Annotated in this window: 33 protein-coding genes and 1 pseudogene; 29 read left to right on the top strand and 5 right to left on the bottom strand. The window is 62.0% G+C overall.

Going from position 1 to position 44358, the window contains the following annotated elements:
• The first annotated feature begins 385 nt into the window (after positions 1-385).
• The 10 genes and pseudogenes from dsbD to ACF8O8_RS13485 all read left to right on the top strand — a co-directional run.
• Complete coding sequence (gene dsbD, locus ACF8O8_RS13440) at positions 386-2101, top strand: protein-disulfide reductase DsbD (RefSeq protein ID WP_392509827.1); 1716 nt, start codon at positions 386-388, stop codon at positions 2099-2101.
• The gene (locus ACF8O8_RS13445; RefSeq protein WP_010954989.1) at positions 2101-2937 is read left to right on the top strand and encodes a TlpA disulfide reductase family protein; all 837 of its coding nucleotides are present in this window, start codon (positions 2101-2103) and stop codon (positions 2935-2937) included. Before dsbD ends, ACF8O8_RS13445 begins: the two co-directional genes overlap by 1 nt.
• A gap of 1 nt (position 2938) precedes the next feature.
• A complete protein-coding gene (dsbG, locus tag ACF8O8_RS13450; protein WP_010954990.1) occupies positions 2939-3697 on the top strand; it encodes a thiol:disulfide interchange protein DsbG in 759 nt (252 codons plus the stop codon).
• A 748-nt stretch (positions 3698-4445) separates the two neighbouring features.
• Positions 4446-4655, top strand: coding sequence for a hypothetical protein (locus ACF8O8_RS13455; protein WP_126404336.1), 210 nt, complete (start codon positions 4446-4448; stop codon positions 4653-4655).
• 58 nt (positions 4656-4713) lie between these two features.
• Entirely contained in the window at positions 4714-5577 is an 864-nt protein-coding gene (locus ACF8O8_RS13460; RefSeq protein WP_061405691.1) for an McbB family protein, read from the top strand.
• Complete coding sequence (locus tag ACF8O8_RS13465) at positions 5577-6368, top strand: SagB/ThcOx family dehydrogenase (protein WP_061405692.1); 792 nt, start codon at positions 5577-5579, stop codon at positions 6366-6368. The genes ACF8O8_RS13460 and ACF8O8_RS13465 overlap by 1 nt, the downstream gene beginning before the upstream one ends.
• Positions 6369-6372: 4 nt before the next feature.
• Positions 6373-7575, top strand: a complete 1203-nt coding sequence (locus tag ACF8O8_RS13470) for a YcaO-like family protein (protein ID WP_010954993.1) — start codon at positions 6373-6375, stop codon at positions 7573-7575.
• Entirely contained in the window at positions 7572-8315 is a 744-nt protein-coding gene (locus tag ACF8O8_RS13475) for a hypothetical protein (RefSeq protein ID WP_049588204.1), read from the top strand. Before ACF8O8_RS13470 ends, ACF8O8_RS13475 begins: the two co-directional genes overlap by 4 nt.
• Positions 8315-9016, top strand: a complete 702-nt coding sequence (locus ACF8O8_RS13480) for an ATP-binding cassette domain-containing protein (protein WP_049588202.1) — start codon at positions 8315-8317, stop codon at positions 9014-9016. The genes ACF8O8_RS13475 and ACF8O8_RS13480 overlap by 1 nt, the downstream gene beginning before the upstream one ends.
• A 249-nt stretch (positions 9017-9265) precedes the next feature.
• A pseudogene (locus ACF8O8_RS13485) lies at positions 9266-9499 on the top strand (RHS repeat-associated core domain-containing protein); the annotation flags it as partial.
• A gap of 676 nt (positions 9500-10175) precedes the next feature.
• On the opposite strand, the gene ACF8O8_RS13490 reads toward ACF8O8_RS13485, so the two are convergent.
• Positions 10176-23129 (bottom strand): non-ribosomal peptide synthetase, encoded by a 12954-nt coding sequence (locus ACF8O8_RS13490; RefSeq protein ID WP_392509828.1) that lies wholly within the window; start codon positions 23127-23129, stop codon positions 10176-10178.
• 306 nt (positions 23130-23435) lie between these two features.
• On the opposite strand from ACF8O8_RS13490, the gene ACF8O8_RS13495 reads away from it, so the two are divergent.
• A complete protein-coding gene (locus ACF8O8_RS13495; RefSeq protein WP_010954997.1) occupies positions 23436-23966 on the top strand; it encodes an RNA polymerase factor sigma-70 in 531 nt (176 codons plus the stop codon).
• 151 nt (positions 23967-24117) lie between these two features.
• Here ACF8O8_RS13495 and ACF8O8_RS13500 read toward each other — a convergent pair whose 3' ends face one another.
• Positions 24118-25131 carry a GNAT family N-acetyltransferase gene (locus ACF8O8_RS13500; RefSeq protein WP_014590234.1) on the bottom strand — a complete coding sequence of 338 codons (1014 nt, stop codon included), beginning with the start codon at positions 25129-25131 and terminating at the stop codon, positions 24118-24120.
• Positions 25132-25194: 63 nt separating this feature from the next.
• Complete coding sequence (locus ACF8O8_RS13505) at positions 25195-25995, bottom strand: substrate-binding periplasmic protein (protein ID WP_392509829.1); 801 nt, start codon at positions 25993-25995, stop codon at positions 25195-25197.
• Between the two features lie 171 nt (positions 25996-26166).
• Here ACF8O8_RS13505 and ACF8O8_RS13510 point away from each other — a divergent pair, with 171 nt between their 5' ends.
• A complete protein-coding gene (locus ACF8O8_RS13510) occupies positions 26167-26718 on the top strand; it encodes an exonuclease domain-containing protein (RefSeq protein WP_010955000.1) in 552 nt (183 codons plus the stop codon).
• A 74-nt stretch (positions 26719-26792) separates the two neighbouring features.
• A complete protein-coding gene (locus ACF8O8_RS13515) occupies positions 26793-27077 on the top strand; it encodes a pyrimidine/purine nucleoside phosphorylase (RefSeq protein WP_003254278.1) in 285 nt (94 codons plus the stop codon).
• A gap of 114 nt (positions 27078-27191) precedes the next feature.
• Here the strand turns inward: ACF8O8_RS13515 and ACF8O8_RS13520 are convergent, their stop codons facing one another.
• Complete coding sequence (locus ACF8O8_RS13520) at positions 27192-27884, bottom strand: alpha/beta family hydrolase (RefSeq protein ID WP_010955001.1); 693 nt, start codon at positions 27882-27884, stop codon at positions 27192-27194.
• A gap of 50 nt (positions 27885-27934) precedes the next feature.
• Between ACF8O8_RS13520 and ccoN (ACF8O8_RS13525) the strand changes: the two genes are divergently transcribed.
• From ccoN (ACF8O8_RS13525) to ACF8O8_RS13600, 16 genes are all read left to right on the top strand, one after another.
• On the top strand, positions 27935-29359 hold the full coding sequence (ccoN, locus tag ACF8O8_RS13525) for a cytochrome-c oxidase, cbb3-type subunit I (protein ID WP_003254280.1): 1425 nt from the start codon (positions 27935-27937) through the stop codon (positions 29357-29359).
• 13 nt (positions 29360-29372) lie between these two features.
• Positions 29373-29981 (top strand): cytochrome-c oxidase, cbb3-type subunit II, encoded by a 609-nt coding sequence (ccoO, locus tag ACF8O8_RS13530; RefSeq protein WP_010955002.1) that lies wholly within the window; start codon positions 29373-29375, stop codon positions 29979-29981.
• Between the two features lie 5 nt (positions 29982-29986).
• Positions 29987-30181, top strand: coding sequence for a cbb3-type cytochrome c oxidase subunit 3 (locus tag ACF8O8_RS13535; RefSeq protein ID WP_010955003.1), 195 nt, complete (start codon positions 29987-29989; stop codon positions 30179-30181).
• On the top strand, positions 30178-31119 hold the full coding sequence (gene ccoP, locus ACF8O8_RS13540) for a cytochrome-c oxidase, cbb3-type subunit III (protein WP_010955004.1): 942 nt from the start codon (positions 30178-30180) through the stop codon (positions 31117-31119). The genes ACF8O8_RS13535 and ccoP (ACF8O8_RS13540) overlap by 4 nt, the downstream gene beginning before the upstream one ends.
• Before the next feature lie 458 nt (positions 31120-31577).
• On the top strand, positions 31578-33020 hold the full coding sequence (ccoN, locus tag ACF8O8_RS13545) for a cytochrome-c oxidase, cbb3-type subunit I (protein ID WP_003254284.1): 1443 nt from the start codon (positions 31578-31580) through the stop codon (positions 33018-33020).
• The gene (gene ccoO / locus ACF8O8_RS13550) at positions 33020-33628 is read left to right on the top strand and encodes a cytochrome-c oxidase, cbb3-type subunit II (RefSeq protein WP_010955006.1); all 609 of its coding nucleotides are present in this window, start codon (positions 33020-33022) and stop codon (positions 33626-33628) included. The genes ccoN (ACF8O8_RS13545) and ccoO (ACF8O8_RS13550) overlap by 1 nt, the downstream gene beginning before the upstream one ends.
• 5 nt (positions 33629-33633) lie before the next feature.
• A complete protein-coding gene (locus ACF8O8_RS13555; RefSeq protein ID WP_003254287.1) occupies positions 33634-33825 on the top strand; it encodes a CcoQ/FixQ family Cbb3-type cytochrome c oxidase assembly chaperone in 192 nt (63 codons plus the stop codon).
• Positions 33822-34799 (top strand): cytochrome-c oxidase, cbb3-type subunit III, encoded by a 978-nt coding sequence (gene ccoP, locus ACF8O8_RS13560; protein WP_014590224.1) that lies wholly within the window; start codon positions 33822-33824, stop codon positions 34797-34799. Before ACF8O8_RS13555 ends, ccoP (ACF8O8_RS13560) begins: the two co-directional genes overlap by 4 nt.
• Before the next feature lie 296 nt (positions 34800-35095).
• Complete coding sequence (ccoG, locus tag ACF8O8_RS13565; protein WP_392509830.1) at positions 35096-36511, top strand: cytochrome c oxidase accessory protein CcoG; 1416 nt, start codon at positions 35096-35098, stop codon at positions 36509-36511.
• A gap of 15 nt (positions 36512-36526) precedes the next feature.
• Positions 36527-37057: a FixH family protein gene (locus ACF8O8_RS13570; RefSeq protein ID WP_392509831.1), complete on the top strand. Its 531-nt coding sequence runs from the start codon at positions 36527-36529 to the stop codon at positions 37055-37057.
• Between the two features lie 136 nt (positions 37058-37193).
• Positions 37194-39668 carry a heavy metal translocating P-type ATPase gene (locus tag ACF8O8_RS13575; RefSeq protein WP_392509832.1) on the top strand — a complete coding sequence of 825 codons (2475 nt, stop codon included), beginning with the start codon at positions 37194-37196 and terminating at the stop codon, positions 39666-39668.
• Positions 39647-39862, top strand: a complete 216-nt coding sequence (gene ccoS, locus ACF8O8_RS13580; RefSeq protein ID WP_010955011.1) for a cbb3-type cytochrome oxidase assembly protein CcoS — start codon at positions 39647-39649, stop codon at positions 39860-39862. The genes ACF8O8_RS13575 and ccoS overlap by 22 nt, the downstream gene beginning before the upstream one ends.
• Entirely contained in the window at positions 39819-40538 is a 720-nt protein-coding gene (locus tag ACF8O8_RS13585) for a sulfite exporter TauE/SafE family protein (protein WP_392509833.1), read from the top strand. The genes ccoS and ACF8O8_RS13585 overlap by 44 nt, the downstream gene beginning before the upstream one ends.
• 105 nt (positions 40539-40643) lie before the next feature.
• Positions 40644-42026 carry an oxygen-independent coproporphyrinogen III oxidase gene (gene hemN, locus ACF8O8_RS13590; RefSeq protein WP_392509834.1) on the top strand — a complete coding sequence of 461 codons (1383 nt, stop codon included), beginning with the start codon at positions 40644-40646 and terminating at the stop codon, positions 42024-42026.
• Positions 42027-42212: 186 nt separating this feature from the next.
• On the top strand, positions 42213-42947 hold the full coding sequence (fnrA, locus tag ACF8O8_RS13595) for a Crp/Fnr family transcriptional regulator FnrA (RefSeq protein WP_003254301.1): 735 nt from the start codon (positions 42213-42215) through the stop codon (positions 42945-42947).
• Positions 42948-43002: 55 nt separating this feature from the next.
• Positions 43003-43551: an adenine phosphoribosyltransferase gene (locus ACF8O8_RS13600; protein WP_009683910.1), complete on the top strand. Its 549-nt coding sequence runs from the start codon at positions 43003-43005 to the stop codon at positions 43549-43551.
• A 118-nt stretch (positions 43552-43669) separates the two neighbouring features.
• Here the strand turns inward: ACF8O8_RS13600 and recR are convergent, their stop codons facing one another.
• Entirely contained in the window at positions 43670-44272 is a 603-nt protein-coding gene (recR, locus tag ACF8O8_RS13605) for a recombination mediator RecR (RefSeq protein WP_003254304.1), read from the bottom strand.
• Positions 44273-44358 lie beyond the last annotated feature (86 nt).

Below are 44358 nucleotides of genomic sequence, written 5' to 3' on the forward strand. Positions count from 1 at the left end.
GATTTGCGCGCGACCGCCTTGGGGCATGTCTCGATATCGCGTCGTACAAACAAGGCGGTCGCGCGCGACTGGTGCAGGAGGGACTGGCCGAAACAAACGTAGGAGCGGGTTTACCCGCGAAGCGCCGCGCGGGCGGCGCTCGATCTCACAGGCGCTGAAAATCCTCCGGCAAACACCTCAAAATTCCAACGCCGTCCACTCAAAATTCCAACGCCGCCCCCTCAAAATTCCAACGCCGCCTCCCCTCGAAAATCCAACAACAAAGACCCTGCAAACCCAGAACAAACTCTTACTACTCCTGACCCACCCCCAACACCCGCGTTAACCTTCATTTAATCAACCCCAGCCAGCATGGCCCCATTCCCAGATCTGCCAAGGCGAAGACATGCGCGTTCTCCTGCTCTTCCTCACACTCCTACTGGCCGGCCCGTTGCAAGCCAACCCGTTCGATGTGAAACCAGACTTCCTGCCGGTTGACCAAGCCTTCGTGCTCACCCACGACCGCCAGGCCGACGGCCAGATGCGCCTGTACTTCCAGATCAAGCCGGGCTACTACCTGTACCAGAAGCGCCTGAAGTTCGATGGCCTGCCCACCGAGCAACACCCGCAACTGCCACCGGCACTCAACCATCACGACGAGTTCTTCGGCGACAGCGCGGTGTATCGCGACCAGCTTGAACTGCTATTGCCTGCCAACGCCCAGGGTCAGTTGCGCCTGGGCTGGCAGGGCTGCGCCGATGCCGGCCTGTGCTACCCGCCGCAGACCACCTCGATCGACCTGGGTGGCAGCGTAACGCCCGCCGCCGAGCAAGCCAGCGACCAGGCCCTGGCCAGCGGCCTTCAGCAAGGCCACCTGGCCTGGAGCCTGCTGGCGTTCTTCGGCCTTGGGCTGCTGCTGGCCTTCACCCCCTGCTCGCTGCCGATGCTGCCGATCCTTGCAGGGCTGGTGCTGGGCAATGGCGCCAGTGCCCGGCGCGGCTGGCTGCTGGCCGGGGTCTATGTGCTGAGCATGGCCCTGGTGTACGCCGGGCTCGGGGTGGTTGCTGCCCTGCTGGGTGCCAGCCTGCAGGCCTGGCTTCAGCAACCCTGGCTGCTGGGCAGCCTGGCGGGGCTGTTCGTGCTGCTGGCACTGCCGATGTTCGGCGTCTTCGAACTGCAACTGCCTGCCGCCCTGCGCGACCGCCTGGACCGCGCCGGGCAAGGTACCCGTGGCGGCAACCTGTATGGCGCGGCATTGCTCGGGGCGTTGTCCGGCCTGTTGCTCGGCCCGTGCATGACTGCGCCGTTGGCCGGTGCGCTGCTGTACATCGCGCAGAGCGGTGACGTGCTGCAAGGCGCGCTGGTGCTGTTCAGCCTCGGCCTGGGCATGGGCGTGCCGCTGCTGTTGCTGGTAACCCTGGGCAACCGTTATCTGCCGCGCCCGGGTGCGTGGATGAACCGGGTCAAGGGTGTGTTCGGTTTCGTGTTCCTGGCCATGGCGCTGTACACCGTGCGCAGCCTGCTGCCTGCTACCTTGCTGCTGGCACTGAGCGGCGCCTGGCTGATCGCCTTGGCCTGGGCTGCCTGGCCAGCCCTGCAGCGGCTGCCGGCGTTGCGCGCCGTACCGCTGTTGGGCGCGCTGTGGGGCGGCCTGTTGCTGGTCGGTGCGGCAGCAGGCGGCGACGACCTCTGGCAGCCACTACGCCCGTTCGCCGGGGGTGGCAGCACAGCGGCCGCTGGCCAGCATGCCGAGGACAGCTTCGTCACCGTCAGCCGCCCCGAGGACCTGCAACGTGAGCTGGACGCGGCCAAAGCCCGCGGCCAGTGGGTGATGCTCGACTACTATGCCGACTGGTGCGTGTCGTGCAAAGTCATGGAAAAACAGGTGTTCGCCCGCAGCGACGTACAGGCCGGCCTGGCCGGCGTACACCTGCTACGCCTGGACGTGACGGCCGACAGCCCGGCCAGCAAGGCCCTGCTGCAGCGCTACCAGGTACCCGGCCCGCCCAGCATCATCTGGATCGGCCCGGAAGGTGAAGAACGCCGCGCGCGGCGCATCACCGGTGAGGTGGACGCAGCAGCGTTCCAGCAACACTGGGGCCAGACCAGGAGCCAAGGCTGATGCTGACCGTAACACTCGGGCCACTGACCATGGCCCTCAACCACCTGCTGATGCTCACCGCCCTGGTGATCGCCAGCGTGGTCGGCTGGTGGGTCGCCCGACGTGGCGGCGAGAGCCCGGAATCGGCGCTGTTCAACCTGTTCCTGATCGGCCTGCTGTGTGCCCGCGCCGGCTTCGTGCTGGCCTACTGGCCGATGTATCAGGACGACCCGCTGCAAATCATCGACATCCGTGACGGCGGCTTCCTGTTCTGGTCGGGCCTTGCCGGCATCGTGCTCGGAGCCCTCTGGCAGGGCTGGCGCCACCCCGGCCTGCGCCGCCCGCTAGGCTGGGCGCTGTTCAGCGGGGCACTGTTCTGGGGCCTGGCCAGCCTCGGCGGCCACCTGTACAGCAAAGGCACCGAGCTGCCCGAACTGAGCCTGAACAACGCCGGCGGCCAGGCCGTGGCATTGCACAGCTACCGCGGCAAGCCGCTGGTCATCAACATCTGGGCCACCTGGTGCCCACCGTGTCGGCGTGAGATGCCAGTGCTGCAACAGGCACAAAGCGATTACCCGCACGTGACCTTCCTGTTCGTGAACCAGGGCGAGACCCCGGAAAACGTCAGCACCTTCCTCGCCACCACCGGCCTGAGCCTGACCCACGTGCTGTTCGACGGCACCGGCCTGCTGGCCCAGCGCGTCGGCTCCATGGCCTTGCCCACCACCCTGTTCTACGACGCCAACGGGCGGCTGGTTGGCAGCCACCTGGGCGAACTGTCCCGGGCCAGCCTGCGCCACGCCCTGGAACCTTTCGACCGGGCCATTGCGCCCGCCCCTGCCGCACAAGGAAACTGACATGCGATTGACTGCACTGCTGCCCCTGTCCCTGACCCTGCTGGCCACCCCTGCCCTGCAAGCCGAAGAACTGCCCAAGGCGGTTCAGCAGCTGCAAGCCAAGGGCGCCGTGATCAAGGGCAGCTTCGATGCGCCCAACGGCCTGCGCGGTTATGCCGCCGAGTACCAGAACAACGCCCTGGCCCTGTACCTGACCCCCGACGGCAAGCACGTGCTGGTCGGCAGCCTGTTCGACGAACAGGGCAAGGACCTGAGCGCCGAGCCGCTGCAAAAGCTGGTATACGCGCCGATGAGCAAGGAAATCTGGGCGAAAATGGAAAAAACCGCGTGGATCGCCGACGGCAAGGCCGATGCGCCGCGCAAGGTGTACCTGTTCAGCGACCCGAACTGCCCGTACTGCAACATGTTCTGGGAACAGGCGCGGCCCTGGGTGGAGTCGGGCAAGGTGCAGTTGCGCCATATCATGGTCGGCATCATCCGCGAGGACAGCCCGGGCAAGTCGGCGGCGCTGCTGGCGGCGAAAGACCCGGTCAAGGCCCTGCAGCAGCATGAAAAGGCCGGCAAGGCCAGCACGCTGAAGGCACTCGAGCAGGTGCCAGAGGCTGTGCAACAGAAGCTGGCGGCGAACATGGCGTTGATGGAAGAGATGGGGTTGCAGGCGACTCCGGCCATTTTCTATCAGGATGAGCAAGGCAACCTGCAAAGCCAGCAAGGGGCACCACGGCCGGAGATGCTTGGGAAGATTCTGGGCAAGCGCTAGTGCATGTGGTGGGGCACAGATCGAGCGCCGTGAAGCAGGCGACGTGGGGCATGGCACCGGCTACGCCGGTGTTCGCGGGTGAACCCGCTCCTACGGGGCTCGCGCTAACGGCTGGGTTTTGCGCCAGGCCCGTGATCGCAAGGCCTGCGCGGTCGGCCGTAGGAGCGGGTTTACCCGCGAAAGGGCCGGACCTGCTGGCCAATTTCCACCAGCCGTTCACCGTTGCCGCCGCCACTGTATTCGCGGGTAAACCCGCTCCTACGCTGATCGGGGGTGGAGACACATTGGTGATTGGACGCAGGCCGTTCTTTCGCAAGCAGTAAATCTCCCGAAATCAATCTCACGACCCGGCAAATCTATCCCCACGCAGGTCTAACCCTGCAACTCAAAATATCTAGAAACAATTCTTCGGAGCATGCTGATGTCAAACATCAGCATGCTCGCGCCCCTTATTAAAACTTCACACCGCGCATAACAAAGAACACTCACACGCTCACCACAGAGCTTTCGCACGCCAGAATCAGAAGCTTCTTACATAAATATAAGAAGCACTGAAAACTAAAAACCATTATCAGATCAAAGTAAGACCCTTCTGAAGAACTTTCCCACGAAAACGGCTTTAAACCAAAAACTCCAATACCATTCCAAGCCACTTACCCTCCACCGAAAGATTGACGTTGAAGAATCTAACGCCTAAACCTCCTGATGCCCGCACATGTCGGGCCACAACAAAAACAAGGAGACACCTATGGAAAATCAATATGGTATTAGCGTCATGGAATTGGCTTCCGATACACATTGCGATATGGAAGCGGAGTTCTTCGGAGGGTCTGGCAGCGCCGGTGGCTGTGGTGGTAGTGGTGGTTGCGGAGGCGGAGGTGGCTGCAAGGGAGGCAGCGGCGGCTCTGGCGGCAGTGGTGGAAATAACGGCATTAACAACGACCCGGTAACCCTGTAACAAAAAGCGGGCGCACACGAGTTCTTGCGCGGGCGCCCGCACCTTTTCGAGGTGCCAAATGAAAACACTCAGAGTTTACAACTACGAAATACTGAATTTCGACAGTGATCCTATGGTTTTTTCATCCAGCGGCTTCACCAGGATCACCGAACCTAAAATAATAAGGGCATTACAACTTATTGAGGAGAGTCAATCCAAATATATTCAGCACCACGCGCTTGAAAAAATTCTACGAAAAGTTCATCTTCAGCCTTCCAGCGCTATGAACTTCTTAAAAAGTCTATCCATTATAGGAGAACCCACTGACCCACCGTTCTTCCAGCACACCCTCATCTACCACGACTTAGAAATTTCAGACGAAACAAAGAATCTTCTAGAAAGCAAACACAGCGGATCTTTAGAAATAAGGCAATATTCAGAATATACACCCCATACGACCCGTAAGCCAACGCTATTCGTATTCGCCTGCACTAAACTTAGCCCGCACTCACTAAAAGCCAATTATTTAAATCTATTGGTATCGAACCCTCACTGCGGAGCCACCGTTGGCTTTATCAGTGGCAATCACTTCCACTTAACGGAAATGCATATCCCCGCGATTGGAAACCCGTGTGCATTTTGCACACTTGACCGCATTACTCACTACGAAAAGCTGAGAGCAAGCCAGCACCACTGGTGCAAAATCTGGTCTTTTTGCTGCAGCAGCAAACTGGATTTACCCAAGATACACGTTGATGAGCTCCAAAAATCCTTGATTATAGGCACCATTGTTTCATTTATAAGCAAACTCACTAAAGCCCCAAAATCGAAAACCACTCAAGATCAAGTTCTATTATCCAGAACAATCAACCTGGAGACTGGAGTCACCACCGAGGACCCCAGCGTCCACTGGCCATTGTGTCAATGCAGAGGAGTTAAATAATGAACATAAGCCATGATGAGTACTTAAAATTTCTATCGCCTGAGGTCATGGATGAGACATTGGCTTTCCATGCCAAAGGCAACTATACGATACACAAAGCAACTCAACACTTGAGCGCCCTGCACCAAATACCACCAAAAGACCTCGAAAAACTTACCGGAAACGAACTAAAACTCAATACCATTGTAGCCCCAAGCAAAAACAAAGAACCGACTCTTACACCTCTGGCGAGCCCACACCCGCTACGAAGAAATAGTTCATGCGAACGATTTGAAGCACGCCCTCTTCACTTTGATATAGTCCAAGCATTGCTTGCACCGCTCTTAACTAAAAGCCCTACCACCTACAAAAGAGGCTACCCAAGCGGCGGAGCACTTTATCCAATAGAAGTATTTTGCATCAATCTCAACAACAAGATTGAGCAATGGCCAACTGAAAGTGACGCACTGCACTTACTTCCATCATCGAGATCACTGGAGGCTCACACCCCATCAATTGACATCCACCAGCTGACCGAGGCAATCATTCCAGAAAGTATTGATATAGGCTCACCGTCCCTGGCCCTTATATATTCAATATACTTACCCAAAGCACTGTTCAAATATCGATATCGAGGCTACCGCTTGAGCCTGATGGAGGCCGGCTCGATGTACATGATTACCGATTTACGATGCAAAGAACTCCAACTAAACAGCAGACCCTGGTCAGGCTATACCGACCACCAAGTAACAAAAAACTTGAACCTTAACCCGTCTCTATTCTTACCCGTGTGCATCCAGTTAATAGGTTGAGCTCATGAATTTTTATAACGAGATACATCACCCGACATTTACGGACTTTTTGCTACTTAGACCCAGCGCAGTAAATCATTTACCACACAGCGTTGAGTGCGGCAGCCGCTGGCGCACCTATGGTTCGAGTAGCGGCTGGTCGTCAGACATAACTGACAGCGCCCTAGGCGAACATTTTGAACGCAAGCATTTCTACTTGGACATCCCTGTGCATGACACGTGCAGACTAGGTGACGGGCTGACCACTGAAGAGTGCCAAGCATTCACCAAGGCATTTTCTCAAACTTTAATTTCAAGCGAGAAATCATCATTGCAATCACACTGCTTTGACCGAACCACTGTATACAGAGTCACAGATTTCACATCTTGCAAGGTACCCACCGCCTGCCTTTCCATTTCAGAGTGTAAAAACTCAACCGACAACGGTTTTTATCCTATTAGAGACACATGCGGTTGCAGCGCACACATTACGATCAACAATGCAGTACTAGGCGCAATCAGAGAAAATTTGGAACGACAGTTCCTACTTCGATTCTGGCTTACAAAAACCTGTACTGCAGAAATTGAATTCGATGATGCCTGCCTTACACTGACAGCGAGCGCAAGCCTAGCACTTTTCCAAGAACTGAAAAAATCTGGCGAACTTTGCATCCTTAATCTCACCGATCAACGTTTCCCAGGAAGTTGCATCCTTTTATGCTACGGCAGTCAAGACATTAACGCCAAAGTCAAATATTGTGCAGGAATGGCTTATGCCGCCACTTCAAGAATTGCATTAGAAAAGTCGATAGTTGAATTATGGCAAACATTGAGATTCATGCAATCAGTCGACAGCGAACACGAACTAAAAAACCCCCTCCAAGACCCCTACCTCAAGCACTTCCTGAGTTGCAACAGCTATGAAACTTTCAAAGAAATATCCAGCGAAGTCAAATTCACCCAACACAACCATGAGCTTACATTATCGAAAAAGCTAACAATTCAAAATTTATTAAAGACTCTAAGAGCGCTACAACTTAATGGGTACTTATACCTCTCCTCCACCCCTTACAAACAGTCAAATCTTTACCTCTGCAAATATTTCTCTCCCAATCTTTTTCTCCACATGAACAACGCAAGACACTTCAACCTCGAAAACACTTATTCCGCACCTTTCTACAACGAAATCATCAGCAGCCAGAATTCCAAAATGGTCCCATTCCCATGAATTTAACTTCAAACCACTTTATACGCAGCGCAAAAAAAATCACGACAATCACAAAAATCTTGACCACTGAGCACTTGAGGGAGCCCACATCGCTTCTTTGGTCAGCGCTGGCCCCTTGCATACTCTTCATCATCACCCAGCCAACGCATGCAGCCTCGACCTATACCGCTTCAGCCGCCTGGTTCTACTCATACATCTCTGCCACCCTCGCGTTCTTTGGATTCAGCTTCTACCTCATCGGCAGGAGGGAAAGTGGCTTCACGCGGTCCTTCATCTACCAACACAGCGCAATCAAGCTATTCCTGACTGCCCACACACTCAGTTATTTTTTATTGAGCTCGCTTTACGCCACACTATTCTACCTCTTGACCAAACCCTTACGAGGTCACTACTCACTTCCTGAATATCTCTATCTGATGGCATGCTTTTACACCAGCTACCTCATGTTCACCTGTATCGGCCTGGGAATCGCCGCGCTGCCGATAAAATTCAGCACAGCCAGCACACTTTTCTCACTCATGTCATTTCTCATGCTGGTCTCCGGATACACCGGCGCCACGCTGGGGCACGATGCTTCGCATGCGCTAACGCTGATCAACCCGCTCTTTCTAAGCGCGCAGATCTTCCATGGCGAAATGCCCCTTCTCAACAGTTTCCTGATTGCACTTTCGGCCTCTGCAGCCTCGACATACCTGACCGGAAGGTATTTCAGAATCCAACCCATATGGAGCCGATACTGATGGACATTTTAACTATAAACAACCTTCACTTCGGATACAGCGGAAACCCGCTGCTGAACGACATTGAACTCACTATAAAAGCGGGGGAACTGGTCGGCATTCTGGGCAACAACGGGGCCGGAAAGACAACCCTTTTCGACCTCATCTGCAAAATAAAAAAACCGGCAAAAGGTGCCATTTCCAATTTATCCAGGCGTCAGGCCTATTTGACCCAAATCCTTACACCGCCCCCATTACTGCGTATGAACGAAGCGGGCAAGCTTATCACCAGCCTAACCCCCAACGCTTCCCCAGATCACACAGAGATTCTCTCGAAACTAGCCAAATGGTCCCCGTCACTGTCCAGGCGATATGCAGAAATCGCCAAGAAAAAAGCCGCCAATTGCAGCTACGGTGAAATTCGCAGCTACTTCACGCTGACCTTGTTGCTTTTAAACAGTGACTTGATCATTCTTGATGAGCCAACGGCTGGCGTAGACCCTGAATTTCGACATTATATATGGCTCGGTATAAAAAGCGCGTGCGCGGAAGGTGCGAGCGTGCTGATAGCTTCTCATTACACAGAGGAAATCACGAAAAACTGCCAGCGATTTTATATGCTCGCAAACAAGCGACTGGAAGCGTTTGACAGTGGTGGACAGTTCATGGAACGCCACCACGCCAAATCGCTGGATGAAGCCTTTATTAATGCATCGACCTAGGGGAAATCCTAAAAATTAAATCCTGGATTCAGCAAAGCACCCAGATTAAAACCGCGACGGAAGTGAAGTCAGCCAGAAACACAGGGCCGCTTCAGCCCCCTTCCACACAACCTGTTATTTTTATCAGTAGCGCATTTTAACGAACACTGTCAAAGTCGACCGCAAAGCCACGCCGAGAAAAACATCATGGTGCCTACTTACATGAATCCTATTGATGAGGCGAGCGAAATGTCGGCCGCTAACACATCCATTTACTCACCTTATGGGTATCACCCGAACTCATCGGGCCTGCTGGGTTTTAACGGTGAGCGACCGGACCCGATGACTGGTAATTTTTTGCTGGGTAACGGTTTACGGGCATTTAGCCCTGGGCTCATGCGTTTCAACTCGCCTGACAGTTTCAGCCCGTTCAAGCGCGGTGGTCTGAATGCATATGGTTATTGCCAGGGAGACCCAATAAACTGGCAGGATCCAAGTGGGCATTTCCGTTTTTGGCGAAGGTTATCTTCGGCATTCTCAGGTCGCGCCCCCATACCAGATTGGCATGGGGCGCTCTTAAAAGGGGAAGGTAAGTATCACCGTCTCGAGGTGCGGATGACAATGTTAGAACCGGTCCACGCGCCTGCACATACCTCAAACAATCTTCCGCCAGATTATGTATTTGCAGGATATCATGGTGGCATCAGGAGCTCTACGTGGTCTTTAGAGTCTGGCGTTCAGCCCCAGCGACATCAAATTGTTGATCATGGGCAGGGGTTTTATTTTACACGCAACTATGGCGTGGCCGAGCGCTATGCGAATGCAGCCGCCAAGCTTCACAAAGGTGAAGCTCGTGTATTTGGTGTGTACATCAAGGATTTCGATGTGCTTGTGGCTGCGGGCAAGATCAAAAAAATATGGGATGGGAAAAATGAGGCAACCAGGGAAAGTTATTTAATTGAAGAACATGCATTTACTAATATTCGAGTACGACGGCCAATTGTTGACCAGTGGGTTCTAAGGGAACCGTTTGGCGATTATTAGCCCTAGCTTTGAGGGCCTCTTCACGAAAATAGCCAGCAACGAGCGACTGCCTGATTGATCTGCAAATCCGGATGAACGACTCAGCCGCAGTGTGCGCAACCCGACCAATGAAAGGGGCGCCAAGCGCCCCTGCCCATCACAGCCCCTCCAGTTCCGCCATCAGGTCACTGAGCCGGTCGACCTTGTCATCATCCAGCGCACTGCCCTGCAGCCCCTGTACATACTCGGCCAACGCCTCCACCGTGCTGCACTCGAACATCGCCCGCAGCGGCACGTTCAGCTGTAGCTGCTTCTGCACCCGCGAAGCGATCTGCGTGGCCAGCAATGAATGCCCGCCCAGCTCGAAGAAGTTGTCGTGCACTCCCACCCGCTCGGCTTTGAGCACATCGGCCCAAATATCCGCCAACACGTCCTCCAATTCGTTGCGTGGCGCCAGATAGGCCTGACTGTACTGACCGCCGATGTCGATGGCTGGCAGGGCCTTGCGGTCGAGCTTGCCGTTGGCGTTGTGCGGCAAGCTGTCGAACCAGCCCCAGTGCAAGGGCACCATGTACTCCGGCAACTCGGCACGCAGTCGTTGCTTGACCTGCTCCAGCAACGCGGCATCGGCACTGACGCCCTGGTGCGCCACCAGGTAGCCAACCAGATGCTTGCCGTTCACGCCCTCCTGCACCGCCACGGCAGCATCGCGAATTTCCGCCTGCTCATGCAGCCGGGCCTCGATCTCGCCCAGCTCGATGCGATAGCCGCGAATTTTCACCTGATGGTCGATGCGCCCGACGTACTCCAGCACACCGTCCGGGCGTTGCCGCGCCAGGTCGCCAGTGCGGTACAGGCGTTCGCCCGGCGCCCCGTAAGGGTGAGGGATGAACGCCAGCGCCGTGCGCACCGGGTCACTGACGTAGCCACGGCCTACACCCGTACCCGCCACGCACAGCTCGCCCACCGCACCCAGCGGCACCAGTGCCTGGTCCTCGCCGAACAGGTACAGCCGGTTGTTGTCGGTTGGCGTGCCAATTGGCAGGTAGCTGCCTTGGGTCGAGGCGGCATCGACGCGGAAGAACGCCACGTCATCCGAGCACTCCGCCGGCCCATAGGCATTGACCAGGCCGATCTGCGGGTAGCGCTGCAGCCACTGCGCCGCCAGCTCCGGTGGCATGGCCTCGCCGGTCGGCAGCATCCAGCGCAGGCCGTCGAGGGCCTGGTGGTCGCTGGCCAGCATGCCTTGGATCAGGGACGGCACGCTCTCCAGCACGGTGATGCCGGTGGCCTGCACGTGCGCCAGCAAGCCCTGCGGGTCATGGGCGATGGCGTTAGGCACGATCTCTACCTTGGCGCCGAACAGCGGCGCAGCCAGGAACTGCCAGACCGAGATGTCGAAGCTTTGCGAGGCGGTCTGGGCAATCACGTCCTGCTCGCTCAGCGCCAGGTAAGGCACCTTGCTCAGCTGGTTGTTGAGCATGCCGCGCTGCTCGACCATCACCCCTTTTGGCAGGCCGGTCGAGCCTGAGGTGTAGATCACGTAGGCGAGGTTGTCCGGGCCACTGTGGACACCCGGGTTGTGGCATGCGATCGGGTTGGCCTGGACGTCTTCCCAGACCAGCAGTTGCGGCCGCAGCGCAGCCTCCAGCTCACCGAGCAACTGCCGCCCCTGCTCGGCGCAGGCCGCGCTGCACACCAACACTGGCGTGCGGCTGAGCTGGATGATGCTTTGCAGGCGCGCCGCCGGCAGGCCCGGGTCCAGCGGCAGGTAGCCGGCGCCGGCCTTGAAGCTGCCGACAATCATGCCCAGCAGCGGCAACCCACGCTCGGCAAGCAGTGCCACTGGCTGGTCCACGCAGACCCCGGCAGCCACCAGCGCATGGCCCAGGCGGTTGGCCGCCAGGTTCAGCCCGGCGTAATCATAGGACGCCTCCAGGCAGCGGGCCACGGTACGCTGTGGATGCGCCACGACCTGCGCTTCGAACTGCGCGATGTAGCTCTGTTCCAGCGGATAAACCCGCTCGGTCCGGTTGCAGTCCTCCAGCAGGAAGCCTTGCTCCTGGGCGCTCAGCAGCGGTAGCTCGCTCACCTCTCCTTCAAAACCTTGTACCAGCGCCAGCAGCAGGCGCTTGAATTCGGCCAGCAGGCGCTCGACGGTCGGGTAGTCGAAGTAGCGCTGGTCGAACGACAGGTGCAGGCCCAGGTCATCACCCGGGTAGCACACCGCCGTCAGCGGGAAGTTGGTGTGGGTACGGCCCGAGTCGGAGCTGGCGTTCAGGAGCTGGGCGTGATCGAGCACGGCGGTTTCAACCGGCGCATTCTCGAACACGAACAGGCTGTCGAACAGCGGCTGGCCCTTGGGCAGCTCGCTGCACGCCTGGATCGCCACCAGCGGAAGGTATTCGTACTCGCGCAGTTCCATGTTGCTTTGCAGCAGGCCCTGCAGCCACTGGCGTACGCTACAGCGCTCGCCAGCGATGGGCAACTGCACGCGCAGGGCCACGCTGTTGATGAACAGGCCGACGGTGCGCTGCATCTGCGGCATGCTCACCGGGCGACCGGCCACGGTCACGCCAAAGGCCACATCGCGGTCGCCGCTGTAACGCGCCAACACCAAGGCCCAGGCCGCCTGGGCGAAGGTGTTGACGGTGAGCTGATGAGCCTGGGCCAGTTCACGCAGACGCACACCATCACTCACCTCCAGGCGGGTGTAGCAGTCGCCGACGACCATGCCGCTACCGGCGTGGTCATGGCGCAGCGGGCGGTCGCTCGGGATGGCTGTGGCACGTTCGAAGCCGGCCAGGTTGGCTTGCCACCAGGCGCGTGCGTCGTCCAGGCCCTGGCGTTGCAGCCAACCGATGTAATCGCGGTAACGCGGCGGCACCGGCAGTTGGGCCTGACGGCCTTCGCCAAGGGCCTGGTAGACCTCGAAGAAATCGTTCATCAACAGCGAGCGGCACCAGGCATCGATAAGGATGTGGTGGTTGCTCATCATGAACCAGTAGCGTTCTTCGGCAACGCGCACCAGGCGCAGGTGGAACGGTGCCTCGCTGAGCAAGGCAAAGCCGGCCTCGCGCTCCTGCTTGTGCAGGGCCTGCAGGCGCTGCTCCTGGGCATCGTCGGCAAGGCCGCGCCAGTCCTGGTAGTCCACCGCCAGATTGCCCGGCTTGTGGATGATCTGCAGCATCGCCTCGCCACTGTTCCAGCTGAACGAGGCGCGCAACGCTTCGTGGCGCGCCACCACGGCCTGCCAGGCCTGGGCGAAACGCTCGGGGTCGAGCGCGCTGTTGATGCGGTAGCGGTCCTGCATGTAGTAAAGGCCGGTGCCCGGCTCCAGCAGGGTGTGCAGCAGCATGCCTTCCTGCATCGGCGTCAGCGGGTAAACGTCCTCGATCTGCGCGGCCGGGACCGGCAATGCGTCGATCTGTTCCTGAGTCAGGTGCGCCAGCGGGAAGTCCGATGGGGTGAAGCTGCCATTGCCATCGGCCAGGCAATGCGCGACCAGCGCCAACAGCTCCTGACGATAGGCCTCAGCCAGACCCGCGATGGTCTGCTGGTCGTAGCGCTCGGCGCTGAAGGTCCAGCGCAATTGCAGAGCACCGCCATACACCTGGCCATCGACGCTCAACCAGTTGGGCAACGGCGCATCGAGGTCATGCGCCAACCCGGCCGGGGCCTCCAGGGGCTGGAACAAGGCTGTACTGTCGAACTGCTGGTCGAACTGGCCCAGGTAGTTGAAGGTGATGCGCGCCTGCGGCAAGGCCGCCATCTGCTCGCGCCCGGCGGCATCCGCCAGGTAGCGCAGTACGCCGTAGCCCAGGCCCTTGTGCGGTACATGGCGCAGTTGTTCCTTGATGCGCTTGATCGAACCGGCCCGCGCCGCGTCGTCTTCACCTGGCAGCGGACGCAGGCTCAGTGGGTAGGCATTGGTGAACCAGCCGACGCTGCGGGTCAGGTCCATGTCTTCGAACAGCCCGTCACGGCCATGGCCTTCGAGCTGCACCAGCACTTCTTCATCGCCGCTCCAGCGGCACAAGGCCCGCGCCAGTGCAGTCAACAGCAGGTCGTTGACCTGGGTGTGGTAAGCCGCCGGGGCCAGTTGCAACAGCTGTCGGGTTTGCTCCACGTCCAGGCCGATGGCCAGGGTTTGAGCATGGCGATGCAAGTTGCCGCCCTGCGGATGGTCGCACGGCAATTCGCGACGCACACCGCCCAGCTGGCCTTGCCACCAGGCCAGTTCGTCACGCAGCGAATCGCTGCCGGCGTAGCTGGCCAGGCGCGCGGCCCAGTCGCCGACGGCGTGGGTCTTGGCCGGCAGAGGCTGGCCACGGTACAGCGCCTGCAGGTCTTCCAGCAGCACCCGCCAGGACACGCCATCAACAACCAGGTGATGAATCGCCAGCAACAACCGCTGGGTGCCCTGCCCGTCACGCACCAGCAAGGCGCGCAGCAGCGGCCCCTGTTGCAGGTCCAGGCTGCGCTGCACGTCGGTGTAGAGTGCCTGACAATCATTGAAATCGGCGACAGTGGCGCTCCACAGCAGTTGCTCGGCGCCAGGCTGCGCGTACTGCGCCTGCCAGCGGCCCTGGGCGTCGCTGAAGCGCAGACGCAGGCTGTCATGGTGCTGCACCAGCGCAGCCAATGCCTGTTCAAGGGTGGCCTCAACCAAGGGTTGGCGCACCTCCAGCAGCACAGCCTGGTTCCAGTGTTGCGGCTGTGGCACGTCACTGTCGAAGAACCAGTGCTGGATCGGCGTCAGCCCGGCCTGGCCCTGGCGCAGCCCCTGCTCCACCGTGCTCACGGCTTCGCTGAGCTGAACCACAGTTGCCAGGGTCTGGATGGTCTGATGCTGGAACAGGTCGCGCGGGGTGAATTGCAAGCCGGCCTGCCGGGCGCGACTGACCACCTGAATCGACAGGATCGAGTCGCCTCCCAGCTCGAAGAAGTTGTCCTGCACGCCGACCCGGGCAACGTTGAGCACATCGCGCCAGATCTGCGCCAACTGTGCTTCCACCTCATTGCCAGGGGCCTGGTATTGCTGGCGCGCCTGCTCAAGGTCCGGCAGCGGCAGCGCACGGCGGTCGAGCTTGCCGTTGCCCATCAGCGGCAGGCTATCGAGCAGCACCAGGTGCGCAGGCACCATGTAGTCGGGCAGGTGCTGGCGGGCATCGGCTTTCACCGCTTCGCGCAGCAGTTGTTGCACGTCGTTACCGGTGGTGGCCTGCCTGCACACCAGATAGCCCACCAGCTGCTTGCCGCCCGGCAAGTCCAGCGCCAGCACGACGGCCTCGTCGACATCCTCGTGCGCTAGCAGGCGGCTCTCGATTTCGCCCAGTTCGATGCGGAAGCCGCGGATCTTCACCTGCTGGTCGGCACGGCCGACATACTCCACCAGACCATCGGTACCCAGGCGTACCAGGTCGCCGGTACGGTACAGGCGCCCGCCTTCGGCACTGAACGGGTCGGCGACAAAGCGCTCGGCAGTGAGGCCTGGCCGGTCGTGGTAACCCTGGGCCAGGCCGGCGCCGCCGACATACAGTTCGCCAATGCCGCCTTGCGGCAACAAGGCCAGATCCTCGTCGAGGATGTAGGCCGTACGGCTACCGATGACGCGGCCGATCGGTACGCTGCCAAGGTCTGCTGGCAACGCGTCTGGCGTCAGGCACGCCAGCGGCATGACCACGGTTTCGGTCGGGCCGTAGGCATTGAAGCACTGCTGCGGCGCAAAGGCCTGGCGGATACGCTGCAGGTGCTCGCCGGTCAGCGCCTCGCCACCGGTAATCACCAGGCGTACTGGCAATTGTTCGCCCCGCCCGCCCAGATACTGCGCCAGCTGGCTGCCGTAGCTGGGGGTGAAGCCCAGAATGCTCACCTGCTGCTCGCGCACCAACTGGCAGATGTCCTCGGCGCCCCACTGCCCCTGGGCGCGCAATACCACGCGCGCGCCACACAACAGCGGCACCCACAGGCGCTCGCTGGCAGCGTCGAAATTGATCGAATAGAAATGCAGCTCGCAATCATCGCTGCGCATGCCGAATGCGGCGATCACCGCCTGGCAGTGCATGGCGAACTCGCCATGGCTGACCACCACGCCCTTGGGTTTGCCGGTGGAGCCTGAGGTGTAGATCAGGTAAGCCTGGTGCTGCGGCAGGCTGGGGTTGTCCAGCGGCGCATCGCTGTAGGCCGCCAGGCTGGCGGCATCGTCTTCCAGGCTCCAGCTGGCCACGCCTTCAGGCAGCTCGCCCAGGGTGTGCAGCAGCGCACGCTGGCTGAGCAGCAAGCCGATGCGGCTGTCTTCGATCATGTAGCGCAGGCGGTCGAGCGGGTACTCGGGGTCGAGCGGTACATAGGCGCCGCCGGCCTTGAGGATGGCCAGCAGGCCGACGACCATTTCCAGCGAGCGCTCCAGCGCCAGGCCCACGCGCACCTGCGGGCCGACACCCCGTTCGCGCAGGGCACGCGCCAGGCGGTTGGCCTGCTGGTCGAGCTCGGCGTAGGTCAAGTGCTGGCCGGCGAAGGTCAGCGCGCCAGCCTGTGGCGTGCGCGCGGCCTGGGCGGCGAACAGACCATGGAGGGTCTGGCCAAGGTCGAAATCGTGTTCGCCCTGCAACTGGCCTGTAAGCACTTGTTGCTCGGCACTGCTCAGCATTGGCAGTTCGCACAGGCGGTGTTGCGGGTTGTCGAGCAAACCGACCAGCAGTTGTTGCCAGTGCTCGGCCATGCGCGCGATACGCGGCGCGTCGAACAGGTCGCGGCTGTAGGTCAGGCAGCAGCCCAGCCGGCCGTCCAGGTCGGTCACCTCCAGGTACAGGTCGAACTTGGTGGCGCTGGCATCGTTGACCAGGTAGTCCACCTGCATGCCGGCCAGCGTGCGGCTTTGCTGGAAGGCCCAGCGCTGCACGTTGCACATCACCTGGAACAGCGGGTTGTAGGCACTGCTGCGTGGGGGCTGCAGGGCCTCTACCAGTTGGTCGAACGGCAGGTCCTGGTGCGACTGGCCTTCGATGGCAGCCTGGCGAACCTGCTCCAGCAGCGCGCTGGCGGTCATCTGGCCGTCCAGCTCGCAGCGCAGCACCTGGGTGTTGAGGAAAGCGCCGATCAGGCCTTCGCTTTCCGGGCGGATGCGGTTGGCCACCGGCGCGCCGATACGCAGGTCGCGCTGGCCACTGTAACGGTGCAGCAAGGCGGCCAGGGTGGCGGTCATGGTCATGAACAGGGTCAGGCCGCGCTGGCTATTGAAAGCATGCACACGGGCCACCAGTGCCGGATCGAGTTCGAAGCGGTACAGCTCGCCACGGTGGCTCTGGACTGCCGGACGCGGGCGGTCGGCAGGCAACGCCAGCACCGGGTGCTCGTCGCCCAGGCGGTGCTTCCAGTAGGCCAGTTGTCGAGCGCCCTCGCCGCTTTCCAGCCATTGCCGTTGCCACACGCTGTAGTCCAGGTACTGCACCGGCAGCGGCGCCAGTGGCGACTCGCGGTCATCGACAAAGGCTTCGTACAGCTCGCCCAGTTCGCGGGCGAAGATGTCCATGGCCCAGCCTTCGGTGACGATGTGATGCAGCGTCAGCACGAAGAAGTGCTCGCGCTCGTTGGCCTTGACCAGGCAGGCGCGCAGCAGCGGCCCCCGCTCCAGGTCGAAGGGCTGGTGCGCCTGGTCGTCGGCCAGTTGTTGCAAACGTTGCTGGCAGGCATCGTCTGACAAAGCGCTGAAGTCTTGCCAGTCCAGATGCAGGCCGCTGTCTTCGGCCACGCACTGGTACGGCACGCCGTCGATGCTGGGGAACGTGGTGCGCAAGGTTTCGTGGCGCACGATCAGCGCCTGCAGCGCACGCTCGAAGGCGTCCACGTGCAGGGTGCCGCGCAGGCGTGCCATGCCGCCGACGTTGTACGCCGGGCTGTCCGGCTCCATCTGCCAGAGGAACCACATTCGCTGCTGCGAGTACGACAGCGGCACTGCCTGACGGCGGTCGACACGGGTGATTGCACCTTGCAGGTTGCGCTCGCCGGCCGCGCGCAGGCGGGCGATCTCGGCACAGAAGGCGCCCAGCTCGCTGGCTTCGAACAGGGCCTTGAGCGGCAGCTCGACATCGCAGGCCTGGCGGGTGCGCGAAACGATCTGGGTAGCCAGCAACGAGTGACCACCGAGGGCGAAGAAGTCGTCCTGCAGGCCAATGCGCGGCAGATTCAACACGTCGCGCCAGATGGCCGCGACCTGTTGTTGCAGCTCGGTTCGTGGCTCGACATGCTCACGCTGCTGCCACACTGGGGCAGGCAGTGCCTTGCGGTCGACCTTGCCGCTGGGGCCCAATGGCATCTGTGCCAAAGGGATGAGTTGCGCCGGCACCATGTAGGCTGGCAATTGCTCAGCCAGTACGGCCAGCACCTCGGCAGGCTGGGCGCTGCCACTGTAATAGCCGACCAGTTGCGCGCCAATGGCGTCCTTGTGTATCAGCACCAGCGCCTGTTCCACACCCGCCTGTGCCAGCAGGCAGGCCTGCACTTCCTCGGGCTCGACGCGGAAACCGCGCACCTTGACCTGCTGGTCGAGGCGGCCAAGGTATTCCAGGGCCTCCAGCTGAACCTGCCAGCGGGCGCGATCGCCACTGCGGTACAGACGCTGACCATTGCCGTCGGCCTGGGGTACGAAGCGCTCGGCAGTGAGGCCGGGGCGGCCCAAGTAACCACGGGCCAGGCCCGCGCCACCGAGGTACAGTTCGCCCGGCACACCGGGGGCGCTCAGTTCCAGCTCATCGTCCAGCACGCGGCACAGCACATTGCCCAGCGGGCGGCCGATGGGCGAGCGCTCGCCGTCCACCACCTGACAGTGCCAGTGGGTGACGTTGATGGCGGTTTCAGTCGGGCCATACCGGTTGTGCAGTTGCACCTGCGGCAGCACCTGCAGCACGCGGTCACGCAGCGTGGCGGACAACGCTTCGCCACCCGAGAACACCCAGCGCAAGCTACTGCAGGCACTTGCCTGCGGCTCCTGGACGAACACCTGCAACAGCGGCGGTACAAAGTGCAGCGTAGTCACCCCATAAGCCTGCACCAGGGCAGCGATACGCTGCGGGTCGCGATGTTCACCAGGGCCGGCGAGCACCAGCTTGCAGCCGGTGACCAGCGGCCAGAAGCATTCCCACACCGAGACGTCGAAACTGATCGGCGCTTTCTGCATCAGCACGTCGCTGTCATTCAGCGCATAGGTCGTCTGCATCCACTGCAGGCGCTCGGCCAACGCCGCATGGGTATTGCCTACGCCCTTGGGCTGCCCGGTGGAGCCGGAGGTATAGATAACGTAGGCCAGGTTATCGCCGTGCAGGTGCAGGCCGGGGGCATGGCTGGGCCAGCTGTCCAGGTGCAACTGGTCGAGGGCAATGGCGCTGACACCGTCGACCTGCGGCAGCTTGCCCAGCAGGCTGCTGTGGCTCAGTAGCAAACGGGCGTCGCAGTCGGCCAGCATGTAGGCCAGGCGTTCGGCAGGGTAATCGACATCCAGCGGCACGTAGGCACCGCCGGCCTTGAGAATGGCTAGCAGGCCGACCAGCAATTGCGGTGAGCGCTCGATGGCAATGGCCACACAGGTATCGGGGCCGACGCCTTTGTCACGCAGGTAGTGGGCCAGGCGGTTGGCTTGCTGGTGCAGCCCGGCGTAATCCAGGCTGCCCCCGTCCCAAACCAGGGCGGTGCGCTGCGGCGTCAGGCGTACCTGCTCATTGAGTTGTTCGACCAACAGGTGCTGCGCTGCGGCGGCCGGTGCCTGGCCCCAACCCAGCAGCTGCGCACGGCCGGGCTCATCCAGCAATTGCACGTCGCCCAGCGCCTGCTGCGGCGCGGCACACACCTGTTCCAGCAGCGCCAGCAGGTGATGGGCCAGACGTTCGACGGTGCTGGCTTCGAACAGCTCCGCGGCATAGTCGAAGGCCAGGCTCAGGCGGCCCAGATGGTCCTCCTCACTGTGCAACTGCAAGTCGAACTTGGCTTCGCGGCTGTGCCACGCCAGCTCTTCGGCCAACAGCCCTGGCAGGCGCCGCAGGGCTGACAGGTCGCGTTGCTGGTGGTTGAACATGACCTGGAACAGGCCCTGTTCGCGCGCATCGGGCAGGGCTTCGACAAGCTGTTCGAAGGGCAAGTCCTGATTAGCCTGGGCTTGCAAGGTGGCCTGACGTACCTGGGTCAGCAACTGGGTAAACGAGTGACGGCCATCGAATCGCGCGCGCAGCACCTGCGTATTGATGAAGAAACCGACCATGCCTTGGGTTTCCAGGCGCGGGCGGTTGGCGTTGGGCACGCCGACGCGGATATCGGCCTGGCCACTGTAGCGCTGCAGCAGCGCCTGCCAACCGGCCAGCAGGACCATGAACAGGCTGGCCTGCTGCTGGTGGGCAAGGCCCTTGAGCGCTTCGCCAAGCCTGACTGGCACCTTGAGGCTGAAGCGCGCGGCGCTGTGTTCGCGCTGGCTGGCGCGCGGGTGGTCAGTGCACAGGTCGAGCGCCGGCAGCTCACCACCAAGGTGTGCCTTCCAGTACTGCAACTGGCGCTCGGCTTCACCGTCAGCCAGCCATTGCCGCTGCCAGCTGCCGTAGTCGGCGTAACCCAGCGGCAGCGGCGCCAGGTTGGCCTCCAGGCCTTGGCAGCGAGCGGCATACAGCTTGGCGAATTCTTCGAGCAGGATGTTCAGCGACCAGCCGTCGGCAACGATGTGGTGCAGGGTCACCCACAGCTGATGCTCTTCGTCCCCCAGGCGCACCAGGGTTACCCGCAACAGCGGCCCCTGGGTGAGGTCGAACGGCTGGCGGGCCTCGGTTTCACGCTGCGCGGCAACCTGCTCGGGCGAGTGCCCTTCAAGGTCCAGGCGGTGCAGGCTGAACGGCTGTTGAGGCAGGATACGCTGCAGCGCCTGGCCATTCTCTTCGCTGAACACGGTACGCAGCGATTCATGGCGCGCCACCAGTGCCTGGAAGGCCACTTGCAGAGCGTTGACATCCAGCTCGCCGCGCAGATGCAAGCCGGCGGGAATGTTGTAGGCCGCTGATTGCGGTTCCAGCAGCCACAGCAACCACAAGCGGTTTTGCGCCAGCGACTGGGGCAACGCCTGGGCGCGCTCCAGCGTGGTGATGGCTGCGGTGCCAGCGGCGCCATCGGCGATGATCTGTGCCACGGCCTTGCTGTAGTCGGCCAGTACCGGCGCCTCGAACAGGGTACGCAGGCTCAGGTCGATACCCAACTCATCGGCCAGGCGCGCTGTGGCCTGGGTGGCGGCGATGGAGTTACCGCCCAGCAGCAGGAAGTGGTCGTCCGCAGCCACCGCCTCTACCTTGAGGATGTCGCGCCACACAGCGGCGATGCGTGCTTGCAGCTCGTCGCCAGCGGATGCACGGGTACCGGCTTCGCTCACCTCAGGGAAACGGGCATAGCAGTCCAGGCTGCCATCGTCCACGCGCAGGCGGCAGGCAGAGCGCTGCAACTTGCCGCTGGAGGTCTTCGGCAGCGCGCCGGGGTTCAGCAGCAGGACCACGGCCGGGGCCTGTCGGCAAGCGTCGGCGACGACCTGGCGCAGGGTCTTGATCAGGTCCTGGGGCTTGAGTGCCTTTTGCACGTTGCGGCTGATCTCCACCGCGACACCGATGCCCTCTTCGCCCTGGTGCTCGACGGCGAACACCGCCACACGGCCTTTGCGCAGCAACTGAACTTCGCGCTCGAGGGTTTTCTCCAAGTCTTGTGGGTACAGGTTTTGCCCACGCACGATCAGCATGTCCTTCAGACGCCCAGTGACGAATACCTCGCCGTCACGCATGAAGCCCAGGTCGCCGGTACGCAGCCAGGTCTGGTCGTCCATTTCGACGAAGGTTCGAGCGCTGGCTTCTGGGTTGCGCCAGTAGCCCCGGGCGATGCTCGGGCCGCCTGCCCAGATTTCCCCCACCTGGTTGTCGCCCAGCACTTGCAACTGTTGCGGCTCGACGATGCGTACCGCGTGCCCCGGCTGCGGGAAGCCGCAACTCATCAGCACGCTGCCAGTGCCGGGTTCGGCGCGGTTGGCGGCGAAGGCTTTGGCATCCAGCTCAAGCGCGGCGATACCCTGGCCACGACGGCTGCCGCTAACGAACAGGGTGGCTTCGGCCAGGCCATAACTGGCGAAGAAGCTCTGCGGGTCGAAGCCACAGGCCTGGAACTTGTCGGCAAAGGTGGCCAGGCTGTCCTGGCGGATAGGCTCGGAGCCGGAATAGGCCACGCGCCAGCGGCTCAGGTCGAGCCCGGCCAGCGAAGCCTCACTGACCCGCTCGCTGCACAGGCGATAAGCGAAGTCGGGCCCGCCGCTGATGGTGCCACCGTATTCGCTGATGGCCTGCAACCAGCGCAACGGCCGGGCCAGGAAGTACCCCGGCGACATCAGCACGCAAGGCACGCCACTGAAGATCGGCTGCAGCAGGCCGCCGATCAGGCCCATGTCATGGTACAGCGGTAGCCAGCTGACGATCACATCGTCGGGGTTGAGGTCGATGCCAAAGCCTTGGCGGATCAGTTGCTCGTTGGCCACCAGGTTGCCATGGCTGACCTGCACGCCCTTGGGCAGCGCGGTGGAACCGGAGGTGTACTGCAGGAAGGCGATGTCATCGCCCTTGAGCACGGGTTCACGCCAGTTCGCAGCCAGGGCCGGGTCCAAGCCATCCACTGCCAGCAGTTGGGGGGCGTTGTCCGCCGCCAGGGCTTCCAGGCCCTGCAGGCTGTCGCGCAGCGCCGCCACGGTCAGCAGCAGTCGCGGCTCGGCGTCATCGATGATCGACAGCAAACGCTCCTGGTGCTGCTGGCGCGCGGACTCCGGCGGGTAGGCCGGCACCGCGATCACGCCCGCATACAGGCAGCCGAAGAACGCCGCCACGTAATCTGGCCCGCTGGGGAACAACAGCACGGCACGGTCACCGAAGCTGGCGCGCGCCTGCAAGGCGGCGGCGATGGTGCGTGCACGCTGGTCGAGGTCCCGGTAGCTGAGCACGGCCTGCTCACCGGGTGTGTCGGCGAGAAAGCGCAGGGCAATCCTTTCCGGGGTCTGCGCGGCGCGTTGCGCCAGGGCCTGGACCAGCGAGAGCGGGAGTTCGAAGGCGTCCGTCATTGGGTGTTCCTGCCAGTGTCTGGTTAGGTCTGACAGCTGCTCCGCTAACGTGGGCGGGCAACGTATGCGACCGGGGATGTACACAGGGGAACGGATGGGCGGGGGGAGAAATTAGCGGGGGAGGTCACGCTTTAAGGGTTGATAAGGCATACCCCCAAAGCCAGCCACGCCTTAGAACTGAAACCTACAGATATTAATTACACTTCGCATTTGACAATTATTATCATCTTGCATAGTTTGTCGCACGTCGTAGGAAGCTTCCCAACCTTGGGCGCCTCCTCTCCCCTCTGTGACAAGGTGATTTCCATGGCGGAACAACTATCCACAAGTAAGTGCGATTCACCATTACTGCAGGCCTTCGTCGACAACCGCAGCATTCTGGTCAAGATCGCCGCCCGTATCACAGGCTGCCGTTCGCGCGCTGAGGACGTGGTACAGGATGCCTTTTTCCGGCTCAGCACCGCCCCGCAGATCACCTCATCGTTCAAGGCCCAGCTGAGCTACCTGTTCCAGATCGTGCGCAACCTGGCGATCGACCACTATCGCAAGCAGGCGATGGAGCTGAAGTACTCCGGTAGTGAAGAGGAAGGCATGAACGTGGTGGTGCAGAACGCCTCGCCCGAAGCCACCCACATCAACCGCGCCGCGCTGAATGACATCGCGGAGGCCTTGAACGAACTGCCGCCGCGCACCCGCTATGCTTTCGAGATGTACCGCCTTAATGGCGTGCCGCAGAAGGACATTGCCAAGGAACTGGGCGTATCGCCGACCTTGGTCAACTTCATGATCCGCGATGCGCTGGTGCATTGCCGCAAGACAGCCAGTCGGCAGGCCTGAAGATGGCTGCAAGCAAACGCCAGAGCGAACCTGGATCGCTCTCGCTTTTGCTTGCAGCGCTAGTGTGGTGTTTTGCAAATACGGCCAATAACTCGCAGCGCAAAAAACGCCGCAAGTTATGGTCGTTATTTGTGAAACACCACACTAGCCCCTACGTCAGCTTGCAACGATCGAAAAACCGCTCCCGCCCCAGAATCATCAACGCCGCCCGCTTGTGTGGAAAGTCGAACTCCTTGTCGCAATGGAAACATTGGTCGTGCATGTAGCCAATCATCTTGCCATTGTCGGCGCGCGGCTCGGCCACCACCCGCTGGGTGCGCGGGTCATCCAGGAAAAGGTAGTGCACCAACGCCGATAGCCAGCTGGCCACCTTGTGCGGCCCTCGGTGGCTCTCCTCTCCCACCAGCATATGGATACCACGGTCGTAGTCATCGGCCGGGTAGAAGGGGGCAATGCGGTCCTCCTTGGCCCAGTACGCCTCGAAGTAGGCAAACGGCTCGTCATCGAAACAACCGATCAACGTCAATGTATGCGGGTCGGCTTCGAGCTTGGCCAAGTATTCGCGGTGCTGCGCCAGCGTGCCACCCTCCTGCCAGAACGCCTCCACGCGAGGGTTGTTCTGCCAGCGGTTGAAACGCTCCAGGTCATGCTCGATCTCCAGGGTACGCAGCGATACCCAACTGCCCAAGCGCGCATCGAAGCGCCGGTACACTTCGCCCCGCGGCTTGGGCGCCCGGCGCGGGTGGCGCTTGCCGTTGCTGATCTGCATCTGCTGCGGATATACCCCGGCAACCGACTCGCCCAGCCACGGCTGCGGCAGTTGCCAGAACAGTGCGCGCTCGCACAGGTACTGGCCAGGCTGTTCACCGGCCAGCAGCAGGCCACTGGCCAACGCCTGCGGCAACACTTCGGGCAGGTGCCAGGTCAGGCGCTGGCAGGCCGTATCGCGCGACAGCAACCAATAGCAGGCGGCCCACAAGGCTTGGTAGGGGCGCTCGGGGCAAAAGCGCTCAAGGTGAACGTGCAGAGAAGCGCCAGCCTCCAGTCGCAACTGGATCAGGGGGCGGCCTTCAAGGGCCAGGCTTAGCCAGCTGTCGCCCTCCTCGGCACTGAGGCTGCGCCAGCGTGGCGGTGACTGTGGCTGCGAAGCGGCATCGAACGGCATGGGCTTGACTCACGAAAATGAAGAAAAGGCACACTGCAGGGAACGTTGCCGCAACACGGGAATTTAGTCTTGCGGTGCAGCCACTTTGATTCGGTAGGGCTCGAAGATGCGCGCCAGTTCACCGCTGTCACGCAGGCCACGCAGCAGGGCAGCGAACGACTGCTCGCCGATAGGCGCCCCCGGGCGCAGCAAGGCGTAGTGGTGATAGACCTGGTCAATGCGTTGTGAAGGCACCAGCTGCGCCCTGCTCGCCGGGTTGCGTGCCAGGAAATCGCTGAGGTAGGAACGCGTGACCAGGGCAATATCGGCGCGGCCGGCCTGCACCATCAGCAGGTTGCTGTCGTGGGAGTAGGTCAGGGTCGCGTTGTATGTCTTGCGCAGGTAGTCCGGGTCAGCGTTGAAGCTGGCAAACGCGTAGTGGTAGCCGTTGAACAAGGCCAGGCGTTTGCCGCGCAGGTCATCGAAATAATGCGGATCATTGCCGTTTGCCTTGCGGGCGACGAACACTTCGGCATCTTCCAGGCCCATGTCCACGGTCTGATGGGCAATCTGCTCCCAGCCCCATTGTGGGTTCTCGAAAATCGCCATGTCGGTGCGGCCCTGCTGGAAGTCACCGAAGCGCCGCTGGATAGACGTAGGCACCAGAACGAAGTGATAGTGCTGCTGCGCCCGGTTGAGTGCATCGACCAACTGCGGCAGCAAACCGGTATCGGCACCTTGCTCGGGGCGCACTGTGTAAGGCGGGAAATGGGCTGCGCCAATCTTCACTTCAACCGCCTCGCCAGCCCATACCGGTGCCGCCAACCAGAACACGGCCAGCAGCATCAGGGTGGACAAGGCCTTGAGGCCGGGCGCTGGAGTCAAGACGGACACTCATCACGGTTTATGCCTGTATGCGCTTAAGCTAGGCGTTTTCCAGGGGCGACACAACTACTGACGCCTGCTCTTTGTGCCAAAGCAGGCGGCAAAATGCCATAGGATGCCGTATGCCCGGACATTGGCTACGCTCTAGCAGGATCTGCAGGGGAGCCTGGTATGGGCCATTGGTTGGTGATCGACCTGGAAGCCACCACCGACGATGGTGGGTGGCCGGTTACAGAGATGGAAGTCATTGAAATCGGCGCAAGCCTGGTTACCCGCGAAGGCCGCGAGGTCGACCATTTCCAGCGTTTTGTAAAGCCACGGCGGCGGCCGCAGCTGACCCCGTTCTGCCGTGAGCTGACCCACATCAGCCAGGCCGACGTGGACAGCGCCGCGCCGTTTCGCGAGGTGTGGGCAAGCTTCGAGCGCTGGCTGGGGCACCACCGCGGGCAGCTTCAGGCCTGGGTCAGCTGGGGCGACTACGACCGCCAGCAACTGCACCAGGAGTGGCAGCAGTACAGCCTCGACAGCCTGCTGCGCACATTGCCGCACATCAATCTCAAGCAACGCTTTGCCAAGGCCCGCCACCTGCAGCGCCCCACCGGCCTGAACGGCGCCCTGCAACTGGCCGGCATGCACTTTTGCGGGCAGCAGCACAGGGCCCTGGAAGATGCGCGCAACACGGCGCGGCTATTACCGCTGACCCTGCCCGCCAACGGCCCCTGAAAGCAGATGACGACGCCTGTGGGCTTGGGCATACTGGCCAGCCCTTTTTCAGCACCTCTTTTCAGGAGTCGCCCATGTTCCAGGTCAACGAGTACTTCAACGGCACCGTCAAGTCGATCGCATTCTCGGGCGAAGAAGGCCCGGCCACTGTCGGCGTCATGGCTCCGGGCGAATACGAATTCGGCACTGCCAAGCGCGAGATCATGCATGTGGTATCGGGCGCGCTGACCGTGAAACTGCCAGGTAGCGACAACTGGGAAACCTTCAACGCCGGTGACAAGTTCAACGTGCCGGCTGACAGCAAGTTCCAGCTGCAGGTGAAGGTGGATACCGCTTACCTGTGCGAATACCGCGACTAAGCGCCGGCCTGTTCCGGCCTCTTCGCGGGTAAACCCGCTCCTACAGGGTGCTGAGCCGACCTTCGATGTTGTGCGGTCCTTGTAGGTGCGGGTTTGCCCGCGAAGAATCCAGCACTAGTCCTTCAGGAAATCAGCAACGCGTTCAGCCGCCGCCTGCAAATGCTGCTCATGGCTGAACCCCGAAGCCTTCAACGGCTTCAGGTCATGGTCCCCCGCCACTAGCCAGCTCACCTCGATCGCCGGCGACAACGCATACCCCGCCACCGCCTCGCGGTTACCCAGCGCATCCCGCTCGCCCTGCACGATCAACGTCGGTGTCTTCAACTCGGCCAGGTGCTCTACCCGTGGCTTCTCGGGTTTGCCCACCGCGTAGAACGGATAGCCCAGGCACACCAGCGCATCCGCGCCCAGTTCGTCGGCCAGCAGGCTCGCCATGCGCCCGCCCATGGACTTGCCACCCACGGCCAGCTTGCCCGCGACCAAAGGTCGCACTTGCCGGTACACCTCACGCCAGCATTCAAGCAACACCTTCTGCGGGTTCGGCGGCCGCTTGCCACCGGTAACCCTGCGCTCGGCCATGTACGGGAACTCGAAGCGCACTACCGCTACCCCAAGAGCCGCAAGCCTTTGCGCCATTTCGTCCATGAACCCGCTGTCCATCGGCGCGCCCGCGCCATGGGCCAGAATCAGGCACCCCTTGTAGTCATCCTGACCTGCAACCCGCGGAGGATCGCAGCGCAAGCCTGGGACATTTGCGACCTTCGCCCATTGATCCCCGTCAATACCGGCACTTTGCCCATTAATCATGCTTGCCTCGCTGTAAAGCCTGCCAAATAACCGTGGATGGGAACCCATACATGAACACAACCAGCAGTACCGCCTATAACTACAAGGTGGTCCGCCAATTCGCCATCATGACGGTGGTGTGGGGAATCGTCGGGATGGGGCTCGGCGTCTTCATCGCCGCCCAGCTCGCCTGGCCGTCCCTAAACTTCGACCTCCCCTGGACCAGCTTCGGCCGCCTGCGCCCCCTGCATACCAATGCGGTGATCTTCGCGTTCGGCGGCTGCGCACTGTTCGCCACCTCCTATTATTCGGTGCAACGCACCTGCCAGACCACCCTGTTTGCACCGGGCCTGGCCGCGTTCACGTTCTGGGGCTGGCAACTGGTTATCCTGCTGGCGGCCATCAGCCTGCCGCTGGGCTACACCAGCTCCAAGGAATACGCCGAACTGGAATGGCCGATCGACATTCTGATCACCATCGTCTGGGTGGGCTACGCCATCGTGTTCTTTGGCACGCTGATGAAGCGCAACACCAAACACATCTACGTCGGCAACTGGTTCTTCGGCGCCTTCATCCTGACCGTGGCACTGCTGCACATCGTCAACAACCTGGAGCTGCCGGTCAGCCTGACCAAATCCTATTCGGTCTACGCTGGCGCCACCGATGCCATGGTGCAATGGTGGTACGGCCATAACGCGGTGGGCTTCTTCCTGACCGCAGGCTTCCTGGGGATGATGTACTACTACGTGCCCAAGCAGGCCGAACGGCCGGTGTATTCGTATCGCTTGTCGATCGTGCACTTCTGGGCGCTGATCACCCTGTACATCTGGGCCGGCCCGCACCACTTGCACTACACCGCCCTGCCCGATTGGGCGCAGTCGCTGGGCATGGTGATGTCGCTGATCCTGCTGGCGCCAAGCTGGGGCGGCATGATCAACGGCATGATGACCCTGTCGGGCGCCTGGCACAAACTGCGCAGCGACCCGATCCTGCGCTTCCTGGTGGTGTCACTGGCGTTCTACGGCATGTCCACCTTCGAAGGCCCGATGATGGCCATCAAGACGGTCAACGCCCTGTCCCACTACACCGACTGGACCATCGGCCACGTCCACGCCGGCGCCCTCGGCTGGGTAGCGATGATCTCGATCGGCGCGCTGTACCACACCATCCCCAAAGTGTTCGGCAAAGAACGCATGTACAGCCTCGGCCTGATCAATGCGCACTTCTGGCTGGCCACCATCGGTACCGTGCTGTACATCGCCTCGATGTGGGTCAACGGCATCGCCCAGGGCCTGATGTGGCGCGCGGTCAACAGCGACGGCACGCTCACCTACTCGTTCGTGGAAACCTTGGTGGCCAGCCACCCAGGCTTCGTCGTGCGTTTCGTCGGCGGCGCGATCTTCCTCAGCGGCATGTTCCTGATGGCCTGGAACACCTGGCGCACCGTGCGTTCGCCAGCGCTTGACGTCGCCCCTGCGAACGCCCAGTTGGCTTGAGGAGAAACGCCTGATGAAACATGAAGTCATCGAGAAAAACGTCGGCCTGATGGCCCTGCTGATGGTATTTGCCGTCAGCATCGGCGGCCTGACCCAGATCGTCCCGCTGTTCTTCCAGGACGTCACCAACAAACCGGTCGAAGGCATGAAGCCCTACACCGCGCTGCAACTGGAAGGCCGCGATGTCTACATCCGCGAAGGTTGCGTGGGCTGTCACTCGCAGATGATCCGCCCGTTCCGCGCCGAAACCGAGCGTTACGGCCACTACTCGGTGGCCGGTGAAAGCGTGTGGGACCACCCGTTCCTGTGGGGCTCCAAGCGCACTGGGCCGGACCTGGCCCGAGTCGGTGGCCGCTACTCGGACGACTGGCACCGTGCGCACCTGTACAACCCGCGCAACGTGGTGCCGGAGTCGAAGATGCCGTCCTACCCGTGGCTGGTTGCCCAGCCGGTCGACAACAGCCACACCGACGTCAAGATGCGCACCCTGCGCACCCTGGGCGTGCCGTACACCGACGACGACATTGCCGGCGCCCGTGAAGCGGTCAAAGGCAAGACCGAGATGGATGCACTGGTCGCCTACCTGCAGGTGCTCGGCACCGCGATCAAGAACAAGAGGTGAGTGCGATGGAAATGGACATCGGCATGATCCGCGGGCTGGGCACCCTGGTGGTGATGATTGCCTTCATCGGCCTCACCCTGTGGGTCTTCAACCGCCGCCGCGACCGTGATTTCGCCGAAGCGCGCCTGCTGCCCTTCGTCGACGACCGCCTGCCCACTGCCGGGCAGGAGCCTGCTGCAAAAAGGAGTAACGGGCAATGACCACCTTCTGGAGTACGTACATCAGCGTACTGACCATCGGTAGCCTGATTGGCCTGACCTGGCTGCTGCTCGCCACGCGCAAGGGCCAGAGCAACAACACCACCGACGAGACCATGGGCCACAGCTTCGACGGCATAGAGGAGTACGACAACCCGCTGCCCAAGTGGTGGTTCTGGCTGTTCGTTGGCACCTTGGCGTTCTCGGTCGGCTACCTGATCCTCTACCCAGGCCTGGGCAACTGGAAAGGCATCCTGCCGGGCTATGAAAATGGCTGGACTGGCGCCAATGAATGGCAGAAGGAAATGGACAAGGCCGATGCCAGGTTCGGTCCGATCTTCGCCAAATACGCCGCCATGCCCGTAGAAGAAGTGGCGAAGGACCCGCAGGCGCTGAAAATGGGCAGCCGCCTGTTTGCCTCCAACTGCTCGGTGTGCCACGGTTCCGACGCCAAGGGCGCCTTCGGCTTCCCCAACCTCACCGACAATGACTGGCGCTGGGGCGGCGATCCGGAAACCATCAAGACCAGCATCATGAGCGGTCGCCATGGCGTGATGCCGGCCTGGGCCGAAGTGATCGGTGACCAGGGCGTGGCCGATGTGGCTGCGTTCGTGGTCAGCAAACTCGATGGCCGCACACTGCCTGAGGGCGCGAAGGCCGATGTGGAGAACGGGCAGAAGATCTTCGCAGCCAACTGCGTGGCCTGCCACGGGCCGGAAGGCAAAGGTACGCCCGCCATGGGCGCTCCGAACCTGACCCATCCGCAGGCGTTTATCTACGGTTCGAGCTTTGCCCAGCTGCAGCAGACCATTCGTTATGGTCGCCAGGGGCAAATGCCGGCGCAGGCCGAGATCCAGGGGAATGACAAGGTGCACCTGCTGGCGGCTTACGTGTATAGCCTGTCGCAGGATGGTTCGGCTGAGGCTGTGACGGCCAAGTGAGTTCGCCGAAAGGCATTTGCCGCCTGTGAGATCGAGCGCCGCCCGCGCGGCGCTCGATATCCGCCCCACCATAACCATCAAACCTTACACCCCCGCCCCACCATCCCCCTCAAACCATACCCCCACCGCCGCCCCCCCTTCCCTTGCACCCCCACCGAACACAACTAAGCTTGTTGCCTCAGTGGGCTTCGCTCCGAAAGGACCGATGCAGACGCGGCGCATGGCCTGTCGCCGCCCCAGAAAAAGCTTGACCGATCGATCAGAAAAAGATGAAAAACGGTACACATTACAAATATTTATTTGTGTACAATCGCCCAGACCCGATCCCTGCGGGACATCAGTGAACGGGTCTGGACACGGGTCGGCGTACCAAAGTTGCGTTGCGGTAACCTTGCTGGTTATCAATACTGGCGCCGATTTTTCGACCAACAAGAACATCAAAACCGTGGAACCTTAGAATGAGCACAGCAATCAGTCCGACTGCTTATAACTATAAGGTCGTCCGCCAGTTCGCCATCATGACGGTGGTCTGGGGGATCCTTGGCATGGGCCTCGGCGTCTTCATCGCCTCGCAGCTGGTGTGGCCGCAGCTGAACCTGGACCTTCCCTGGACCAGCTTCGGCCGCCTGCGCCCGCTGCACACCAACCTGGTGATCTTCGCCTTCGGGGGCTGTGCGCTGTTCGGCACCAGCTACTACGTGGTGCAGCGCACCTGCCAGACCCGGCTGATCTCCGACAGCATGGCCGCCTTCACCTTCTGGGGTTGGCAAGCCGTGATCGTCGGCGCGCTGATCACCCTGCCGATGGGCTACACCACCACCAAGGAATACGCCGAGCTGGAGTGGCCGCTGGCGATCCTGCTGGCCATCGTCTGGGTTACCTACGGGCTGGTGTTCTTCGGCACTATCGTCAAACGCAAGACCAAGCACATCTATGTCGGCAACTGGTTCTACGGTGCGTTCATCGTGGTCACCGCGATGCTGCACATCGTCAACCACATCTCGCTGCCGGTGAGCCTGTTCAAGTCGTACTCGGCCTACTCCGGCGCCACCGACGCGATGATCCAGTGGTGGTACGGCCACAACGCCGTGGGCTTCTTCCTCACCACCGGCTTCCTGGGAATGATGTACTACTTCGTGCCCAAGCAGGCCGAGCGGCCGATCTACTCGTATCGCTTGTCGATCGTGCACTTCTGGGCGCTGATCACCCTGTACATCTGGGCCGGCCCGCATCACCTGCACTACACCGCCCTGCCTGACTGGGCGCAGTCGCTGGGCATGGTAATGTCGATCATCCTGCTGGCGCCAAGCTGGGGCGGCATGATCAACGGCATGATGACCCTGTCGGGCGCCTGGCACAAACTGCGCACCGACCCGATCCTGCGCTTCCTGGTGGTGTCGCTGGCGTTCTACGGCATGTCCACCTTCGAAGGCCCGATGATGGCCATCAAGACCGTGAACTCACTGTCGCACTACACCGACTGGACCATCGGCCACGTCCACGCCGGCGCCCTCGGCTGGGTGGCAATGATTTCGATCGGCGCCGTGTACCACATGATCCCGAAACTCTACGGCCGCGAGCAGATGCACAGCATCGGCCTGATCAACGCGCACTTCTGGCTGGCCACCATCGGTACCGTACTGTACATCGCCTCGATGTGGGTCAACGGCATCACCCAGGGCCTGATGTGGCGCGCCATCAACGATGACGGCACCCTCACCTACTCCTTCGTCGAAGCCCTGCAGGCCAGCCACCCCGGCTACATCGTCCGCGCCCTGGGCGGAGCGTTCTTCGCCAGCGGCATGCTGCTGATGGCCTACAACGTGTTCCGTACCGTACGTGCCGCCAACCCGGCACAGGCTGAAGAGGCCGCCAAGATCGTCGTTGTGGGAGCGCACTGATGAAGCATGAAGCCGTCGAGAAGAACATAGGCCTGCTGGCCTTCTTCATGGTCATCGCCGTGAGCGTCGGTGGCCTGACCCAGATCGTCCCGCTGTTTTTCCAGGACGTCACCAACAAGCCGGTCGAGGGCATGAAGCCGCGCACCGCGCTGGAGGTGGAAGGCCGCGATATCTACATCCGCGAAGGCTGCGTGGGCTGCCACTCGCAGATGATCCGCCCGTTCCGTGCCGAAACCGAGCGTTACGGCCACTACTCGGTAGCCGGTGAAAGCGTGTGGGACCACCCGTTCCTGTGGGGCTCCAAGCGTACCGGCCCGGACCTGGCCCGCGTCGGCGGCCGCTACTCCGATGATTGGCACCGAGCGCACCTGTACAACCCGCGCAACGTGGTACCGGAATCGAAGATGCCTTCCTACCCGTGGCTGGTCGAGAACAAGCTCGACGGCAAGGACACCGCGAAGAAGATGGAAGTGCTGCGCACACTCGGCACCCCGTACACCGACGCCGACATTGCCGGCGCACGTGACGCGGTCAAGGGCAAGACCGAAATGGACGCCATCGTCGCGTACCTGCAAGGTCTTGGCACCATCATCAAGAGCAAACGGTGACGCTGATGGATATCGGGATGATTCGCGGCCTGGGCACCGTCGTGGTGATGGTGGCGTTCGTGGGCCTGGCGCTATGGGTGTTCAACCCACGGCGTAAAAAGGACTTCGACGAAGCGACCCAACTGCCCTTCGCGGATGACCCCGAGGCCACTCGGCACGTCGAGCAAGCAAAAGCTTCTGGGAGCAAACAACAATGACAACCTTCTGGAGTCTGTACGTTACCGTCCTGACCCTGGGCACCATCTTCTCGTTGACCTGGCTGCTGCTGTCGACCCGCAAGGGCCAGCGCGAAGAGGTTACCGACGAAACCGTCGGGCATGCCTTCGATGGCATCGAGGAATACGACAACCCGCTGCCGCAATGGTGGTTCTGGCTGTTCGTCGGCACCATCATCTTCGCCCTCGGTTACCTGGTGCTGTACCCGGGCCTGGGCAACTGGAAAGGCGTCCTGCCGGGCTATTCATACCTGGATAACGACAAGCAGACCGAGTTTTCCAACGGCCAGCCGGGCTGGACCGGTGTGCACGAGTGGGAAAAGGAAATGGCCAAGGCCGACGCCCGTTTCGGGCCGATCTTCGCCAAGTTCGCGGCCATGCCGATCGAAGAAGTGGCCAAGGACCCGCAGGCATTGAAAATGGGTGCGCGGCTGTTCGCCTCCAACTGCTCGGTGTGCCACGGTTCCGACGCCAAGGGCGCCTTCGGCTTCCCCAACCTCACCGACAATGACTGGCGCTGGGGCGGCGAGCCGGAAACCATCAAGACCACCATCATGGCCGGCCGCCATGGCGTGATGCCGGCCTGGGCCGAAGTGATCGGTGACCAGGGCGTGGCCGACGTGGCTGCATTCGTGGTCAGCAAACTCGATGGCCGTACACTGCCTGAGGGTGCGAAGGCCGATGTGGAGAACGGGCAGAAGATCTTCGCAGCCAACTGCGTGGCCTGCCACGGGCCGGAAGGCAAAGGTACGCCCGCCATGGGCGCTCCGAACCTGACCCACCCGCAGGCGTTCATCTACGGCTCGAGCTTTGCCCAGTTGCAGCAGACCATTCGTTATGGCCGCCAGGGGCAGATGCCGGCCCAGGAACAACTGCAGGGCAATGACAAGGTGCACTTGCTGGCGGCTTACGTCTACAGCCTGTCGCACCAGGCTGAGCCAGCCAAGGCTGAGTAAGGCAGGCCTGGCTTCTTCGCGGGTAAACCCGCTCCTACACAGGATCTTTGTAGGAGCGGGTTTACCCGCGAAGAGGCCGGTACTGGCACAGCATTTCTCGCAGGCAAGTGACCTGGATCAATTGACACCCGCCATAACACGTTTCATACCACGAACCCAACGCGACTAAAGGTCGCAGTGCGAACCCATACTGCCATCAGCGGCGTATCATGGGCCGCAGAGCGCTAGCAGATTGCGCGAGACTGCGGCCCGCACGCACAGGCCGCGGCGTTTCTCCACTGCCGTGGGACTTGATGATGAGCAAGCAAATTCCGGTACATGATGTGACCCCGCCTGCCAACAAAGGGAAGGATTCCGTCGACCTCTACGCTTCCCGGGAAAAGATCTACACCCGCGCCTTCACCGGCCTGTTCCGTCGCCTGCGCATGGTCGGCGGTGCAGTGCTGTTCCTGCTGTACTTCGGCACCGTGTGGCTGAACTGGGGGGGTCACCAGGCCGTGTGGTGGAACCTGCCCGAGCGCAAGTTCTACATCTTCGGCGCCACCATCTGGCCGCAGGACTTCATCCTGCTCTCGGGGATTCTCATCGTCGCCGCCTTCGGCCTGTTCTTCATCACGGTGTTCGCCGGCCGGGTGTGGTGCGGCTACACCTGCCCGCAAAGCGTGTGGACCTGGATTTTCATGTGGTGCGAAAAGATCACCGAGGGTGACCGCAACCAGCGCATGAAGCTCGACAAAGCCCCCATGAGCGGCAACAAGTTCCTGCGCAAATTCGCCAAGCACAGCCTGTGGCTGCTGATCGGCTTTGTCACCGGCATGACCTTTGTCGGCTACTTCTCGCCGATCCGTGAACTGGCGATCGAATTCTTCACGGGCCAGGCCGATGGCTGGGCCTACTTCTGGGTCGGCTTTTTCACCCTCGCCACTTACGGCAACGCCGGCTGGCTACGCGAACAGGTGTGCGTGTACATGTGCCCCTATGCCCGCTTCCAGAGCGTGATGTTCGACAAGGACACGCTGATCGTGTCCTACGACCCACGCCGTGGCGAAACCCGCGGCCCGCGCAAGAAAGATACCGACTACAAGGCCCAGGGCCTGGGTGACTGCATCGACTGCACCATGTGCGTGCAGGTCTGCCCGACCGGCATCGACATCCGTGACGGCCTGCAGATCGAGTGCATCGGCTGCGCCGCCTGCATCGATGCCTGCGACAGCATCATGGACAAGATGAACTACCCCAAAGGGCTGATCAGCTACACCACCGAACACAACCTGTCCGGGCAGAAGACCCACATGCTGCGCCCCCGTCTGATCGGCTATGCCGTGGTACTGCTGGTGATGATGATCGGGCTGGCGACGGCCTTCGCCACCCGTTCGCTGGTCGGTTTCGACGTCAGCAAAGACCGCGTGTTGTACCGCGAAAACGCCCAGGGCCGGATCGAGAACGTGTACAGCCTGAAGGTAATGAACAAGGATCAGCGCGATCACCTCTACGTGCTGGACGCCGCCGGCCTGCCGGACCTCAAGCTCGAAGGCCAGCGCGAGATCCGCGTGGCCGCCGGTGACATCGTCAGCCTTCCCGTGCAGCTGTCGGTTGCCCCCGAGAAGCTGCCATCGACCACCAACGAAATCACCTTCATCCTCAAGAGCGCCGACGACAGCGACGCCCAGGTTGAAGCCAAGAGCCGTTTCATCGGCCCACAGATCCGCTAAGAGAGATAACGCACAATGCCTGCCGCCACCGCCGCCAGCCCTTGGTACAAGCACCTCTGGCCCTGGATCATCATCGGCATCCTCACCACCTCGGTGTGCCTGAGCCTGACCATGGTCAGCATCGCTGTGCACAACCCGGACAACCTGGTGAACGACAACTACTACGAGGCCGGCAAGGGCATCAACCGCTCGCTGGACCGCGAGCTGCTGGCGCAGCAGTTGGGCCTGAAAGCCAGCGTGCATCTGGACGAACTGACCGGCGAAGTGGACCTGCGCCTGACCGGTAACAGCAACCCGCAAAGCCTGGAGCTGAACCTGATTTCGCCAACCCAGCCAGAGAAGGACCGCAAGGTGCTGCTGAGCCGGGTCGAAGCAGGGCGCTATGTGGGGCAGCTGGAAGACAAGGTCGACGGGCGCCGTTTTGTCGAACTGCTGGGTAGCGAAGGGGGCCAGGTATGGCGCCTGTTCGAAGAGGAAAAAGTGGCGCATGGTGTGACCTTGCAGTTGGGTGACGAAGCCCTGCAAGGCGCCGAACACCAACAGTAGCAACACCGCAAATCCCTGTGGGAGCGGGCACGCCCGCGAATGCGATAGCTCAGGCAAAGGTATTTCCAGGTCTGACGCATTCGCGGGCGCGCCCGCTCCCACAGGGTTTCCTATCTGCCTGAGCAGTGTCTGCCCTATGACCCAACCGACCCCCTGCTACCACTGCGCCCTGCCCGTCCCCACCGGCAGCCGCTTCACCGCCGTGGTCCTCGGCCAGCCCCGGCAGTTCTGCTGCCCCGGCTGTCAGGCGGTGGCCGAGTCGATCGTCGCTGGAGGCCTGGAACATTACTACCAGCACCGCAGCGACAACAGCGCCAACCCCGAAGCCCTGCCCAAGCAACTGCAGGACGAGCTGGCCCTGTACGACCGCAGCGACGTACAGCAAACCTTCGTCCGCCACCAGGGTGAGCTGGCCGAAACCACCTTGCTTGTCGAGGGCATCAGCTGCGCCGCCTGCGGCTGGCTGATCGAAAAGCACCTGCGCAACCTGCCCGGTGTCGCCGAAGCGCGCCTGAACCTGTCCAATCACCGCCTGCTGCTGAACTGGGATGACAAGCAGCTACCGCTGTCGCGCCTCCTCGCCGAACTTCGCCAGATCGGCTACGCCGCCCACCCCTACCAGCCTGACCAGGCCGCCGAGCAATTGGCCCGGGAAAACCGCAGCGCCCTACGCCGCCTGGGCGTGGCCGGGCTGCTGTGGTTTCAGGCGATGATGGCAACCATGGCCACTTGGCCGGAATTCAACATCGACCTGACACCCGAGTTGCATGCCATCCTGCGCTGGGTGGCGCTGTTCCTGACAATTCCCATCGTGTTCTACAGCTGCGCGCCCTTCTTCAAGGGCGCGGCGCGCGACTTGCGAACGCGCCACCTGACCATGGACGTTTCGGTGTCGCTGGCCATTGGCCTGGCGTTCGGTGCCGGCATCTGGACAGCCATCACTGGCAGCGGCGAGCTTTATTTCGACACGGTGGGCATGTTCGCCCTGTTCCTGCTGACCGGCCGCTACCTGGAGCGCCGCGCCCGCGAGCGCACAGCGGCGGCCACTGCACAGCTGGTCAACCTGCTGCCAGCCTCATGCCTGCGCCTGGACGCCATCGGGCGCAGCGAACGCATCCTGCTCAGCGAGTTACAGTGCGGCGACACCGTGCAGGTGCTGCCCGGCGCGGTCATCCCTGCCGACGGGCGCATCGTCGAGGGCCGCTCCAGCGTCGACGAATCGCTGCTGACCGGCGAGTATCTGCCGCAACCACGCCGGGTGGGTGAGCGGGTCACTGGCGGTACGCTGAACGTTGAAAGCGCGCTGAATGTGGAAGTGGAAGCCCTCGGCCATGACTCACGCTTGTCGGCCATCGTCCGCCTGCTGGAGCGCGCCCAGACTGAAAAACCGCGCCTGGCGGAAATCGCCGATCGCGCCTCGCAGTGGTTCCTGCTGTTCTCGCTGCTGGCCGCCGTTGCCATCGGCCTGTGGTGGTGGCACCTGGACCCGACACGGGCGTTCTGGATCGTACTGGCCATGCTCGTGGCCACCTGCCCTTGTGCCCTGTCTTTGGCTACGCCAACCGCACTGACCGCCGCCACCGGAACCCTGCACAAGCTTGGCCTGCTGGTGACCCGCGGCCACGTGCTGGAAGGCCTGAACCAGATCGACACGGTGATCTTCGACAAGACCGGCACACTGACCGAGGGCCGCCTGACCTTGCGCAGCATCCGCCCGCTCGGCAGCCAGGCCGCCGACCGCTGCCTGGCCCTGGCCGCGGCGCTGGAAAACCGCTCTGAACACCCCATCGCTCGCGCCTTTGGTCGTACCGCCACACCTGCCGATGACGTACAGAGCGTACCCGGCCTGGGCCTGGAGGGGGTGGTCGACGGCCAGCGCCTGCGCATTGGTCAGGCTACCTTCGTCTGCGCCTTGAGTGGTGCGGAAATCCCCGCTGTACCCGAGCCGCGCGGCCAGTGGCTGCTGCTGGGCGACCGCCAGGGGCCACTGGCCTGGTTCGGCCTGGATGACCGCCTGCGCGACGATGCCCCGGCCCTGCTCGCTGCCTGCAAGGCGCGGGGCTGGCACACCCTGCTGCTGTCGGGCGACAGCTCGCCGATGGTTGCCGAAGTGGCCGCGCAGCTGGGTATCGACCAGGCCATTGGCGGCCTGCGCCCGGATGACAAGCTGGACCGCCTGAAAGCCCTGCAGGCTGACGGGCGCAAGGTGCTGATGCTCGGCGACGGGGTCAACGATGTACCGGTACTGGCCGCCGCCGATATCAGCATCGCCATGGGCAGCGCCACCGACCTGGCCAAGACCAGTGCCGACGCCGTCTTGCTGTCCAACCGCCTGCAAGCGCTGGTGCAGGCGTTCGCGCTGGCCCGCCGCACCCGCCGCAACATCCTCGAGAACCTGCTGTGGGCGACCCTGTATAATGGCCTGATGTTGCCGTTCGCCGCGCTCGGCTGGATCACGCCGGTGTGGGCCGCCATCGGCATGTCGGTCAGCTCGCTGATCGTGGTGCTCAACGCCCTGCGCCTGACCCGAATGCCCGTGGCCTCGGGCCCGCTGCCCCACGAAGCCCCTTTACCCGGGAGGAAGTCGCCATGCCCGCCCTCTATGTCATGATCCCGGCAGCCCTGCTGCTGGTCGGCGTGGCCGTGTACATCTTCTTCTGGGCGGTAGACAGCGGTCAGTACGACGACCTTGAAGGCCCCGCCCACAGCATCCTGTTCGACGATCAGGACCCGCGCCACCAGGCGGCAGTAAAGCCTGACGATGCCGCAGCCGACACCGACAAGGAACCACCACCCCGTGCCTGACCTGCTTGCGCTGCTGGGCTCGGCACTGGTCCTTGGCCTGCTAGGGGGCGGTCACTGCCTGGGCATGTGCGGTGGCCTGATGGGCGCACTAACCTTGGCCATCCCCCCCGAACAACGCGGCAAGCGCCTGCGCCTGTTGCTGGCGTACAACCTGGGGCGCATTTTCAGCTATGCCTGCGCCGGCCTGTTGCTGGGCCTGGCCGGCTGGGCCGTGGCCAGCAGCCCGGCAGCGCTGGCGCTGCGGGTGGTCGCGGCACTGCTGCTGATTGCCATGGGCCTGTACCTGGCCGGCTGGTGGAGCGGGCTGACCCGTATCGAGGCACTGGGCCGCGGGCTGTGGCGGCATATCCAGCCGGTGGCGTCGCGATTGCTGCCAGTGTCCAGCCTCCCTCGGGCATTGCTGCTGGGCGCCCTTTGGGGCTGGCTGCCGTGCGGGCTGGTGTACAGCACCCTGCTGTGGGCGGCCAGCCAGGGCAATGCCGGCTACAGCGCCGGGTTGATGCTGGCGTTCGGGGTGGGCACCTGGCCGGTGTTGCTGGCAACCGGGCTGGCTGCCGAAAGGGTAAACGCCCTGTTGCGGCGACGCAGCGTGCGCGTGGCAGGCGGTGTGCTGGTGATGCTATTCGGTATCTGGACCCTGCCGGGCCCACACCAGCACTGGCTGATGGGCCATTGACGGGGGCTGCAAAGCAGCCCCAATGCCCTTGATACAAATCAACACAGTTTCCTACAGACGGCCATAGACTCCGGTGCACTGCTGCTCTTTCCGGGGACTACCCTCATGCTCGACGACCTCCGTTGGGATACCGACCTGATCCGCCGCTACGATCTCGCCGGGCCACGCTACACCTCTTACCCAACCGCCGTGCAGCTGCACAGCGAGGTGGGTTCGTTCGACCTGCTCAACGCCCTGCGCGAGAGCCGACGGGCCGTGCGCCCGATGTCGCTGTACGTGCATGTGCCGTTCTGCGCCAACATCTGCTACTACTGCGCCTGCAACAAGGTCATCACCAAAGACCGCGCCCGCGCTGCGCCCTACCTGCAGCGCCTGGAGCAGGAAATCCAGCTGGTCGCCTGCCACCTGGACCCTAAACAACGTGTTGAACAGTTGCATTTTGGCGGCGGCACACCGACCTTCCTCAGCCATGTGGAACTGCGCCAGCTGATGGCCACCCTGCGCCAGCACTTCCACCTGCTGGACGACGATTCCGGCGACTACGGCATCGAGATCGATCCTCGCGAAGCCGACTGGTCGACCATGGGCCTGCTTCGCGAACTGGGCTTCAACCGCGTCAGCCTGGGTGTACAGGACCTCGACCCGGCCGTGCAGCGCGCGATCAACCGCCTGCAGAGCCTGGAACAGACCCGTACCCTGATCGAGGCTGCGCGCACGCTGCAGTTTCGCTCGGTCAACCTCGACCTGATCTACGGCCTGCCCAAGCAAACCCCGGAAGGCTTTGCCCGCACCGTGGAAGAAGTGATCCGCCTGCAGCCCGACCGCCTGTCGGTGTTCAACTATGCCCACCTGCCCGAGCGCTTCATGCCGCAACGGCGCATCGACAGCAACGACCTGCCCAGCGCCGCCGCCAAGTTGGAGATGCTGCACGCCACCATCGACCAACTGACCGCCGCCGGTTACCGCTACATCGGCATGGACCACTTCGCCCTGCCCGACGACGAACTGGCCATTGCCCAGGAAGAAGGCACCTTGCAGCGCAACTTCCAGGGCTACACCACCCACGGGCACTGCGACCTGATTGGCCTGGGCGTGTCGGCGATCAGCCAGATCGGCGACCTGTACTGCCAGAACAGCAGTGACCTCAACACCTACCAGGACAGCCTGTCCAACGCCCAGCTGGCCACCCAGCGCGGCTTGCTGTGCAACCACGACGACCGCATACGCCGGGCGGTGATCCAGCAACTGATCTGCCATTTCGAGCTGGATTTCGAACCCATCGAACAGGCTTTCACCCTGGATTTTCGCGGTTACTTCAACGACCTCTGGCCCGAGCTGCTGACCTTGCAGCGCGACGGCCTGATCAGCCTGGACGACAAGGGCATTCGCATCCTGCCCGCCGGCCGGCTGCTGGCGCGCTCGGTATGCATGGTGTTCGACGCCTATCTGGCGATGCACAACCGCCAGCGCTTCTCGCGAGTGATCTGAAAAACAAGGCGTTCAACCGCATGGACAAGCTTCCTTGTCAGGCACACTATGAGCACACAAGGACTCCCGGCAGGCCACCTGCCGGGGTTTCGCCAGCGCGCACCATCATCGCGCACACTGGCCTACACCCTGTGTCGTGAGTTACCCTTACGACTTATGTGTGCTTTCCCACAAGGATCGATTCAAATGTCCGAGCCAGTCAAACTGCGCCCACACAACCAGGCCCATTGCAAGGACTGCAGCCTGGCCCCCCTGTGCCTGCCTCTTTCGCTGAACCTGGAAGACATGGACGCGCTGGATGAAATCGTCAAACGCGGGCGGCCGCTCAAGAAAGGCGAGTTCCTGTTCCGCCAGGGTGACAGTTTTGGCTCGGTCTACGCAGTACGGTCCGGGGCCCTGAAAACCTTCAGCCTCAGCGACAGCGGCGAAGAGCAGATCACGGGCTTCCACCTGCCCAGCGAACTGGTCGGCCTGTCGGGCATGGATACCGAGGCCTACCCGGTATCGGCCCAGGCTCAGGAAACCACTTCGGTGTGTGAAATCCCCTTCGAGCGGCTGGACGAGCTGTCGGTGCAACTGCCACAGCTACGCCGCCAGCTGATGCGGGTAATGAGCCGTGAAATCCGCGACGACCAGCAAATGATGCTGCTGCTGTCGAAAAAGACCGCCGACGAGCGCATTGCCACCTTCCTGGTCAACCTGTCGGCGCGCTTCCGCGCCCGCGGCTATTCGGCCAATCAGTTCCGCCTGAGCATGTCGCGCAACGAAATCGGCAATTACCTTGGCCTGGCGGTAGAAACCGTGTCGCGGGTGTTCACCCGCTTCCAGCAGAACGGCCTGCTGCGCGCCGAGGGCAAGGAAGTGCACATCCTCGACCCGATCCAGCTGTGCGCGCTGGCAGGTGGTGCAATCGAGGCCTGACGCTGGTCTTTAGCGGGTATACTTGGGCATTCGTTTTCCCAGGATACCCGCAACAATGCACAGCGACGCCTTCGACCTCAAAGCCCTGATCCGCCCGGTAGTGGACTTCCCCAAACCGGGCGTGATCTTCCGCGACATTACCCCGTTATTCCAGTCGCCACGCGGGCTGCGCTATGTGGCCGACCAGTTCATCGAGCGCTATGTCGAGGCGGAATTCAGCCACATCGGCGCCATGGACGCGCGGGGCTTCCTGATCGGCTCGATCATCGCCCACCAGCTGAACAAGCCGCTGATCCTGTTCCGCAAGCAGGGCAAGCTGCCAGCCGACGTGTTGAGCGAGGGTTACCAGACCGAGTACGGCGAGGCCTTCCTGGAAGTGCATGCCGACAGCCTGTGTGAAGGCGACTCGGTGCTGATCTTCGATGACCTGATTGCTACTGGCGGTACGCTTCTGGCGGCGGCCAACCTGGTGCGTCGTACCGGGGCGCAGGTGTTCGAGGCGGCGGCGATCATCGACCTGCCGGAACTGGACGGGTCGCGTCGGTTGCAAGCGGCCGGGGTGCCTACCTTCTGCCTGACCGAGTTTTCCCTCAGCGAGTACTGAGTGGGCTTTTGGGGCTGCTTTGCAGCCCATTCGCGGGTAAACCCGCTCCTACGAAAGCCGCGTATGTTTTGTAGGCGCGGGTTTACCCGCGAATGGGCCGCCAAGCGGCCCCAATGAATCAGAGCGAAATGGGCCGGCGCCCTGCAAAGGCATGGGCCAGGGTACCGCCGTCCACCATCTCCAGCTCGCCGCCCAGTGGCACACCATGGGCAATGCGAGACGCCACCAAGCCCTTCTCGCTCAGCAACTGGGCAATGTAATGCGCCGTCGCCTCCCCCTCCACTGTCGGGTTGGTCGCCAGGATCACCTCGGTAAAGGTGCCCTGCTCTTCGATCCGCGCCATCAGCTGCGGAATACCGATCGCCTCAGGCCCCAGGCCATCCAGCGGCGACAGGTGCCCCTTGAGCACGAAGTAACGGCCACGGTAGCCAGTCTGCTCCACCGCATACACATCGGTCGGCCCCTCGACCACGCACAGCTGTGTGTCGTCACGGCGCGGGTCGGCGCACTGCGGGCACAGCTCCTGCTCGGTGAGGGTGCGACACTGGCGGCAATGCCCTACCCCTTCCATGGCCTGGGTCAAGGCCTGAGCCAGGCGCAGCCCGCCACTGCGGTCGCGCTCGAGCAGTTGCAGGGCCATGCGCTGGGCGGTTTTCTGACCGACACCTGGCAAGATGCGCAGGCCGTCGATCAGTTGGCGGATGAGAGGGCTGAAGCTCATGGGAAAGGCCTGACAATTCAATAAGAGGCGGTTTATACCCAGCGGGGGCGGTGCCGTCAAATCACCTCGCCCAAAGCCTGCAAGGT

The sequence above is a fragment of the Pseudomonas sp. TYF_14 genome (assembly GCF_043105275.1).
Lineage (GTDB): Bacteria > Pseudomonadota > Gammaproteobacteria > Pseudomonadales > Pseudomonadaceae > Aquipseudomonas > Aquipseudomonas alloputida.

Coding starts and splice junctions, on each gene's coding strand:
- ccoO (WP_010955006.1), top strand. CDS start 33,020: ATGAAGCATGAAGCCGTCGAGAAGAACATAGGCCTGCTGGCCTTCTTC.
- ACF8O8_RS13500 (WP_014590234.1), bottom strand. CDS start 25,131: ATGCCGTTCGATGCCGCTTCGCAGCCACAGTCACCGCCACGCTGGCGC.
- ccoG (WP_392509830.1), top strand. CDS start 35,096: ATGAGCAAGCAAATTCCGGTACATGATGTGACCCCGCCTGCCAACAAA.
- ccoP (WP_010955004.1), top strand. CDS start 30,178: ATGACCACCTTCTGGAGTACGTACATCAGCGTACTGACCATCGGTAGC.
- fnrA (WP_003254301.1), top strand. CDS start 42,213: ATGTCCGAGCCAGTCAAACTGCGCCCACACAACCAGGCCCATTGCAAG.
- dsbG (WP_010954990.1), top strand. CDS start 2,939: ATGCGATTGACTGCACTGCTGCCCCTGTCCCTGACCCTGCTGGCCACC.
- ACF8O8_RS13495 (WP_010954997.1), top strand. CDS start 23,436: ATGGCGGAACAACTATCCACAAGTAAGTGCGATTCACCATTACTGCAG.
- ACF8O8_RS13475 (WP_049588204.1), top strand. CDS start 7,572: ATGAATTTAACTTCAAACCACTTTATACGCAGCGCAAAAAAAATCACG.
- hemN (WP_392509834.1), top strand. CDS start 40,644: ATGCTCGACGACCTCCGTTGGGATACCGACCTGATCCGCCGCTACGAT.
- ACF8O8_RS13455 (WP_126404336.1), top strand. CDS start 4,446: ATGGAAAATCAATATGGTATTAGCGTCATGGAATTGGCTTCCGATACA.
- ccoN (WP_003254284.1), top strand. CDS start 31,578: ATGAGCACAGCAATCAGTCCGACTGCTTATAACTATAAGGTCGTCCGC.
- recR (WP_003254304.1), bottom strand. CDS start 44,272: ATGAGCTTCAGCCCTCTCATCCGCCAACTGATCGACGGCCTGCGCATC.
- ccoN (WP_003254280.1), top strand. CDS start 27,935: ATGAACACAACCAGCAGTACCGCCTATAACTACAAGGTGGTCCGCCAA.
- ACF8O8_RS13520 (WP_010955001.1), bottom strand. CDS start 27,884: ATGATTAATGGGCAAAGTGCCGGTATTGACGGGGATCAATGGGCGAAG.
- dsbD (WP_392509827.1), top strand. CDS start 386: ATGCGCGTTCTCCTGCTCTTCCTCACACTCCTACTGGCCGGCCCGTTG.
- ACF8O8_RS13480 (WP_049588202.1), top strand. CDS start 8,315: ATGGACATTTTAACTATAAACAACCTTCACTTCGGATACAGCGGAAAC.
- ACF8O8_RS13465 (WP_061405692.1), top strand. CDS start 5,577: ATGAACATAAGCCATGATGAGTACTTAAAATTTCTATCGCCTGAGGTC.
- ACF8O8_RS13585 (WP_392509833.1), top strand. CDS start 39,819: ATGCCGCAGCCGACACCGACAAGGAACCACCACCCCGTGCCTGACCTG.
- ACF8O8_RS13510 (WP_010955000.1), top strand. CDS start 26,167: ATGGGCCATTGGTTGGTGATCGACCTGGAAGCCACCACCGACGATGGT.
- ACF8O8_RS13460 (WP_061405691.1), top strand. CDS start 4,714: ATGAAAACACTCAGAGTTTACAACTACGAAATACTGAATTTCGACAGT.
- ACF8O8_RS13535 (WP_010955003.1), top strand. CDS start 29,987: ATGGAAATGGACATCGGCATGATCCGCGGGCTGGGCACCCTGGTGGTG.
- ACF8O8_RS13570 (WP_392509831.1), top strand. CDS start 36,527: ATGCCTGCCGCCACCGCCGCCAGCCCTTGGTACAAGCACCTCTGGCCC.
- ACF8O8_RS13600 (WP_009683910.1), top strand. CDS start 43,003: ATGCACAGCGACGCCTTCGACCTCAAAGCCCTGATCCGCCCGGTAGTG.
- ccoS (WP_010955011.1), top strand. CDS start 39,647: ATGCCCGCCCTCTATGTCATGATCCCGGCAGCCCTGCTGCTGGTCGGC.
- ACF8O8_RS13515 (WP_003254278.1), top strand. CDS start 26,793: ATGTTCCAGGTCAACGAGTACTTCAACGGCACCGTCAAGTCGATCGCA.
- ACF8O8_RS13555 (WP_003254287.1), top strand. CDS start 33,634: ATGGATATCGGGATGATTCGCGGCCTGGGCACCGTCGTGGTGATGGTG.
- ccoO (WP_010955002.1), top strand. CDS start 29,373: ATGAAACATGAAGTCATCGAGAAAAACGTCGGCCTGATGGCCCTGCTG.
- ACF8O8_RS13575 (WP_392509832.1), top strand. CDS start 37,194: ATGACCCAACCGACCCCCTGCTACCACTGCGCCCTGCCCGTCCCCACC.
- ACF8O8_RS13490 (WP_392509828.1), bottom strand. CDS start 23,129: ATGACGGACGCCTTCGAACTCCCGCTCTCGCTGGTCCAGGCCCTGGCG.
- ccoP (WP_014590224.1), top strand. CDS start 33,822: ATGACAACCTTCTGGAGTCTGTACGTTACCGTCCTGACCCTGGGCACC.
- ACF8O8_RS13470 (WP_010954993.1), top strand. CDS start 6,373: ATGAATTTTTATAACGAGATACATCACCCGACATTTACGGACTTTTTG.
- ACF8O8_RS13445 (WP_010954989.1), top strand. CDS start 2,101: ATGCTGACCGTAACACTCGGGCCACTGACCATGGCCCTCAACCACCTG.